Raw genomic sequence first — 49121 nt, forward strand, 5'->3', positions numbered from 1 at the left:
CGCGCCCGGGCCCGCCCCCCCCGGGCCGACAACGACGCGCCCCCCCGGCGAACGGCCGGGGACGCCCGAATCTCGATGGAGTGCCGCTCAGCGCCGCGAAAACCAGGCCCGCTCCGGATTCGTCACCTCGGGCAGTACACGGGGTAGTCCTGGTCGCCGGGGCTGAAGTAGAACACCTTGCCGTTCCCACGGCGGAAGGTGACGCCCGAGCGGAAGACCTCGCCGCCCTCGAATGAGCTGACGAAGGCCAGCTCATCCGGCGGAAGCGCCCGCCTCTCGCGCCTGAGCAGGCGCGGCTGGTATCGCGTGAGCTGATCTTCCGGGACGAGAAGAATGTGGCGGAGAATGGGGGATTCGAACCCCCGAGGGCTTGCACCCAACACGCTTTCCAAGCGTGCGCCATAGGCCACTAGGCGAATTCTCCTGGCTGATGTCGTTCCGTTCGGAAGCAACGCCAGAAAGCATCCTACCGGGTCGCGGAGGCCTCCCACGACACGAGCATCCGGTAGACTCGTCCTCGGCTCCCCACGTGGCGCCATCCAGGCCAACTCCCCCAGGGCGGAAACGCAGCAAGGGTAACCGGGCTCTGGCGGGTGCGTGGGGGGTCTTTTCTTTTGCCTGCGCGTTCCCTGCTTGTACCGGGTACCCAGCCTCTTCCCACACCGTCGCCGGTAGGTTTGAGGTGAGACGGTCGACAAGCAAAATAAGGGGTCGAATCGAGCATGATCGCCAAGAGTTCCAGTGCACGTCACCAGCGAATCGTGGAGGCGGTCTGATCGTGGCGCGCTCGATCTACATCACATCGGCCGAGGGGCACACGGGCAAGTCGACCGTCGCGCTGGGCGTTCTCGAAGCGCTGACGCGGGCCGTCGGCCGGGTCGGCGTCTTCCGCCCGATCGCCCGCTCCACGACGGAGCGTGACTACGTGCTCGAACTGCTGCTGCAGCGGGTCACCGTGCCGCTCGACTACGAGCAATCCATCGGCGTGACCTACGACGACGTGCACTCCGATCCCGATGCCGCCCTCTCCGAGATCGTGCACAGGTTCCGGGCCGTCGAGGCTCAGTGCGACACGGTCGTGATCCTGGGCTCCGACTACACGGATGTCGGCAGCCCGACCGAGCTCGGGTTCAACGCGCGCATCGCGGCGAACCTCGGCGCTCCGGTGCTGCTCGTGCTCGGCGGCCGCATCGGCCAGGGCTTCGGCGAACGTCTCGGAATGGCGGAGCCCCGCACGGCCGAAGATCTCCGCCAGCTCACCGAGATCGCGATGGCCGAGCTGCGCACGGAGCACGCGTCACTGCTGGCCGTCGTCGCGAACCGCGCAGATCCCGACGACCTTCCGCGCATCGTCGAGTCCGTCATGTCGGGGATCGAGACGTCCGCGGCTCCCGAGGTCGCGAGAGAAGTACCGGTGTGGGCGATCCCCGAAGATCCGTTCCTGGTCGCGCCGAGCATCCGGTCGATCATGGAGACGACAGGGGCGACACTCGTCGCCGGCGACGAGACGCTGCTGGCGCGCGAGGCGCTGGGAGTCGTCGTTGCGGGCATGTCGATGAACAACGTGCTCCCTCGGCTGATCGAAGGCTCGGTCGTCGTGGTTCCCGGCGACCGCACCGAGGTGCTGCTCGCTGTGCTCATGGCCAACGCGTCCGGCACGTTCCCGTCGATCGCGGGAATCGTGCTCAACGGCGGATTCGAACTGCCCGAGCCGATCGAACGGCTCATCGCGGGCCTGCGTTCGACCCTGCCGATCGTCAAGACCGACCTGGGCACCTACGACACCGTCGTGCGCATCACGCACGCGCGGGGCCGCCTCGCCGCCGACTCGCAGCGCAAGTACGACACGGCGCTCGCCCTGTTCGAGCGGCACGTGGATGCGGACGCGCTGCTCGCCCGGCTCGACGTGAGCCCGCGAGACGTTGTCACGCCGCTCATGTTCGAATACGACCTGCTCGAACGGGCGCGCGCGGCGAACAAGCACATCGTGCTTCCCGAGGGCGAAGACGACCGCATCCTGCGCGCCGCCGCCACCCTGCTCGCCCGCGGTGTCGCCCGCCTCACGATTCTGGGGGAGCCGTTCGAGGTGCGGTCGCGGGCTGTCGAGCTCGGCCTCGACCTCGCGAAAGCGGAGGTGCTCAGCCCGTTCGACGACGTGCTGCGGATGCGTTTCGCCACCGAGTACGCCCAGTTGAGGGCGCACAAGGGCATCACGCTCGATCAGGCCTCCGACACGGTCACCGACTCCTCGTACTTCGGCACGATGATGGTGCATCTGGGACTGGCCGACGGGATGGTGTCTGGCGCCGCCCACACGACGGCGCACACCATCCGGCCGGCGTTCGAGATCATCAAGACCAGGCCGGAGGTGTCGGTGGTGTCGAGCGTCTTCCTGATGGCGCTCGCCGACCGCGTGCTCGTCTACGGGGACTGCGCGGTCATCCCCGACCCGACATCAGACCAGCTCGCCGACATCGCGATCTCGTCGGCCGAGACGGCGGCGCAGTTCGGCATCGAGCCGCGCGTGGCGATGCTCTCGTACTCGACGGGCGAGTCGGGCACCGGCGCCGACGTCGACAAGGTGCGCACGGCGACGGCCCTGGTGCGGGAGCGGCGACCCGGTCTGCCGGTCGACGGCCCGATTCAGTACGACGCGGCGGCGGATGCGGCCGTCGGCGCCGCCAAGCTGCCCGGCTCCGCTGTGGCAGGCCGGGCGACGGTGTTCATCTTCCCCGACCTGAACACGGGCAACAACACGTACAAGGCCGTGCAGCGAAGCGCCAACGCGGTGGCCATCGGGCCAGTGCTGCAGGGCTTGCGCAAACCGATCAACGACCTCTCGCGCGGAGCGCTCGTCGACGACATCGTCAACACCGTCGCGATCACGGCCATTCAGGCGGAGCTGTCATGAGCGCCGTGCTGGTGGTCAACAGCGGCTCGTCGTCGTTCAAGTACCAGTTGATCGACATGGAGACCGAGGAGCCGCTGGCCAGCGGTCTCGTCGAACGCATCGGCGAGAGCTCCGGTCACACGGTTCACAACGGACCGAACGGCAAAGCCGAGCGCACGCTCGAGATCCGCGATCACACCGCTGGGTTCCAGGCCATGCTGGAGGCGTTCGAGGCCAATGGGCCGAGCCTCGAGGAGTTTCCGCCCGTCGCCGTTGGCCACCGGGTGGTGCACGGCGGAAAGCGGTTCTTCGAGCCGACCGTCATCACCCCGCTCGTCGAGATCAACATCGAAGACCTGGCCGAGCTGGCGCCGCTGCACAACCCGGCGAACCTGCAGGGCATCCGAGCGGCCGAGAAGGCGTTTCCTGATGTGCCCCACGTCGCTGTGTTCGACACCGCCTTCCACCAGACGCTCGCACCCGAGGCGTACACCTACGCGATCGACGCCGAGCTCGCCGAGCGGCACCGCATCCGGCGCTACGGATTCCACGGCACGTCGCACAAATACGTGTCGGAGACGGCGGCGCAGTTCTTGGGCGAACCCCTCGGCGACCTCAAGCAGATCGTGCTGCACCTCGGCAACGGCGCGTCCGCATGCGCCGTCGACGGCGGCCGTTCGATCGACACGTCGATGGGGTTGACGCCCCTGGAAGGCCTCGTGATGGGCACCCGGTCGGGCGACATCGACCCGGCGGTCCTCATCCACCTGTCCCGCCGGGCGCACCTCGACACCGCCGGCCTCGACGAACTGCTCAATCGCAGGAGCGGGCTGCTCGGTCTGTCGGGCCGAGGTGACATGCGCGACGTGGAGGAGTCCGCGAGCGGCGGCGATGCGGGCGCGCGACTGGCACTCGACACCTATCTGCACCGGTTGAAGCACTACATCGGCGCGTACATCGCCATCCTCGGTGGGCTCGACGTTTTGACGTTCACGGCGGGCGTGGGCGAGAACTCGTCGACCGTGCGGGCGGGCGCCGTGGCGGGCCTCGAAGCGCTCGGCATCCGGCTCGACGAGGAGCGCAACGCCGAACGCGTCGCGGGCCCGCACATCATCTCGGCCGACGACTCGGCCGTCACGGTGCTGGTCGTCCCCACCAACGAGGAGCTCGAGATCGCGCGGCAGACACTGTCGGCGATCGGTGCCGGGTGACGACCGGCCGAAGAGGATGACGGTGAGGTCATGCGAGTGCGGCGAACGTTCCGGCGGGCTGCGATCGCGGCCGTCTGCTGGGCGGGCGCACTCGCACTGACGATCACCGGATGCACGGCCCCGCCGACCGCAAGCGGGTCGGGGCCGCGCTTCGTGACGCCGCCGCTCATCCACTACACCTCCGTGCTCTGGCCGGTGCCGTTGGAGCTGGTGGGCGCCGAACCCGGCAGCCGGCTGCGTCTGGCGGCGACGATGTCGGCGCGGCAGGGCCACTGGTCGTCCGAGGCCACATACACGGTTCCGCTGTCGGGCTCGCTCGACCTTGCGCGGGCGAAGCCGCAACTGGCGGCGTTCGACCAGCCGGATTCGGCCGGGCTCTTCTGGTCGCTGAAGGGCCCCGACCTCACCACGTTCGACCAGATCGGGCTCTGGATGCGGTCGACGGTCGATGTGCGCGTCGACGCGTTCGACGGTGCACGGGTGGTGGCCACCAAGACGTTCCGGCTGGATGGGCTGGGTCTCGGCTCGCGTCCGAGTCGCGTCACCGGCCGGGACCTGCAGCGGGCAGCGGCCGCCGCGGCTGCCGGCTCGACGCTCGAACGTCCAGCGCCGCTGCCGCCCGGGTCGCCGGAGAGCGGCCCGGTCGGCGACTTCTACAGCGCCCGCTCGATCGAGCGCCCGCGCACACCGGCCGTACTCGTGTTCGATGACACGTCGCCCGGTGCGTCCTCCGACTACATCGCTCCTTTGCTGACGCAGTTCGGAACGGCGGTGCTGGTGCTGCCGTCCGGTGGTGCGGCCACGGGAGCCGAGACGGTCAGAGCCATCAATGCCGCGACCGTGGCGGCCTCGCTCGACTGGCTGGACGCTCGCGACGACATCAACGCGCGCAGCATCTTCGTCTACGGAACGGGTTCGGCCGAGCAGTTCGCACTGTGGGCGGCGACGCGGTTCAGCAACCGCATCGCCGGCGCGTTCGCCGCGGGAGGGTCGACGGCGTTGCTCTGCCTGCCGGGCAGCGACGTGTCCGCCGTGTTCGAAGACGGGATCGGGGTGCCGTGTCAGGGCGACGCCGGCCGGGTGAACCCGGCGGCGGTCTTCCCGCTCGACACCGTGAGCGGACAGATCGTGCTCGCTTGCGCCGAGCGGGACGAGCAGCTGCTGAACGCCTGCCGCTGGCTTGACGCCGCCGAGCAGGCGAGAGGACCGCACGCGGGAGACCGGATGCTGAGGGTGGCGGGAGCGGCGCATCCGATCACGGTGCCGCCTGGCCTTCCCATCGACCTGGGCGACCCCGCCACCGCCGAGGCGACTGAGCACGGTCGCGTCGCGTTCTGGAACGCCGTTGGAGCCATCCTGTTGAGAGCCACGCGCACATGAGCCTCCGGCGGAGTGCGTGGGGTCACCGGCTCGCCGTCTCGGCCGTCGCCGTGCTCTGCCTCGCTGTGGTGTCGACGGGATGCACGGCCGCCGGAGGTTCGGGCGGTGCGCGCATCGTGGTCGAGCAGCGCCGAACCGGCATCAGCGACCCGATCTCGATCTCGATGGTCGGGTTTCAGCCAGGGCAGTCGGTCGTCCTCACCGCCACGGCACGCACCGACGCGGGAACCTACGTGTCCCGTGCCGTGTTCGCCGTTCCACCCGACGGCGCGGTCTCCCTCGGAACCGCGCGTCCCCTGCTCGGCGACTACGCGGGCCCGGATGCGGCAGGCCCGCTCTGGAGCCTCAGCGGCCCCTCGCAGAGCCAGGGGCAGCTCGAGTCGGTGTGGGCGAACGGTGACGTCGACGTGCGTCTCGCCGCGCTGCAGAACGGCCGCGAAGTCGCGACGGCCTCCGTGCACAGAGACGGGTTCGCCGAGCGGGTCACGGCGCGTCCGGTGTTCGCGGGTGACCTCATCCGCACCACCGACGGCGGCTCGCCGGGCGGCACGACCTACGACGTGCGCATCGGAACGTTCTACGACCCCGACCCGGTGCGTGCCGTGCGCCGTCCGGCGGTGGTGGTGGTCGACGGCGACGACGGGGGAGGGTCAGCGGCTTTCGCGGCCGCCCAGCTCGCCGCGGCAGGGTATGCCGCGTTCGCGCTTCCCGCCTTCGGTCCCGCGGGACAGATCCCCGGCTCCTCAGCGCTCGCCGTGGAATCGTTCGACGCGGCCGTCCGCTGGCTGAGGCTGCAGCCGAACGTCGACGGCGGGCGTATCTTCGTCTACGGAACCTGGCGAGCGTCCCAGCTCGCCCTCTGGCTGGCCGTGAACAGTCCGGGTGAGGTCTACGGCGCGGTCGCCGCGAGCGGCACGACGGCCCTGCTCTGCACGTCGGCGGCGGGCACGCCGGTCATCACGGCGGAGGGAGTCGCGGTGCCTTGCGAAGACCCGTCGCGCACGATCGGGTCGACGGCGCTGCTCCGGTTGGACAGCATCCCCGGCCCGGTGCTGCTCGCCTGCGGCGAAGACGACGAGACCCTCGCCAACGCGTGCGAGTGGCTGCGTGCGGGGAGGAGCGTGCGGGGAGAGCGCCCGGGTGACGTCTTTCTCGAGGCGCGCAAGGCCGGGCACTCGGTCAGCACGCCGCCCCTGATTCCGGTGGGGCTGCAAGAGCTCGGGCCGGCCAAAGCGCAGGCGACAGAAGCGGCGCGGCGCGCCTTCTGGAACTCCGTCGGCGACCTCCTGCACAGGACGACGAGATCGTGAGACGCCGGTCAGCCCGTGGCAGGGCGGGTCTCGGGGCGGGTCTCGGGGCGCGTCTCGCCGCCGCGGTGTGTGGCCTCGCGTTGGCGGCGGCCGCCCTGACGGGGTGTTCGACGGGAGCGCCGCATCCGGTCGGCCCGCGGTTCGAGGTGAGTCGCGACCCCAGCCTGTCCTGGCGTCCCATCGCCATCAAGGTGCTCGCCCTGCCGCCCGGGCAACCGGTGACGATCACGGCGACGGTCGCGGCCGGTTCCGGATGGTCGTCTCGCGCCGTGTACGCCGTGCCGGGCGACGGGGTGGTCGATCTGACCACGCAGGCGCCGTTGCAGGCGGCGTTCCACGGCGCAGACGGCATGGGTCTGTTCTGGACGCTGGCACCACGGTCCGGGAACTCGGCGGACGCGGCTGCCGCCGACGCGCCGGCCTGGGGAACATCCACGGTCAGCGTGCGACTCGACGCCGAGACGGCCGGGCGCACGGTGGCGCGCACCTCGGTCGACCGCGTCGGGCTGCGTGACTATGTGGCCCCGCGGGCCGTGTTCCATGACGGCATCGGCGGAGACTACTACGACCCTCCGGCGACGTCGGAGGGTCTGCGGCCCGCGGTCATCGTGTTCGACGGCACGGACACCGGTGCCACTCCAGCCCTGCCACTCGCCGCCCAGGTCGCGGCGCTCGGCTATCCGACGCTCGCCCTGTCGACGTTCGGGCCCGCAGGCGAGCCCGATCCGAGTCACACGCTCGACGCGTCGAGGTTCACCGCGGCGCTCGCCTGGCTGAGATCTCAGCCAGGCGTCGACCGGGACCGGATCTTCACCTTCGGCACCTCGCGCGGTGCGCAGCTGGCGCTCTGGGCGGCTGTGGCCTACGACGACCAGGTGTACGGCGCGATCGCCCCGGCGGGCACGACCGGCCTCATCTGCACGTCTCCGGTGCCGAGCCCGGCGGTGACGGTCGACGGCAGCTGGGTGCCGTGCACGACGGGCACCCACGTCGTGTCGCCCGGGAGCGTGCTCTCGCTCGACCGCATCCAGGGCCCGCTGCTGCTCGCCTGCGCCGGACACGACGAACAGCTCGACAATGGATGTGCCTGGATGGCCGCCGGCGTGACGGCCCGCGGCCGGCATCCGGGCGACATCTACCTGCGTCTGTCGGATGCGACGCACCTCTTCTACGCACCGCCGTACACCCCGCTCGGCCTCGACGGCTCGTCGCGAAAGCAGGCGACGGAAGAGGCGCGGGTCGTGTTCTGGCGCGCAGTCGCGGCGGCACTGTCGGCACCGTCGTCGGTTCCCGGCCACTGATGTGGACGATCCCTGGGGTCGGTGTCAGCGGCGGCAAGTAGCATGTGGGAGTGGTTACCGCACTGTATCGCCGCTATCGGCCAGACACCTTCGCCGAGATGATCGGACAGTCCCAGGTGACCGAGCCGCTCATGACGGCGCTCCGCACCAATCGGGTCAACCACGCCTATCTGTTCAGCGGCCCTCGCGGCTGCGGCAAGACCACGTCGGCCCGCATCCTCGCCCGCTGCCTGAACTGTGCGGAGGGGCCAACCGACACCCCCTGCGGCAAGTGCTCGAGCTGCATCGAGCTGAGCCGAGACGGCAGCGGTTCGCTCGACGTCGTCGAGATCGACGCGGCGAGCCACAACGGTGTCGACGACGCCCGTGACATCCGCGAGCGTGCGATCTTCGCGCCCGCCCGCGACCGTTACAAGATCTTCATCCTCGACGAGGCGCACATGGTCACGCCGCAGGGCTTCAACGCGCTGCTCAAGATCGTCGAAGAGCCGCCGGAGCACGTGAAGTTCATCTTCGCCACCACCGAGCCCGAGAAGGTCATCGGCACCATCCGCTCGCGCACCCACCACTACCCGTTCCGGCTGGTGCCCCCGGCGCAGATGCTCGAATACGTGCAGACGCTGTGCGACACCGAGGGCGTGACTGTCGCACCGGGCGTGCTGCCCTTGGTGGTGCGTGCCGGTGGCGGGTCACCGCGTGACACCCTCTCGCTGCTCGACCAGCTGATGGCGGGGTCCGACAACGCGTCCGTCGACTACGAGCGGGCCGTCGCCCTGCTCGGCTACACGCACGCCGCCCTGCTCGACGAGGTCATCGACGCGATCGCGGCGCGGGATGCCGCCGGCGCTTTCAACGCGGTCGACCGCGTCGTGCAGACCGGTCAAGACCCTCGGCGCTTCGTCGAAGACCTGCTGGAGAGGCTGCGCGACCTCATCGTGGTGGCGGCCACCAGCGCGGAGGGCGCCGCGGCCGTGCTGCGGGGCACCCCCCAAGACGAGCTCGACAGGATGAGCGTGCAGGCCACGAAGTTCGGCGCCGCCGAGCTCTCCCGGTCGGCCGACATCGTCAACGCCGCCCTCACCGAGATGACGGGCGCCACGTCGCCCCGGCTCCACCTCGAACTCATGATCGCGCGCGTGCTCGTTCCGTCGAGCGACGAGACCGAGCGCGGCGCGCTCGCCCGCGTCGAGCGGCTGGAGCGCCGGGTGGGCGTGAGCGACGGCGGGGGAGCGGCGTCGATCGCGCCCGCGGCGCCCTCGGCTCCGGTTGCGTCCCCTGTGCCCTCCGTGCCGTCTGTGCCCTCTGCTCCGGATGCGTCGAGCGCGACGGCAGTGCCGGCCCCCGCTCCTGCTCGCGCCGCGAGACCTGCCGCCGCGCCTGCGCCTGCCGCAGCCCCGACCGCGGTCGCCTCGCCGACCCCGGCTGCGGCGTCAGAGGCCGCCGACGAGTCCGCATCCTCCACGCCCGCCGCTCCCGAGGGCGGTCAGACGCCCGCGCAGGCGCCTGCTCCCGTCGGTGAGGTCACCACGCAGCAGGTCAAAGACGCCTGGCCGCAGATCCTCGACGCGGTACAGAAGGCGAAGCGCAGCGCCTGGATGGTCGTGTTCACCGCGCAGGTCCGTTCGCTGAACGGTGATGTGCTCACCCTGTCGTTCCCGAGCGACAACGACGTTGCGAGCTTCCGCCAGGCGTCCACCGGTGGCGCGCTCGGCGTAAGCGAATATCTCCGCCAGGCCATCGTCGACGTGCTCGGCATCCGCGTGAAATACATCGCCCGAACGGATGGGGCTCCCGCGGCTCCCGCAGGCCCGTCCGGGGGAGCGGGCGGTGCGTCCACGCCGCCGTCGGCTCCCGCAGTGTCGGCGGCCTCGGCTCCTGCTGCGTCGGTCGCCCCGTCGGCGCCTGCAGCGTCGGCGCCTGCAGCTTCCGCGCCCACAGCGTCCGCGCCCACTGGCGTGACCACCGATTGGGCGGTCGCGTCCATCCCGGGCGCCGGGTCGGCCGCCACCAGCCCTGCGACAGCTACGCCGTCGGCACCTGCAGCATCCGTCGCCGGCCCCATCGTCACTGCGGCCGCCCCCGTCGCCGGCCCCATCGTCACTGCGGCCGCCCCCGCCGACGACCCGTACGACGACGTGCCGCCGCCGGAGATCGAACCGCCCGACGAGCCCCCGGTGCCCGACCACGACGAGGAAGGCTGGGCGATCGACAACGGCCCTGGTCTGCCCGCGCGCTCCACCGAGCCCGCTGCCTCGGCGCCGGCTCGGACGCGCCCGGCCACCTCGGCGCTCGCCGCATCCGCATCCGCTGGTCCCGCATCCGCCGCTCCCGCCGCCGCAGCGTCGGCGCGGCCGGCGGCCTCCGCGGCATCGTCCGGCGGCAGAACGCCGACGTTCCAGGAGCCGCAGCGCTACGGGGAATCCGTGGTGCGTGAGATCCTCGGCGCCACCTTCATCGAAGAGCAGGCCGCACCGCCTGCCGGATCGAGGTAGCGCGTGTACGAGGGAATCGTCCAGGAGCTCATCGACGAACTGGGCAGGCTCCCGGGCATCGGCCCGAAGTCCGCGCAGCGCATCGCGTTCCACATCCTGCAGACCCAGACGTTCGACGTCACCCGGCTCGCCGAGGTGTTGCTCGAGGTGCGAGACAAAGTGCGCTTCTGCGCGATCTGCGGCAACGTCTCCGAACAGGAGACCTGCTCGATCTGCCGTGACCCCCGCCGCGATCCCGCCCTCATCTGCGTCGTCGAGGAGGCGAAAGACGTCGTCGCCATCGAACGCACCCGGGAGTTCCGCGGGCTCTATCATGTGCTCGGCGGCGCGATCAGCCCGATCGACGGTGTCGGCCCCGACGACCTGAGCATCCGGCAGCTGATGCAGCGTCTCGCCGACGGCACGGTGCAAGAGGTCATCATCGCCACCGACCCGAACCTCGAGGGCGAGGCGACGGCCACCTACCTGAGCCGGCTGCTCACCACTCTGGAGATCCGTGTGACCCGCCTCGCTTCCGGTCTGCCTGTCGGCGGCGACCTCGAATACGCCGACGAGGTCACCCTCGGCCGTGCCTTCGAAGGCCGCCGCGTCGTCTCCTGACCGCGTTCGTCTCGTCCCTGGCAAGGCACTGGGAGTGACGTCATGTCACCCACCCGCGCGGGTCTCTCCAACGAATACGTCTGCGAACCCCGACGCAGCTACCCGATGGAGAACTCCGATGACCCCCGAAACTCTCACGCTCAGTGTGGGCGCGATCGTGCTCGCCCTGGCACTTGCCCTGCTCGCCCTCGCAACCCTCGTGATCACGCGGCGGCAGCGCCGGCGGCGCTGAGCCGGGCGCACGCCGATCCGGGGCGTCGTCATATTCCGGAGAGGGAACGTCGCCCCCGATAGAATGGGTTCTCCGGCTTGACAGCCACCAATCCCAGGAGTGTCCGTGGCCCTTATCGTGCAGAAGTTCGGCGGCTCGTCCGTCGCCAACGCAGAGAGCATCAAGCGCGTCGCGAAGCGGATCGTGGAGACGCGCAAGGGCGGCAACGAGGTCGTCGTGGCGGTCTCCGCCATGGGAGACACCACGGATGAGCTGCTCGATCTCGCGCACGACGTCACGCCCATCCCCGCGCCGCGCGAGCTCGACATGCTGCTCACGGCCGGAGAGCGCATCTCCATGGCGCTGCTCGCGATGGCCATCCGCAGCATGGGCTACGACGCCCGCTCCTTCACCGGCAGCCAGGCGGGCATGATCACAGACGCCCAGCATGGTTCCGCCCGAATCGTCGATGTGACCCCCGGGCGCATCCGCGACGCGCTGGACGAGGGCGCCATCGCCATCGTGGCGGGCTTCCAGGGCTTCAACCGCGACACGAAAGACATCACGACGCTCGGCCGCGGCGGCTCGGACACCACCGCCGTCGCACTCGCGGCAGCGCTTCACGCCGAGGTCTGCGAGATCTACACCGACGTCGACGGCGTCTTCACCTCCGACCCGCGCGTGGTGCCCAGCGCCCGCAAGATCGACAGGATCACGAGCGAGGAGATGCTCGAACTCGCCGCCGCCGGCGCCAAGGTGCTGTATATCCGCGCCGTGGAATATGCGCGCCGCCACAACGTCACGCTGCACGTGCGGTCGTCGTTCAACAACAACGAGGGCACGCTCGTTCTCAACGAAGCAGCGGTCGAGGCCGCGAAACACAAGGGAGATCACGTGGAAGAGCCGATCATCGCCGGAATCGCCACCGACCTGAGCGAAGCCAAGATCACCGTCGTCGGCGTTCCGGATGTTCCGGGCAAGGCCGCCCAGATCTTCAAGATCGTCGCCAAGACCGAGGCCAACGTCGACATGATCGTTCAGAACGTGTCGGCCGCATCCACTGGGCTCACCGACATCTCCTTCACGCTGCCGAAATCGGAGGGCCAGCGTGTGCTCACCGCCCTGAACGCGGAGCAGCAGGACACCGGCTTCCAGACCCTGCAGTACGACGACCAGATCGGCAAGCTCGCTCTCGTCGGCGCAGGGATGCGCACCAACACGGGCGTCTCGGCCAAGCTGTTCGCGGCGCTCTACGAGGCGGGCATCAACATCGAGATGATCTCGACCAGCGAGATCCGCATCTCGGTCGTCACGCGCGCCGACAGCGTGAACGAGGCCGCCCGCGTCGTGCACAGCGCGTTCGGGCTCGACGGCGACAAGCAGGCCATCGTCTACGCCGGCACCGGCCGCTGACTCCGGCCGCTGACTCCGGCCGCGCCTTCCGCCGCACCTCCCGGGAATTGCGCCGCCCTCTCCACCGTTCGACTCAGCAAGCTGCAGCACCGATCCGAAGGACCCCATCGTGACTGAGACCCAAGAACTGACAGTCGCCGTCGTCGGCGCCACCGGCCAGGTCGGCAGCGTCATGCGCCGCCTGCTGGAGGAGCGCGATTTCCCGGTCGGGAAGATCCGCTTCTTCGCCTCGGCCCGTTCCGCCGGCACCACGCTGCCGTTCAAGGGCCAAGACATCGTGGTCGAAGACGCGGCGACGGCCGACGTCTCCGGCATCGACATCGCCCTGTTCTCGGCCGGCGCCACCGGTTCGAAGGCCCAGGCGCCGCGCTTCGCCGAGGCCGGAGCCGTCGTCATCGACAACTCGAGCGGCTGGCGGATGGACCCGGAGGTTCCGCTCGTCGTCAGCGAGGTGAACCCCGAAGCGATCGACGACGCCGTGAAGGGCATCATCGCCAATCCAAACTGCACCACGATGGCGGCCATGCCCGTGCTCAAGGTGCTGCACGACGAGGCAGGCCTCGAGCGCCTCATCGTGAGCACGTACCAAGCCGTGTCCGGTTCGGGGCTGGCCGGCGCGGAGGAGCTCGCGGGCCAGATCCGCACTGCCGTCGCCGACGAGAACCTGCTCCAGCTGGTGCACGACGGCTCGGCCGTGACGCTGCCGGAGCCCGTGAAGTACGTGCGTCCGATCGCCTTCGACGTGATCCCGCTCGCGGGCTCGATCGTCGATGACGGAGCGAACGAGACCGACGAGGAGAAGAAGCTCCGCAACGAGAGCCGCAAGATCCTCGGCCTGCCCGACCTCCTCGTGAGCGGAACCTGCGTGCGGGTGCCGGTCTTCACGGGTCACTCACTGTCGATCAACGCCGAGTTCTCGAAGCCCCTCTCGGCGGCGCGCGCCGAGGAGCTGCTCGCGAGCGCTCCCGGTGTGGTGCTCACGGATGTGCCGACCCCGCTCGAAGCCGCGGGCAAAGACCCGAGCTTCGTCGGCCGGGTGCGTCAAGACGAGGGTGTTCCTAACGGGCGCGGCATCGCGCTGTTCATCAGCAACGACAACCTCCGCAAGGGCGCCGCGCTGAACGCCGTGCAGATTGCGGAGCTCGTCGCCGCGCGTCTCTAGCCTTCGACGCCCGCGAGGGGCGAGTAGTTGCGACCAGACGCGCCGTTCGGGTCACAACTACTCGCCCCTCACGGCCGTTTCGGATGCCGCTAGGCGGCGCGCGGCGATGTCCTGGTGGGCGAGGCGGCGCAGCGCGGCGATGACGGGCTCGTAGAGCGCGGTGCCGAGCACGGCGTATCCGAGGGCTTCGGCGGGGTCTGCCGACGGCATCCGACCGATGTCGAACTCGGCCATGGCGCGCACGTGCTCCCCATAGACCGCCAGGCGCTCGGGCGTCATCGGGATGCCCGCATCCGCCACCGCCTCGAGGGCGCGTTCCAGCTGGGCCACCGCCGCGTACCGCGGGTCGTAGAGCTGGCCGAGTTCGTCGATCGCCGCCTGCGCCAGCGGGTAGGGCGGCTCGGCGTCGTCGAGGTGCGGCGGCAGCGCGGCGACAGCCCGGCCGAGCGCATCGAACAGCGAGCCCCCGGGGTTGTCGATCAGGTCGAGCACCACCTTCACCTTCTGCAACGGCAGGCCGGCCACCTCGGACAGCGACCTGATCAGCCGCACACGCCGCACGTGGTCGTCGCCATAGTTCGCCTGCGTCGCGCTCGTCGCCTCGCCCGGCATCAGCATCCCCTCGCGCAGGTAGTACTTGATCGTCGCGAGCGGAACGCCGGTCTCGGCAACCAGTTCAGACACCTTCACGTCGGCTCCCATCATCCCTTGACATTGGATAGTAACAGTATCTAGAGTTTGGATACTCTTACTATCCAATTGGAAGGTGTCCCATGCTGCAACCGTCGAGCGCCATCACAGCCGGGGCCGTCGTCCTCGCCGTCATCACCATCGCCTACGGCGGAACGTTCGTGCTGCGGGTCGTCACCGGCAAGCAGAAGGCGAACGCGCTGCAGAAGTCCTTCTTCCGAGCCGGGCACGCGCACGCGGGAGTTCTCGTCATCCTGGGGCTGGTGGTGCTTCTGCTCCTCGACGCGTCGGGCGTCACCGGATGGGCGCACCTCGGCGCGGACGGCGTGCTGGTATCGGCCATCCTGATCCCCGCCGGATTCTTCCTGTCGGTGCTCGGGCGCGACCCGCAGAAGCCCAACCAGGTGATCGCGCTCATCTGGACGGGATTCGGAGTGCTCACCCTCGGTCTCGTGGTGTCGGGCATCGCCCTGATCGTCGCCGGGGCCAACGCACTCTGACCGTTCGGCGCCCGCAACCCGACACCCGTCAGAAGCACAGCGCGCGCATCGTAGGATTGTCGGGTGAGTGATTCTCCCATCGACGTCGTCCTGATCGGCGGCGGCATCATGAGTGCCACGCTCGGGGCTTTGATCCAGCGCGTGCAGCCCGACTGGTCCATCCGCCTCTACGAGAACCTGGGCGAAGTGGCCCAGGAGAGCTCGAATCCGTGGAACAACGCCGGCACCGGTCACGCCGCCCTCTGCGAGCTGAACTACATGCCGGAGGCGCCCGACGGAACCGTCGACCCTGCCAAGGCGATCAGCATCAACGAGCAGTTCCAGCTGAGCCGACAGTTCTGGTCGAGCCTCGTCGCGGCGGGCGATCTGCCCGAGCCGTCGACGTTCATCAACACGGCTCCGCACATGACGTTCGTTCACGGCCGCGACAACGTGCGCTACCTGCGCAAGCGCTACGAAGCGCTCAAAGACCAGCCGTTGTTCGAGGGCATGGAGTACACCGAAGACCCGGCCGTGCTCGCCGAGTGGACTCCGCTGCTCACCAAGAAGCGCAACCCCAAGCAGCGCGTCGCCGCGACGCGCGTGCCGGCCGGAACCGACGTGGACTTCGGGTCGCTGACCCGTTCGCTCGTCGACAACCTCGAGTCGCGCGGCGCTGTCATCGCGCTGAACCACAAGGTGCGCGGCATCAAGCGCACCAAAGACGGCCTGTGGCGCATCAAGGTGCGTTATCAGGTGGGCCACACCCCCCACGAGGTGACGGCACGGTTCGTGTTCGTCGGCGCCGGCGGTGGCGCGCTCCACCTGCTGCAGAAGTCGGGCATCCCGGAGATCGACGGATTCGGCGGCTTCCCGATCTCGGGACAGTTCCTTCGCACCAGCAACCCGAAGATCGTGGCGCAGCATCAGGCGAAGGTCTACGGCAAGGCCGCCGTGGGTGCACCGCCGATGTCGGTTCCGCACCTCGACACGCGCGTGGTCGACGGACAGTCCTCGCTGCTGTTCGGCCCGTACGCCGGATTCAGCCCGAAGTTCTTGAAGACCGGAACCTGGTGGGATCTTCCCGGCTCCGTGCGGCCGAAGAACCTCATCCCGATGCTCGCCGTGGCCAAAGACAACTTCGACCTGATCAAGTACCTGGTCGGCGAGGTGCTCGCCAACCGCGCCAAGAAGGTGAAGGCGCTGCAGGAGTTCATGCCCACCGCGAAGAGCGAGGACTGGGAGCTCATCACCGCCGGTCAGCGGGTGCAGGTGATGAAGAAGGATGCGAAGAAGGGCGGAGTGCTGCAGTTCGGCACCGAGGTCATCGCGTCGGAAGACGGCACCATCGCCGGTCTGCTCGGCGCATCCCCGGGCGCCTCGACGGCGGTTCCGATCATGCTCGACGTGCTGAAGCGGTGCTTCCCCGACCGCTACGACGGGTGGCTGCCGACGCTCGAGAAGCTCGTCCCCACGATCGGCACGACGCTGAACGATCGGCCGAAAGAGGCCAGACGCGTCATCGAGTCGACCGCTGAGACCCTGAAGATCTCCGTCTGAGGTCTGGACTTCGGCGGGTGACGGCTGCTATCGTCGTCTCCGCTATGAAGTAGGAATCTCCTTTCGTCCCGCGTCCGAGGCTCAGTGCACTCGTTGACGCCGTCGACATAGCAGTTCGGGTGCTCCGGTGCTTATCTGTCGACGGACATGCCCGCGCGGGAACCGGCTCTTCGGAGCACTCGAAAGGCGGTTCTCTTGACCAACGCACCCTCTCAGCCATTCACCGCATCCGTCTCCGCCCACCTCAAGGCAGACGGCATCTCGCACAGCTACGGCGATCGCCGCGTGCTCACCGACGTCTCGCTCACCATCGCTCCCGGCACCCGCCTCGGGCTGATCGGTGAGAACGGCGTGGGCAAGTCGACGCTCCTGCGCATCCTCGCGGGGGAGGAGACGCCCGACTCCGGCGTGCTCAGCCGACCCGTGCGCACGGGCATCCTCTGGCAGGAGGTGCGCGCCGACCCGTCGGCGACACTCGCTTCGCTGATCGAGGATGCCATCGCCGAGGTGCGCGCGATCGAGCGCGCCCTCGAACACACCGCGTCGAGCTTGGGCACAGGAGATCCCGCGGCCGAAACAGCATACGCCGCCGCGCTCGACGCAGCCGAGCGGGCAGACATCTGGAGCGTCGAAGCGCGCCGGGACGAACTGCTCGACGGTCTCGGAGTCGGTCACATCCCGCTTGATCGCCGGCTGTCGGAGGTCTCCGGTGGCCAGCGCAGCAGGTTCGCCCTCGCGGCGCTTCTGCTGCAGCGGCCGGATGCGCTGCTGCTCGACGAGCCGACGAATCACCTCGACGACTCGGCCGCCGCCTTTCTCGAGAGGCAGCTGGTCGGCTGGCGCGGCCCGGTGGCGTTCGCCAGCCACGATCGTGCGTTCCTCGACGCGGTCGCGACGAGTCTGCTCGACCTCGACCCTGCGCGATCGGGAACGACCGTTTTCGGGGGCGGCTACAGTGCCTATCTCGCGGCGAAGGCCGACGAGAGGGCGCGCTGGGAGAAGCAGTTCGCCGACGAGCAGGACGAGCTCAAGGCCCTCAAGTTCTCTGTGGACGTGACCGCGCGGGGAATCGCGTGGTCGGGCAAGGTGCGCGACAACGACAAGTTCGCCAAGTCGTTCAAGGGAGGAGCCCTCGACCGTCAGATCAGCCGGCGCGTCAAGAACGCGTCGGGCCGGCTCGAGGATCTCGAGGAGAGTCAGGTGCGCAAGCCCCCGGCCATCCTCAGCTTCGCGGGCATCCCCACCGGCTCCCACGCGCTCGGCGAGGAGACGGGGCTGCTGCTGCAGGTGACGGATGCCCGGGTCGGCGACCGCCTGGATGTCGCGGCCTTCCGGGTGGAGCCGCAGTCGCGCATCCTCATCACGGGTCACAACGGCGCGGGCAAGTCGACGTTGCTCACCGCTCTCGCGGGCGGTCTCGGACTCGACGGCGGCACGATCACCCGGCGCAAGGGGCTGCGCGTGGGGCTGCTGGAGCAGGATGTGCGGTTCGGCGACCCTTCCGCCAGCCCCCGGAGCATCTACGAGAAGCAGCTCGGCGAGCGGCGCGCTGAATCCGTGCCTCTCACCGGGCTCGGGCTGATCGCACCGCGAGACGTCGACCGGCCGGTCGGCCGACTGTCGATCGGGCAGCAGCGTCGCCTCGCTCTGGCGCTCATCCTGGCCAAGCCTCCGCACGTGTTCCTGCTCGACGAGCCGACGAACCATCTCTCGCTGTCGCTCGCGACCGAGCTGGAGGAGGCGCTCGGTGGGTATCCCGGCGCGGTCGTGGTCGCCAGCCATGACCGGTGGCTCCGCTCGAACTGGACGGGAGAGCGCGTGGAGATGCGCGACGGCCGGCTCGTCGCTTGACCTTCATTCGAACATATGTTCGAATGAAGACATGAGATGGAGCGGGCAGGAACTCACGACGGAGGAGCCCTCCACCCTGCCCGGCCTCGCTCGTCTCAACAATCTGGTGCGATCGGTGCGCACCCCCGAATTCGCGGGCATCACGTTTCACGAGGTGCTGGCGAAGTCCGCCCTGAACAAGATTCCGGGCGGCGGGGGTGCGATGCCGTTCGGCTGGACGATCAATCCGTATCGCGGCTGCTCCCACGCGTGCGTCTACTGTTTCGCGCGGCCCACCCACTCCTACCTCGACCTCGACGGAGGCAAAGACTTCGACAACGAGATCATCGTCAAGGTGAACGTCGCCGAGGTGCTGCGCAAAGAGGTGTCGAAGCCGAGCTGGGCGCACCATCCCGTCGCGCTCGGCACGAATACCGATCCCTACCAGCGGGCCGAGGGGCGATACGCGCTGATGCCCGGCATCATCGACGTGCTCGCCGATTCGGGCACGCCCTTCAGCATCCTCACCAAAGGGTCGTTGCTGCGGCGCGATCTCGACCGGCTGGCGGATGCGTCCCGACGCGTTCCGGTCGACATCGCGATGTCGATCGCGGTGTACGACGACGAGCTTCAGCAGTCCGTCGAGCCGGGAACACCGACGACCAAGGCGCGCCTGGCGACTGTGTCGGCCGTCAGGGAGCACGGGCTCGACTGCGGCGTCTTCCTCATGCCGATCCTCCCGTATCTCACAGACAGCCGGGCCCACCTCGACGAGGCCCTCCGCCAGGCAGCCGAGGCGGGCGCGACCTCGGTGCTGTACACCGCGCTGCATCTGAAGCCCGGAGTGAAGGAGTGGTACTACCTGTGGCTCGAGCGGGAGCATCCGCAGCTCGTGCCGATCTACCGCAAGATGTACGGTGGCGGCGCCCACGCGCCCAAGGGCTACCGTCAGTGGCTCGCCGCCAAGATCAAGCCGCTCATCCGAGCACACAACCTCGAACGCGGAACGGAAGACCCGGTCACGGGTGGCGTGCGGTCGTCGGCGATCGGCACGATGCGCAACGCCGAGGGCGAGCGGCGCTTCGCCGGGGCAGCCGATCGCAAAGCGACCGGCGGGGTCATCGCCGAGGAGGTTCACTCAGAGGCGATCGGGGTTACGACCCTGGGGGTGCAGCCGACGCTGTTCTGAGGGCGGGGTACATCCCCTGAAGTCGGGGTACACGCGCAAAGCCATCGGTGACATAATCCTGAGAATGTCACTCGGCCTGCCCAGCCACCTCTCTCGTGCCGCCAATTCGCGCGCCATCGCGACGGCGGCACGCTGGGCAGCGCTCGCGTGCCTGGGCGCCGCGCTCGTCAACGTCGCGGTGTCGGAGGTCGGAAAGCCCAACCCTGTTTCGTGGTTGACCGTGCTCATCCTCGTTCCGATGATCGGTCTCATGGTGCTGTTGTCGAGACGCCGCACGGTGGTTCTCACGGTGGCCTACCTCCTGGTCGGCGCGGTCTGCACCTACTTCTACGCCGTGACCTTGCTGCAGGAGAACCCCGGCTACCGCGACACCAACCTGTTCGTGCTTGCGCTGCCGGTCGTCGCCATGACGCTCGTGGGCGGCACCGGCACGGGAGCTCTCATCGGCATCCTGTGGGCCACCGCCGGTTTCGCGCTGGCCGAAGCGGCGGTCATCCTCGCCGCGGTCGCCACCGGGCGGGAGTTCCGCACCGACGCCATCTCGCTCGGCGCCTACCTGCTCCTCGTCGGTGTGCTCAGTTTCGACGGCCTCACCCGCGGCGCTCGGAGTCGCCCGCAATCCGCGCTGCATCGGTCGGTGCGTGAGTCGCGGCTGATCGAACTGCGCCGACTCCTGATCGCCGATTCGACCGCCGAACTGCACGACACGGTGCTCAGCGACCTGCTGGCCGTCGCCAACGCGGAGCCGGGCCCGATCCGGCCCAGACTGAGCGCCATGCTCGAAGCCGATCTGCGCACGATCGGCCGCGATCCGGATGTGGAGGCCGACGTCTCCGGTTCGTCGAGCATGCGCGGCACATCCGAGAACCCGTCCGTTGCGAGCGTCACCGGTGGCGAACCCGGTGACCGCGCGGGCGACGGCGCACCCGTTGCGGGCGCCGGGAACGCCTGGTTCGACAGCGAACTCCACCAGGCGATCGAGCTCGCCCGCGACGAAGGGCTCGCCGTCGACCTCTCAGGCGACCGCAACGCACTGTGCCTGCTGAACCCGGAGCGGCGCCGGGCCGTGGGGCTCGCGGCGCGCCAATGCCTGGTGAACGTGCTCAGGCATTCCGGCAGTGCGACCGCTGAGGTGACGATCTCGGCTTCGGAGGGCGCCGTCTCCGTCATGGTCGTCGACGGAGGGCGAGGATTCGCGCCGACCTCGACGGCGGCCGACCGGCTGGGACTGCGCCAGTCGGTGCACGACCGCATCGAGAGGGTCGGCGGAACCGTGACCGTCTATTCGAGCCAAGACATCGGAACGACGGTGATGATGGTCGTGCCTCTCGGCACGGACGGCCGCGACGGACACGGCGATGAGGAGGCGATCGCCTCATGACGGCACTCGACGATGCGACGATCGTGCGGCTGCGGTCCGTTCCCGTCGAGCGCACCCCGCAGCGGCTCGACCCGCTGGGCGTGCAATCGGCTTGGGCGCTCGTGCCGGTGCTCAGCGTGGTCGCCGTCGGCTACGCGCTGTACTCGACGCTGACGCACCTCGACCAGTCGCGCGATCCGGTGCTGTCCTGGGTCGCGTTCGGGCTGGTCGTGGTCGCGGCCGTCGTGTTCCCGCTGCGCGCGCATCCGGGTCGCCCGCCCGTCGGGCTGTGGAGCCATCTCTCGATCGTCGGCACCTGCGTGGTGGCAGCGAGCCTCTTCTCCGCTTCGGTGTGGGGCGCGAACCAACGGGTGCAAGACGACTGGGGGCAGATCGTCGTCGCCGTGTTCCTCACCGCGATGGCACTGTACCGCCCTATCGGGGAGGTGCTCGCCGTCGCCTCGGTCGCCGCCGTCATCCTCGGTACCACGGCGGCGTTCGAAGCCTCGTTCCTGACCATCGCCACCAACCCGGTCGTCTACTTCACCGTCGCAGCCACGCCGATCATGGCTCTCGCCTGCGGTGGCTGCGGATATGCCTGGACGATGACGGGGGAGACGCTCGCCTGGCGGGAGGTCGCCCGAGCCGGCCAGGAGAGGCTCGAACCGGAGCTGAGGGACACAGCGAAACGCATCGTGAACCAGGAACGGATCACCACGCTCAACGAGCAGATCGTGCCGTTTCTCGCCGACCTCGTTCAGCGCGGGGAGGTGACGCCCGAAGACACGGCGACGGCGCGTGAGCTGGCGGCAACGCTCAGGAGCGTCTCGGTCGCGGCGGTGAACCGCACCTGGCTCGGTGAGACGCTCGCGCAGGCGTTGTCCGCTCGGGGGGAGGAGACGGGTGCGTTGCGCGGGGTCGATCGGGTCGACGACCCTGACCGTTTGGAGCGTGGCTTCACCGCCGAGCAGCGGGCTGTGGTCGGCGCGATCATCGCGACGGTGGCGAAGCTTCCCGGGCTCGACCCAGCATCCGTCAGCATCGCGGCGACCACCCCTTCGGCGCCGGCGTTCGAGCTCCGGTGCCGCTCGACCGATGGCCGCCGAGCCGTGCGCGGCGAGCTCATCCCGTTCGTCAGCGCTCTGCGTTCCGTCGGCATGAATGCCGGAATGCGCCAGGTCGGTGACCAGCTGACCGTTCGTTTCTCGTACCCTGAGGGGGAGAACCGATGAGCACCGACACCGCATCCGCCGCCCCCAAGCCCGCCCCCATCCGCCTGGCGCTGCTCGACGACCACGAGCTGCTGCTCGACAGCCTCGCCAGCTGGATCGAGAAGCACGCCCCGGAGTTCGACCTGGTCGTCCGCGCCAGCACCTGGCTGGAGCTCGTGCACAGCGAGGCCTTCCCCACCGATCTGGTGATCATGGACCTCCAATTGCGCGAGTCGATCTCGATCGGCGCGCGCGTGCGCACCTGCCGGGCCGCCGGCGCGAAGGTGCTCGTGCTGAGCGCCGTCGACACCCAGGAAGACAGGGAGGCGGCGCTCGCCGCCGGCGCGGTCGCCTACCTGACGAAGACGCAGCCCATGATCGAGGTGCTGGATGCGGCGCTCGCTGCGATGGGGCGAGGCGCCGGCGAGACGGCGGCCGCCACCCAGCCGGTCGTCGAGACGTGGCGACCCCGGCCGGGCATCCCCGAGATGTCGAAGCCTCATCTGAGCGACGGCGAGCGGCACGCGCTGACGCTCTACGCCGACGGCCGCACGACGTCGGAGGTCGCGCGCGAGATGAACGTGCAATACGAGACGGCGAAGACCTACCTGCGCCGCGTGCGGGAGAAATACGGCAAGGTCGGGCGGCCGACGAGCTCGCGGTCCGACCTCATTCGCCGGGCCGCAGAAGACGGCTACCTCACCTGACCCGGCGCTGATCCGACATCCAGTCCCCACCCCGTAGGATCGGTGCGTGGCAAAACTGTATTTCCGCTATGGCGCGATGAACAGCGGCAAGAGCACCGCGATGCTTCAGGCGGCCTACAACTACGAGGAGCGCGGGCACCGCGTTCTGCTCGCGAAACCGTCGATCGACACCAAGGGCGACATGGGCATCCTGTCGCGGCTCGGCGTGACCCGCGAGGTCGACTTTCTGATCGCGCCGGAGACCGACGCGTACGGCAAGTTCCAGCAGCACCGTGAGCGCACGATCAAGCGGTTCGACGTCGACGTGAGCTGCCTGCTCGTCGATGAGGCGCAGTTCCTCACCGAGGCACAGGTCGACGACCTGCTGCGCATCGCCATTCTGGAGAACGTGCCGGTGCTCGCCTACGGCATCCGCACCGACTTTCAGACGGTGGCCTTTCCCGGCAGCCGTCGCCTGCTCGAGGTCGCTCACAGCCTCGAAGAGCTGAAGACCATCTGCCGGTGCGGCCGCAAAGCGATCTTCAACGCGCGCAAGATCGACGGAGTCTTCGTGTTCGACGGAGACCAGGTCGCGATCGACGGTGCTTCGGTGAGCTACGAGTCGCTCTGCGGCGCGTGCTATTTGCAGGAGAGCCAGGGCGTCCTGAACAACGGCCGCCGGCACTGGCCTCTCGATCCCGCCGCATACGTCACCGAGCCTGACGCAGACTTCACCTGATCTTTCGTGCCGCTCGGCGGCAGCTGGGAGTAAGTCCATGAGAATTTCCGTGATCGGATGCGGCTATCTCGGCGTCGTGCACGCTGCGGCGATGGCGGAGCTCGGCCATCAGGTGGTCGGCATCGACGTCGACGCGGTCAAGATCGCGCGGCTGGATGCGGGGCTTCCCACCTTCTTCGAGCCCGGCCTCCCCGAGATCCTCGCCTCGTCGATCGCCTCAGGGCGTCTCCGTTTCACGACGGATGTGTCCGCGGTGTCGGAGGCTGAGGTGCATTTCGTGGCCGTCGGCACGCCGCAGACCGCCGGGAGCGACGCCGCTGACATGACCTTCGTCGACGCCGCGTTCTCCTCCCTCATCGCGCACGTGAAGCCCGGCGATCTGATCGTCGGCAAGAGCACGGTTCCGGTGGGCACGGCCGCTCGTCTCGCCGAGCAGATCGCGGCCTCTGCGCCCGACGTGACGTTGGCCTGGAACCCGGAGTTCCTGCGGGAGGGTTTCGCGGTGCAAGACACCATCCGGCCCGATCGCCTGGTGTACGGGGTGCCCGACGGGGCGGCGGGGGAGAGGGCGGCGCGCATCCTCGACGAGGTGTACGCCGCCACGGTCGCCGCCGGCACTCCGGTGATCGTCGCGGACTACGCGACGGCCGAGCTCGTCAAAGTGTCGGCGAACGCGTTTCTGGCCACCAAGATCTCGTTCATCAACGCGATGGCCGAGATCGCCGAGGCCACGGGAGCCGACGTCACGAAACTGGCGGATGCCATCGGCCACGACAACCGCATCGGCCGGCGGTTCCTGAACGCGGGCGTCGGATTCGGCGGGGGATGCCTGCCGAAAGACATCAGGGCGTTCAGCGCCCGGGCTCGGGAACTCGGCAAGGGCGAGGCGATCGCCTTTCTCGACGAGATGGACAAGATCAACCTGCGCCGTCGCGCGCGCGTCGTCGAGCTCGTCTCCGACGCGCTCGGTGGAGACGTGACAGGCAAACGTGTCGCGATGCTCGGCCTCGCCTTCAAGCCGCATTCCGACGACGTGCGCGACTCGCCGGCGATCGATGTCGCCCTGCGCCTGACCGAGGAGGGCGCGCACGTGGTCGCGACCGATCCGCAGGCGATCGAGAGCGCTCGCCTTCGCGCTCCGCACCTGACGTACGTGTCGTCTGCTGAGGAGGCGCTCCGTGACGCCGACGCGGTCGTGCTCGTCACGGAGTGGCCGGAGTTCGTCGCCCTCGACCCGGTCGACACCGCCGCGATCGTCGCCGGGCGCCGCATTGTCGACGGCCGCAACAGCCTCGATCCCGCGGCTTGGCGGGCTGCCGGCTGGCAGTATGCCGGGCTCGGTCGCTGACGCGCCGGCCGGTTCGCGAGGCACCCCCGGTTTCGGGGGTGAGGATTCCTCCCCTAAAAAGTGAGGAATTGTTACATTAGGGGTATGGCGCCCCCCGAACCCCCTTTTGCCGCTGTCCCGTCAGCGGCAGCTCAGAGTCGCGAGCGGTCGCGCCGCAGGCGCAGAATCGTCGGCTGGAGCGTCGCCGGGATTCTCGTCATCGTGATTTTCGCGCTGGCCTGGGTGGGCATCCGGGGCCTTCTCGCGAAGAGCGCGCTGGAGGGTGCGCTGCCGTACGCGAAGACGGTGCAGTCGTCGATCACCTCCGGAGACCTCGACGCGGCGGGGGCGGCGGCGAGGCAACTCGGCGATCGCGCGCACACGGCGGCCGACCTGACGGGCGACCCCATCTGGCGCGCGATGGAGTTCGTGCCCGGCGCCGGCGCCAATCTCACGGCAGTGCGCACGGCCGCCTCCGCATCGGAGACGCTCGCGTCGCAGGTGATCAAGCCGCTGGTCGCCGTGGCGGAGCTGGTCGATCCGGCCCGGATGAAACCGGCCGACGGAGCGATCGACATCGCGCCCATCACCGAGGCCAAACCGACCGTGGTGCGGGCGCAGCAGGCGTTCCATCACGCCTCCGCATCCGTCGCCGCCATCGACGACTCGGCCGTGATCGGGCCCGTGCGCACCGCGGTCGGGCGGCTCAAGACGATGCTCGTCTCCGCCACCCCGGGCGTGGATGCCCTCGGCAACAGCGCGCGACTCCTTCCCACGATGCTCGGCTCAGACGGCCCGCGCACCTACCTGTTGCTCGTTCAGAACCCGGCCGAACTGCGGTCGACGGGAGGCCTCGTCGGGGCGCTCGCCCTGATCACGGCCGACCATGGCAGACTCGCGCTCACCGCGCAGGCGTCGGGTACGAGCATCCAGCCCTCGCCCACACCCGTGGCCGCGATCCCGGCCAGCACGCAAGGTCTCTACGGCCCGTTGCTCGCCCGCTTCATCCAGGATGTGAATCTCACGCCCGACTTTCCGCTCGCCGCCTCCACCGCCTCCGCGATGTGGAAGGCGAAGTTCGGGGGCACCATCGACGGAGTGCTGACGATCGACCCGGTCGCGCTGTCGTATCTCCTGGGCGCGACGGGCCCGGTGTCGGTGTCGACCGGTGAGACTCTGACGGGTCAGAACACGGTGAAGACTCTGCTCAGCGACGTGTACTTCCGCTGGGCCGAACCCGAGCAGCAGGACGCCTTCTTCGCCTCCGCCGCCGAAGCCGTGTTCACGAAGGTGGCCTCGGGCGCCGCCGACGGCTCCGCGCTCGTCAAGGCGCTCGCCCACGCCGGCGACGAGCGGCGACTGCTCATCTGGAGTGCTCATACCGACGAGCAGAAGGTGCTCGCCTCGACATCGCTCTCGGGCGTACTGCCCGAATCGACCTCCGAGACCGCGGCTCTCGGCGTCTACTTCAACGACGCCACCGGGTCGAAGATGGACTACTACCTCAAGACCCAGGTGGAGGCGGGCACGGCGATCTGCCGGTCGGACGGCAAGCCGAGCAGCCGTGTGACTGTCACGCTCACCAACACGGCGCCCTCGGATGCAGCGACGTCGCTTCCCGCCTACGTCACGGGAGCGGGCAGCTACGGGGTGCCGCCGGGCAGCATCCGCACCCGCGTCGCGGTCTACGGCGCCGAAGGCGGCCTGCTGGCCCGCACGGCGAGCGACGGAGCCGACTACACGACGGTCTCGGGCACGGATCGCGGCCGTCCCGTGAGCCTCTTCACGGTCGAGCTCGCACCCGGGCAGAGCAAGACGGTCTCCGTCGACCTTCTCGACATGAACCAGGATGCGCCCGGGATGTCTGTCGCCGTCACCCCGACCCTGGCCGGAGCGACCCCCGATCTGGGGGCGTCGTTCGGCGCGTCGATCATTGCCCTGGATTGCACCACGACAGTAAAGTGAGCATTAATCACATTAGACCTCCCGGTGCACGCGCCCGGGCTGTTGGAAGGCAACCCGAATGGCCAAGAAAGCCCTCGCAGCACTGATCGTCGGTGTCGCCATCGCCCTGGCGATACCAGCCGCCGCCACCGCCGAGCCCTACACCAAGGGCAGTTCGTGCAGCATCGCTCCGACCACCGTCAGCGCGGGTGCCACGGCGACCCTGACCTGTGACGCCGGAACGTTCCAGCCCTCAGAGCTGGTCGCATACACGGTCTCCGGCGAGAACGGCGCAGACGCGAACCTCGCCTCCTACCGCACCAGTTCGGCGCACACCACCAAGGCCGCGGCCAGCGATGGCAGCGCGGTGCTCCGGGTGACCGTTCCGAAGGATGCGAGCGGGGCATACAAGATCACCGGCATCGGCGAGACCAGCAAGGCCGCCTCCGGTGCCACGGTCACGGTGCTCCCCGCAGACGGCGCGGCGACGAAGAGCAACGACACGCCTGCTTCCGGCGGAAGCACGATCGCCTCGACCGGCTCGACCATCGCGGCCTACATCGCTTGGATCGGCGGAGCGCTCGTCGTGCTCGGGCTGATCGTTCTCGCGCTGCTGGCGGCCCGCCGCCGCCGAGTCGCACCCTGAGCGCGGAACACCGCGTCCACAGCACCACTCGTCACAACGGCCCCCTTTCGAACCCCTGGGGGTCGTTGTGACGTGCGGGGTCTGATGGCGTGCGGCGGAATCTTCCGGCGGCTGCAGCGGTTGGCCTTCATGTGTCTACCGAGTCCCGCATCCCCCTGAACGTCCTCGACCTGGCGAATCGTCCGCACGGCGGCACGAACGCCGACGCCGTCGCCGGATCCATCCGACTGGCGCAAGCCGCGGAGGAGTTGGGCTACGAGCGGTTCTGGGTGGCGGAGCACCACGGGATGCCCGCCATCGCGTCCAGTGCGCCGGCCGTTCTGATCGCGGGCATCGCGGCGGCGACCAAGCGCATCCGCGTGGGCAGTGGCGGTGTGATGCTTCCGAACCACGCACCGCTCGTCGTCGCCGAGCAGTTCGGCACGCTCCGCGCGCTCTACGGGGACCGCATCGACCTCGGCATCGGGCGGGCGCCCGGAACCGACGGGGCCACCGCCATGGCGCTGCGTCGCAGCGCCGAGGGGCTCGGGGTCGAAGACTTTCCGCAACAGCTCCTCGACCTGTTCGGCTTCTTCTACGGCGGTCTGAGCGACGCCAACCCCTACCACAGCATCACCGCCGTCCCAGGCCTCGGCGACGCTCCGCAGATCTGGCTGCTCGGGTCGAGCGGCTACAGCGCACAGGTGGCCGCGGCTCTCGGCATCCCCTTCGCCTTCGCACACCACTTCGCGGGCGACAACACGGAGGCCGCCCTCGACCTGTATCGCAGCCGTTTCGAGCCGAGCGACACGCTGAGCGAGCCGCACTCGATGATCGCTGTCAACGTCGTCGCCGATGAAGACCCCGAGCGAGTGCGCGCCCTGTCGTTGCCGGGCCAGCTCTCGTTCCTGCGGATGCGCCAGGGCGCCAAGCCGCAGCCGGTGAGCGTCGAGGAGGCGCTGGCCTACGAGTTCTCGCCGATGGAGGAAGAGTTCATCGCCGCGCGCAACGCCCGTCAAGCGGTCGGAACGCCCGACGAGGTGAAGGCCAGGCTCGAAGCCCTGCTCGCCTCCACGAAGGTCGACGAGCTGATGATCGCCTCGGGTGCGGCGACCGTCGAGGGGCGAATCCATTCGCTCGAGATCGTGCACGAGGTGCTGGGTGCTTCTTTTGAGTGATTCACAATATGGCTTAGTATCGTGATATGCCAAATCAGCACGAGAGCGAGATCCGCGCCGCCGGTCTTCGCGTGACGGCCGGACGGGTCGCTGTGCTGAATGTGCTGGAATCCGCGCCCCACAGCGACGCGGAGGCCGTCTTCGCGGCGATCGCGCCGGAGCTGCCGGGAACATCCATCCAGTCCGTCTACAACATGCTGAGTGACCTCACGAGAGCCGGGCTGCTGCGCCGCATCGAGCCCGAGGGCTCGAACACGCGCTACGAACGGCGCCTCGGCGACAACCACCACCACGTGGTGTGCTCGAACTGCGGAGCCATCGGCGACGTGGACTGCGTCGTCGGCGAGGCGCCGTGCCTCGAACCGTCCAGCACCGGGGGCTTCACCGTCGACACCGCCGAGGTCACGTTCTGGGGCCTCTGCCCCGAGTGCCAGAAGGCGGCCTGATCGCCGCCCGAGCTCGGCTGGTTGCGAACCGCCCTCTCGGCATGCCATCATTTCGAAGATCGTGATCCGACGGCAGGAGGTGAGACCCGTGAACGCAGTATCCGAGATGGGTGCTCCCTCGCAGTCGACGATCGACGACTGACCCAGTCGTCACCGGGGAGCGCCCGCCAGGCAATTCGCGAAAGGCGACTCCCATGAACACAACGACTTCTGCACGTCCCTCTGCCGACTCGACGGCAGCCTCCGGCCGAGCCTTGGTGCTCGGCGGCGGTGGGTCACTCGGCAACGCTTGGCTGATCGGCGTCGTCGCCGGTCTGTTCGAGTCGGGGCTGGATGTGACCGACGCCGATCTGACGGTCGGCACCTCGGCCGGATCGACGGCCGCGGCCCAGCTCACCGGCGCGAGCCCGGCGCTGCTGCTCGCCGACATCCTCGACGCGGCGCTTGCCGTGCTTCCCCGGCGACCGGGCGGCGGCGGAACCGGCGGCGGGCGCCCCCGCACCGAACCGGTGCCGAACCACCTGGAACGAACGAACCGCATCATCGCCGCCGCCGACGGGGTGGTGGACATGCGCCGCAGGATGGGCGCTGCGGCGCTCGAACTCGACGGGACGACGGATGCCTCAGTGCAGTCCCGCTGGCGCGAGACGGTCGCCTCACGGCTGCCGGCGCAGCAGTGGCCGCGGCAAACGGTCGCCATCACGGCGGTCGACGCGCACAGCGGCGAGCCCGTCGTGTTCGACAACCGCAGCGGGGTCGACCTCGTCGACGCCGTGGCTGCCAGTTGCGCCGGCACCTTCGCCTACGGCATCCGCGACGGCCGGTACATCGACGGCGGCTATCGCACGAACGCCGACAACGCGGATCTGGCCGCCGGATACGCGAAGGTGTTGGTGCTGTCGCCGTTCGGCGGCCGATCGCGAACGCCGGCGGAGTGGGGCACACACCTCGCGACACAGGTCGACGCTCTCCGAGCGGGCGGCAGCGAAGTGGTGACGATCTTCCCCGATGCCGCTGCGCTCACCGTGTTCGGCGACAACATGATGAATCTGTCGGCGCGGCCGGCCGCTGCAAGGGCAGGGCGCGCCCAGGGCAACGCGTTGGCAGGGCAGCTCGGCGACTTCTGGAGCTGACACCCCAGGCGGGCCGGGCATCCGCACCCGCGTCCACAAACGGCGAGACCCCCTCTCGATGAGAGGGGGTCTCGCCTTGCACTGCTGTTTCTCTGGTGGTCGGGGTGACAGGATTTGAACCTGCGACCTCTTCGTCCCGAACGAAGCGCGCTACCAAGCTGCGCCACACCCCGATGGCCCAAGGCCTCAATAAGAATACACGTTCCGCGAGGGGGTGGGTGACCACTACTCTCGCGGCGGAGGTCAGGCCGAGGGGGTCAGCGTGACCAGGGTGGCCTCCGGGCGGCAGGCGAAGCGCACCGGGGCGTAGATCGATGTTCCGAGCCCCGCCGACACGTTGAGAAAAGCCGAGCGGAACGCGTGACGCCAGATGCTGAGGCCCTTGACCTGCTTGCGCGGGATGTCGCAGTTGGTCACCAGCGCCCCGAACCCCGGAACGCAGACCTGGCCGCCGTGGGTGTGCCCCGCGAAGATCATCGCGGCCCCATAGGTCACGAAGGCGTCGAGCACCCGACGGTACGGCGAGTGGGTGACGCCGATCGTGACGGTGCGGCGCTCGTCGCGGGGCGCATCCTCAGGCCAGGTCGCATCTTCGGAGTACGGGTCGTTCTCGCGCAACTCGTCGAGCGCACCGGGAATCGCCTCGACGCGGTCGAACCCGATGTGCGGATCGTTCACCCCGAAGAACTCGAGATGCGTGCCTTTGACGTCGATGGATCCCGCGGCGTTGTTGAGGTTCACCCAACCGAGGCTGTCGAAGTACGCGGTCAGGGCTGCGTTATCGAGACGGGGAGCGGTCGACGCGTTCTTCTTCGACGGCCCCGCGAAGTACTTGAGCGGGTTCTTCGCCTGCGGGCCGTAGTAGTCGTTCGAGCCGTGCACGAACACGCCGGGGATGCCGCGCAACGGCTCGAACGCGCGCTCGATGCCCTCCTGGCCTGCCGCGTGGCCGAGGTTGTCTCCGGTGTCGACGATGAGGTCGGGTTTCAGCGCGGCCAACGAGCGCACCCAGTCCTGCTTGTCCCGCTGCCACGGCGCCATGTGCAGGTCGGAGAGGTGCAGCACCCGCAGGGGCTGCGAGCCCGGAGGGAGCACGGGAGCCGACACACGGCGAAGCGTGTAGAGCTTGCGCTCGACGAGGGAACCCCACGCCAATGCGGTGACGCCGGCGGCGGCGGTCACAGCCAAGGCCGTGACCGCCGCGCCGAAACCGGACCGTCGCGCCACGGCTAGCCGCCCGACGGTGCGTCGGCCTTGAGCGTCAGCTTGACCTCGGAGCCCTGTTTCACCGCTGTGCCGGCGCCGGGATCCATGGCCTCGACGATGCTGTCGGGCTTGCCGCCCTTGACCGTGACCTTGAACCCGGCCAGCGCCTTCTGCGCGTCCGCGAGCTTCTGCCCGACGACGTTCGGCAGCGCGACCAGGGAAGCGTTGCTGGTGTACACCGTGACGACCGTGCCCTTGCCGACGTTCGCACCGGCGCCCGGGTCGCTCGCCGAGACCGTGCCCGCAGGCTGCGTGCTGTCCTGCTGGCCGCCGTCGGCGTACTCGAGACCGAGGCCCTTCAGGATGTTCTGGGCGTCGGCGGGAGACTTGCCCGTCAGGTCGGGGACGGCCACCTGCACACCCTGCAGCAGCTTCTGCGTCGGGCTCGCGAAGTCGTCGCCGCCGTACTTGCCGACCGCGGTGTTCATCACCTCACGCATGACCGCGGTTCTGGCCAGTGCCGGCGTGGTCCCGTGGGTCGGGTAGATGCGGCGCATGTTGGCGTGGCCGTCGATGTTGCCGACCCAGTACGCCCCGGCGACCTTCGTCGTCGCGGCGACGAGCCAGAGCTGCTCGTTGTTGTCGGTCGTACCGGTCTTCGCCAGCATGTCCTTGCCGGTCTGGTTCACGCCGGAGGCCGTTCCGCCGCCCATCGTCACCCGCTTGAGCGCGTACGACATGGTGGCGGCGATCTGCGGGTCGACGGCCTGGGTGCACGTCGACGTCGGCGCGGGAACGGATTCGCCCTTCGCGTTGACGATCTTGTCGATGGCGATCGGGGTGCACACCTGGCCGTTGTTCGCGATGCCGGCGAAGGCCGTCGCCATTGTCAGCGGGGCGATGGTGTTGGTGCCGAGAACGCTGGCCGGGTTGGTGTCGAGCGGGGCGCCGGTCGCCGTGTGAACGCCGAAAGCCTCGGCGTTCTTGCGGATATCGCACAGGTCGAGCTGCGAGGCCATCGACACGAACGCCGTGTTAATCGACTGAGCGGTTGCCTGCAACGCGCTCCGCTGGCCTTCCTCGCCGCCGGAGTCGTTCGTTGGCCAGCGCGGCGGCGTCGGGCCGTAGACCCCGCCGTCGATGCAGCTCGCCTTGAAGGTTCCCGAGGGATAGGTGCGCACGTTGGCGTTCACGGTCTCGTTGAGCGAGTGCCCGTTCTCCAGCCAGTCGGCCAGGGTGAACACCTTGTACGTCGATCCGACCTGGAAACCGGACGAGCCGCCGTAGGCCTGGTCGGTGTTGAAGTTCACCGACGAGTAGTTGGCGCCCGACGCGATCACATCCGGGTCTTGCGAGTAGTCCTTGTTCTGCGCCATGTAGAGCACGCGACCGGTGCCCGGCTGCACGCCGACGAGCGCGCCGCCGAGGTTGGCCTGGTCGTAGGTCTTTGGCACGTAGCTGTTGAGCGTCGCCTCTGCGGTGGTCTGCAGATCGAGGTCGAGAGTCGTGTAGATCTTGTAGCCGCCGCGGAGGAAGTTCGACGCGCGAGTGTCGGCATCCTTACCGAACGACGGGTCGTTCAGGATGATCTTCTGCACGTAGTCGCAGTAGTACGCCGAGCCGCCCGCCGTCTGGCAGCCGCGCACCGATGGCGTGATCGACGGCGTGATCGGGCTCTTCACGGCCTCGTCGTACTGCGCCTTCGTCAGCTTCTTGTACTGGTACATCTTGGTGAGGATGTAGTCGCGGCGGTCTTTGTTCGCCGCGTAGCCGTTCGCCGCGCCGTTGGTGGTGCTGTCCGGGTTGTCGAGTTTCAGCGTCGTCGGCTCGTTCACGATAGCGACGAGGCTGGCCGCCTGCGCCGGCGTCAGCTGCGCCGAGGTGACGTTGAAGTAGTAGCGCGCGGCCGCTTCGATGCCGTAGACCGAACCGCCGAAGCCGGCGATGTTCAGGTAGCCCTCGAGGATGACATCTTTCGAGTACTTCTTCTCCAGGCCGATCGCGTACTTCATCTCTTTGACCTTGCGGTCGGGGGAGACGCCGGTGGAGTCGTCGACGCACTTCTGGTACGCGGCCTTCTCCTCCTTGGTCTTGACGGGCTTGGCCTCGCACTTCTGCAGCAGCACGTTCTTCACGTACTGCTGAGTGATCGAGGAGCCGCCCTGCACGTCATGGCCGACGACCGTCGAGAGCACACCACGGATGGTTCCCTGGATGTCGACTCCGCCATGGCTGTAGAACCGTGGATCTTCACCGGCGATGGCGGCATCCTTCGCCGCCTGCGAGATCTGGTCGAAACCGACCGGAAGGCGGTTCTGCGAGTAGAACGTGGCGAGGGCGCGATCTTGGTCGCCCTGCTTGGCGTAGATGGTCGTGGGCTGAGCGAGCTGATCGATCGAAAGGTATTCGGGAAGACCTTCGAAGACGCCGATGCTGTCGTTGGCGGCCATGCCTGTCACCGCGATGGCGGGGGTGACGGCGGCCGTGACCAGGAGGCCGGCGACGGCGCTCATTCCGATGAACGCGCCGAGCGCGCCGAGCACGACTCTAGCCTGGGGTTTTTGGGCAGACATAAGATCAGGGTAGGTGATAAACCTGACAAACCCCCCGAATGCAAGGAGCATCATGCCGCGCTGGGAGTACCTCACGACCCCGCTGATCGTCCACAACACTGCCGCGATCCTCAACAACTGGGGCTCGGAAGGGTGGGAGCTCGTCCAGGTCGTGACCGGCCCCGAGGGCGGCCTCGTCGCCTACCTGAAGCGTCCGGTCGCCGACGAGGCGGGTGCCTGATGGGCGACTTCGATGCTCGCCTGGCCGAGCTCGGCATCCAGCTCCCCGAGATCGTGCCGCCGCTCGCGGCCTACGTTCCCGCCGTGATCGACGGTGGTCGCGTGTTCACGTCCGGTCAGCTGCCGATGGTGGCAGGAGCACTTCCCGCGACCGGCAAGGTCGGAGACGGGCCGGGGCTCGTTCCGGCGGAGGACGCCAAGGCCTACGCCCGCACCAGCGCGCTCAACGCGCTCGCTGCGGCGAAGGGCGTGCTCGGATCGCTCGACCGGGTGACCCGCATCGTCAAGGTCGTCGGCTTCGTCGCCTCCGACCCGTCGTTCACGGGCCAGCCCGGCGTCATCAACGGCGCCTCCGAGGTGCTGGGCGAGATCTTCGGCGACGCTGGCGTTCACGCCCGGTCGGCCGTCGGCGTCAGCGTGCTGCCGCTCGACTCGCCCGTCGAGGTGGAGCTGATCCTCGCCTTCGACTGACACCGTCTCGCGCAAGCGAAAGGGCGGCGGATTCCGTGAGGAACCCGCCGCCCTTCGCTGTCGGTCGCGCGCTCCCGGCTAGGAGAGCTTGCTCTGGATCGAGCTCATCACAGCGGTGTCGGCCAGTGTCGTCGTGTCGCCGACCTCGCGACCCTCCGCCACATCCTTGAGCAGACGCCGCATGATCTTGCCCGAGCGGGTCTTCGGCAGCTCGGTCACCACGAAGATCTCGCGCGGTCGAGCGATGGCGCCGATCTGCTCGGTGACGTGCCTGCGCAGCTCGGCTGCGACATCCGTCGTCTCGGCCAGTGCCAGCTGATTCTGTTTGATGATGACGAAAGCCACGACGGCTTGGCCGGTGGTCTCGTCGGCAGCGCCCACCACGGCCGCCTCGGCGGTCAAGGGATGCGCGACCAGGGCCGACTCGATCTCGGCGGTCGACAGGCGGTGTCCCGAGACGTTCATGACGTCGTCGACTCGGCCCATCAGCCAGATGTCGCCCTCTTTGTCGTAGCGCGCGCCGTCGCCGGCGAAGTACTTGTCGCCGAACTTCTCCCAGTACGTCTGCTTGAACCGCTCGGGGTCGCCCCAGATGCCGCGCAGCATCGACGGCCACGGCTCCGTGGCGACGAGGAGGCCGCCCTGGTCGCGACCGACGGGCTCACCCGTCTCGTCGAGGATGTCGATCGAGACGCCGGGGAGGGCGACCTGCGCCGATCCCGGCTTGAGGGTGGTCGTGCCCGGCAGGGCGGAGATCATGATGGCGCCCGTCTCGGTCTGCCACCAGGTGTCGACGATGGGCGTCTTGTTGCCGCCGATGACCTCGCGGTACCAGATCCACGCCTCGGGGTTGATGGGCTCGCCCACCGACCCGAGCACGCGGAGGCTCGAGAGGTCGAAGTCGTTCGGGATCTGACGCCCGAGCTTCATGAACGACCGGATGGCCGTTGGCGCCGTGTAGAAGATCGACACCTTGTACTTCTCGATGAGCTCCCACCAGCGGCCGGCGTGCGGCGTCTCCGGAGTGCCCTCGTAGAGAACCTGCGTCGCGCCGTTGGCGAGCGGACCGTAGACCACATAGCTGTGGCCGGTGATCCAGCCGACGTCGGCGGTGCACCAGTACACGTCGGTCTCGGGATGCAGGTCGAACACGTTCTTGTGCGTGAACGCCGTCTGGGTGAGGTAGCCGCCCGAGGTGTGCAGGATGCCCTTCGGCTTGCCGGTCGTGCCGCTCGTGTAGAGGATGAACAGCGGCTGCTCCGCGTCGAAGGCCTTGGCCACGTGCTCGGCGTCGACCTGGGCGATCTCGTCGTGCCACCAGAGGTCGCGGCCCTCCGTCCACTCCACGTCGTTCTCGCCGCGCTTCACGACGAGCACGTGCTCGACGGTCGTCTGCCCGTTCGCGAGTGCGGCGTCCACCGCGTTCTTGAGCGGGAAGACCTTGCCCTTGCGCCAGCCGCCGTCGGCGGTGATGACGAGCTTCGCCTCGGCGTCGTCGATGCGCGACCGCAGGCTCTCGGCGCTGAAACCGCCGAACACGACGGAGTGCACCGCACCGAGCCGCGCGACGGCGAGCATCGCGATGACGGCCTCCGGAATCATCGGCAGGTAGATGGCCACGCGGTCGCCGGCCCGGATGCCGAGGCTGGTCAGCAGGTTGGCCGCCTTCTTGACCTCCGCGGTGAGCTCCGCGTACGTGATGGTGCGGGAGTCGCCGGGCTCACCCTCCCAGTGGATGGCGACGCGGTCGCCGTTGCCGGCGATGACGTGCCTGTCGAGGCAGTTGTACGCAACGTTCAGCTCGCCGTCGTCGAACCATTTCGCGAACGGCGGGTTCGTCCAGTCGAGGGTGCGGGTGAATGGCTTGTGCCAGTGCAGCTCGCGCGCCTGGTCGGCCCAGAAGCCGAGACGGTCGGCCGCGGCCTTCTCATAGAGGTCGGCGGTGGCCACGGCGTTCGCCGCGAACTCCGGGCTCGGCGCGAAGCGGCGGGTTTCGTGCAGCAGATTGTCGATGGTGTTGCTCATGGGGAGTCTGTTCGCTCCTTTGCGATGCTGGTTTCTAGTCGTGGCGCGACAATGCCTGACTCTACAACCTGACGGGAGCAGGTTCGAAGAGACTTGCGTTTGCATCGATTCCGCGTAAACTAAACCCCGGCCGAATATTAATTCTGGCGTGCGGCGCAACCGATTCCCCCCAATCATGCGCCGCAGTGGCCGCACCTGTTCCCCCCAATAGGTGCGGCCCCCCTCTTTTTAACGGCCCGGTCTGCTCGGGTCGCGTTTCTCCACAGGGCTCGGCCGAGGTCGCGTTCTCCACCGATCGTCCGCTCGCCCGCTCTCAGTGCCGTTCGGCTTCTAGCGTCGAGGGATGACGACGGTCCTACCTTCGATACAGCCTCCTCTTCCTCCGCCGACGCCGTGGCAGACGTTCGGGCCGCTTGCGCCCTACCTGCTGCGCGGAGGAGTTACAGACCTGTTCGTGAACGGTGCGGGCGAACTCTGGGCGGACGGCGACTCGCGCGGGCTCCGCCGACTCGAAGGCTGGCGAGCCGACGAGCAGGCGACCCGCGAACTGGCCGTCCGCCTGATCGCCCGCGGCGGCCGGCACATCGACGAATCGACACCGTTCATGGATGTGCGCCTCGAAGGGGGAGTGCGCGTACACGCCGTTCTACCGCCGGTGTCGACGGTCGGAACGCTTCTCTCCATCCGCATCCCGAGCCCTACGCAGCCGCTTCTCTCCGATCTGGTGGCGGCAGGATCGGTCTCGCCATCGCAGCAGGGTGTGCTCGAACGCGCGATCGCGAGTCGCACCAATCTGCTCATCACGGGGGCGGGGGGATCGGGAAAGACCACGCTGCTCGCCGCGCTGCTCTCGTACGCGCCGCCGAGCGAGAGGCTCGTCGTCATCGAAGACGTCGCGGAGTTGCGCATCCGGCACCCGCACGTGGTCGGCCTCGAGAGCCGGCAACCGAACCTGGAAGGCGCGGGAGGAGTCGACCTGCGCCGCCTAGTGCGCGAGGCGCTGCGGATGCGTCCCGACAGGCTCATCCTCGGCGAGTGTCGCGGCGCCGAAGTGCAAGACCTGCTCGCAGCGCTGAACACCGGCCACGACGGCGGCGCCGGCACGCTGCACGCGAATTCGCTCGCCGATGTCGCCGCCCGGCTGGAAGCGCTGGGGGCACTGGCCGGGCTCGGTGATCACGCGCTCGCGAGACAGGCGGTCAGCGCGATCGGGTTGGTCGTGCATCTGGAGAGGGTCGACGGGATGCGGCGCATCGCCGGGTTCGGCCGTCTCGCCCTTCGCGACGACGGCCGGCTGGAGGTGAGTGCCCGTGGCGACGAAGGTCAGGATCGGCAGATCGCGCCCGGCTGGTGAAGCGGGAGACGAGGCCGCGGGGGCGGTGGAGCGGCTTGCGACGCTGCTCGAAGCAGGCGTCGCCCCGGAGTCGGCGTGGGCGTACCTCGGAGAGTTCAGCTCGCATCCGGTGATCGCGGCGATCGCGGCGGGCGGCGCGAGAGGCGAGAGGCCCGCGGAAGCTCTGGACCGATCCGTCGCGGGTCGCGGTGCAGTCAACGACGCCTGGCGTTCGCTCGCCGCTGCCTGGATCGTCGCCGACGCGTGCGGCACGCCTCTCGCGCCCACACTCAGAGAGTTGGCGACGGCCTTGCGCGCGGGAGCCGAGACCGAACGGGACGTCGATGTGGCGCTCACCGGGCCCGTGGCGACCTCCCGTCTCGTGACCTGGTTGCCCGCCGTCGGGCTCGCGCTCGGGATGCTGATGGGGGTGGATGTGGTCGCCGCTCTGTTCGGCAGTCTTCTCGGTGCGGGAGCGCTCGCGGCAGGCGTGGTGCTGATGCTCTGCGGCCGGGCGTGGACGCGGTCGATGGTGGCGCGCGCGACGCCGCGGCGCGCCTCGCCCGGGCTCCGGCTCGACCTCACGGCGGTGGCGCTCTCCGGTGGGGTCTCCGTCTCCCGCGCGACGGCGATCGTCGACGAGTCGCTCGCTCGCTTCGGTCTGCGCGGGGGAGCGAGTGCGGAGCTCGGCCGCATCCTCGCCCTGGCGGACAGGGCGGGTGCCCCTGCGGTCGACCTCTTGCGAAGCGCCGCGCGGCAGGAGAGAAGAGAGGCGCGCACGAGCGGCCAGCGTGCCGCGGCTGCGCTCGCAGTGCGGCTGATGCTGCCGCTGGGCATTTGCGTGCTGCCGGCGTTCATGCTGCTCGGCGTCGCGCCGGTCGTCCTGTCGATCGTCTCCTCCACAGTCGGCAGTCTCTGATGCCTCTCCACAGATCGACCGGCTCCCCGCCGCCGCCGCGGTGGCCGGCTCAGGATGGGAGCAGGCGCAGGAACCGTCGGCGCCGGGAACGGGGAGAAATGATGTTCGAAGAGAAGCGAGCCGGGCGCTCGCGCGGGAGGGTGCTGGTCGATGCGGTTGCTGCGGTCGATGCGGCTGCTGCGATCGATGCGACTGCTGCGGTGGATGTGGCCGCTTCGGGGGAGCCATCGGCCCGAGGAGTGTGGGCGCGGCTGCGGGATGACCGAGGGTCGGCGACCGCGGAGTACGCCGTCGCCACGATGGCCGCGGTCGGGTTCGCCGGTCTGCTCGTCGCCCTGCTGCGCGGCGACCAGGTGCGCGCAATCCTCACCGACCTGGTGACCCGTGCGCTCACCATCGCCGGCTGATGCGCGAGGGGAGCGGGGAAGCGTGACGGCGGAATTCGCGGTCGTGATGCCGGCGGTGCTGCTCTGCCTCGGCCTGTGCATCGGCGCGATCCAGGTGGTGACCCAGCAGGTGCGGCTCACCGACGCGGCCGCGGTGGCCGCGCGCCTCACTGCGCGCGGTGATGACGCGGCGACGGTCATCGCGCGCTCGGGGGCGGCTGCGTCCGAGACGAGCACGGCCGACGGCCTGGTGTGCGTTCGCCTGACCGCGATGACGGCGGTCGCCGGACTCGGCGCGCTGGGCATCACCACGTCGGCGGCGGCCTGCGCAGGTGCCGACGCTGCCGCGGGTGCCGACGCTGTCGCGGGTGCCGACGCCGCCGCGGGTGCCGCTGGTGTCGCTGGTGCCGACGCCGCCGCGGGTGCCGCTGGTGTCGCTGGTGCCGCGGGTGCCGCGCAGTGAGGACCAGGCAGGCGGCGCCGGGGGTGGTGTGGGTCAGCGATCGGCGCGGCGCGCTGGGCGAACGGGGGTCTGCGTCGACGCTGTGCGTCGCAATCGTCGCGGCGCTCGCCGTGCTCTCGAGCGGCGTGGTCGGTGCAGCCGGTGCCGGCGTGGCGAGACAGCGGGCAGCGGGCGCGGCAGACCTGGCGGCGCTCGCCGCGGCCGACGTCGCCTCCGGGGCGCAGCCGGGCGTGCCGTGCGCGGAAGCGAAGCGAGTGTCGGCAGCCAATGGGGCCGACCTGTCCCGATGCGCGCTCGACGGGGTCGTCGTCACGGTCACCGCGTCGGTCGGCTACCTCGGGTTCGACGTCAGCGTCGAAGCCCGGGCGGGGCCGCCCGCACATCCCTGAGCCTCCACTCGTTCGCCCGCTGCGCGTTGGGGTGCCAGTCGTTACAGCTTGTCGGCGTGAATTGTTGCAACTACTGGCGCCTCGGCCCGCCGAAGGGGCTAGGAGGAGAGGGGAGAGGGGAGAGGGGAGAGGAGCTAGACGAAGATCGTCTCGAGATAGCGGTACTCGACGGCGCTGGGGCGCTCGTCGAGGGCGTCGTCCGAAGCGAACTCGCTGCCGGAGGAGCGCACGTACAGGTAGCGCTTCGCGGTGGCCCCGACCGGGATCTCCAGCCGGGGGCGGGGCACGCCGGCGTCGAGGAACTCCGTCGCGATGGTGGTGCCCTCGAGGGGGCCGTCGGTCAGTTTGGCGGTATACGTCGTCGTTGAAGTGGTAGCCATGCAGTTCATTTTCCTCCCGTGGTGGGCGACCGCAAGGGCTGCGCCCACGGCGAACGCCGCGCGAAGGATTAGGCAGACAGGCGGCTCAGGTGTGTATGGTGTGCCTGACGGGCTGAGTCGCCCGGCTCGCCGCAAGGGGCGCGGCGCTCGGGGGAGCGCGCTATCGGACGTTCAACTGTTGAAACACAGTGCGTACATATAAGAGGAGTCAGGTGTCTGACACGAAGAAACTCGTCATCGTCGAGTCTCCGAACAAGGTGAAGTCCATCGCCCAGTACCTGGGTGAGGGTTACGAGGTCATGGCCTCGGTCGGACACATCCGTGACCTCATCGAGCCCAAAAACCTTCCGCCCGAGCTCAAGAAGGGCTCGCTCGGCAAATTCTCTGTCGACGTCGACAACGGCTTCGAGCCGTACTACGTGGTCTCCGATCAGAAGAAGAAGACGGTCGCGGACCTCAAACGGGCACTGAAGACCGCCGACGAACTCGTACTCGCAACAGATGAAGACCGTGAGGGCGAGGCCATCGCGTGGCACCTCATCCAGGAGCTCAAGCCCAAAGTCCCGGTGAAGCGGATGGTGTTCCACGAGATCACCCGCGAAGCCATCGAGAAGGCGCGCGACAACACGCGTGACATCGACATGGCGCTCGTCGACGCGCAGGAGACGCGACGCATCCTCGACCGGCTGTACGGCTACGAAGTGTCACCGGTGCTGTGGCGCAAGGTCGGTCCTGGGCTCTCCGCGGGGCGAGTCCAGTCGGCGGCGACCAGGCTCGTGGTCGATCGCGAGCGGGAACGCCTCGCGTTCGTGCCCGCCTCCTACTGGGGACTCACCGCGCACTTCATGCCCGACGCCGACGCTGGAACCGAGAAGCCGACCGGATTCGAAGCCCGCCTCGCGCGTCTCTCCGGCGACCGGGTCGCCACCGGGCGCGACTTCGACGACCACGGACAGCTCACCTCGAACGCCCGCACCCTCGACGAGACCGCCGCCACGGCGTTGGCCGCGGCGATCAGCAGCCCGAGCACGCAGGTCGCCGTGAGCAAAGTCGAGTCGAAGCCGTATTCACGTCGCCCGGCGGCGCCGTTCACCACCTCGACCATGCAGCAGGAGGCGGCGCGCAAGCTGCGCTTCTCCGCGCGCCAGACGATGAGCGTGGCACAGTCGCTCTACGAGAACGGCTACATCACCTATATGCGAACCGACTCCGCGTCGCTCTCGCAGCAGGCCACCAACGCGGCACGCTCACAGGCCGCCAAGCTCTACGGCCCCGAGACGGTTCCGGAGAAGCCCCGTACATATGCGTCGAAGAACAAGAACGCGCAAGAGGCCCACGAAGCGATCCGCCCCTCCGGCGAGACCTTCCGCACGCCGTCCGAGGTCTCCTCGGTGCTGCGCGGCAACGACTTCAAGCTCTACGACCTCATCTGGAAGCGCACCGTCGCATCGCAGATGGCGGACGCCAAAGGCCAGACCGCATCCGTGACCGTCGAGGCGAAGATCACCGAAGGCGACAGCAGCGGCACCGTGGCGGAGTTCACGGCGAGCGGCACGGTCATCACGTTCCGCGGGTTCCTCAACGCGTATGAAGAAGGTCGCGACGAGGAGCGCAACGCCAACGCCGAGCCGAGCGAGGCGAAGCTGCCGCCGCTCGAGGTCGGCCAGGCGCTCGACGTGAACGACGTCGAAGCCGACGGCCACGAGACGACGCCGCCCCCGCGTTACACGGAGGCGAGCCTGGTCAAGACGCTGGAAGAGCTCGGTATCGGGCGTCCTTCGACCTTCGCGAGCATCATTTCGACGATCGTCGACCGCGGGTACGTCACGCCGCGCGGGCAGGCGCTCGTGCCGAGCTGGGTCGCGTTCTCGGTGGTGCGCCTGCTGGAGGACTACTTCGGTGACCTCGTGCAGTACGACTTCACGGCGGAGATGGAGAACGACCTCGACCGCATCGCCGACGGCGAAGCGGAGCGGGTCGACTGGCTCAACAGCTTCTATTTCGGCAGCGACAAGCACAAGGGACTGCGCCGGGTCATCGACAACCTCGGCGAGATCGACGCGCGCGGCATCAACTCGATCGCGATCGACGACGACATCACCCTCCGCATCGGCAAGTACGGCCCCTACCTCGAGGTCGCAGAAGAAGGAGCGGCCGAAGACGCCACGCCTCGCCGGGTGAACATCCCGCAAGAGCTGGCGCCGGACGAGCTCACGCCGGCGAAGGCGCGCGAACTGATCGACGCACCCGTGCTCACCGACCGTGTGCTCGGCGTCAACCCGCAGAACGGCAAGAACATCGTCGCGAAAGACGGCCGGTTCGGGCCGTACGTGACCGAGCTCGACCCGGAAGAGCCGGAGAGCGCAGACGGCGCGACGGTCGACCCCGCCACCGGCGAGGTGACCGAGGCGCCGAAGAAGAAGACGACGAAGAAGGCGGCCGCCGCGAAGCCCCGCACGGCATCCCTCTTCAAGTCGATGGATCTGGCGACGCTCGACCTGCCGACCGCGCTGCAGCTTCTCGACCTGCCCCGCACGGTGGGCGCCGACCCCGAGAGCGGCGAAGAGATCCAGGCGCAGAACGGCCGCTACGGGCCCTACTTGAAGAAGGGCGCCGACACGCGCTCGCTGCCGAGCGAAGACGACATCTTCGGCATCGACCTGGCCGGCGCGCTCGAACTGTTCGCGCAGCCGAAGTACGGTAACCGTCGCGCGTCGAGTGCTCTGAAAGAGTTCGAGGCAGACCCCGTGAGCGGCAAGCCGATCAAGGTCAAAGACGGTCGCTTCGGCCCGTATGTGACCGACGGCGAGACCAACGCCACCATCCCGCGCGGCGAGATGGTGGAAGAGGTCGACTTCGACCGGGCCGTTCAGCTGCTGGCCGACAAGCGCGCGAAGGCCCCCGCGAAGAAGGCCCCCGCCAAGAGGGCCCCCGCCAAGAAGGCACCCGCGAAGAAGGCGACCGCCAAGCCTGCGGCCAAGAAGACCACGACCGCGGCGAAGCCGGCAGCTGCGAAGAAGCCGGCCACCAGAAAGACCGCCGCGAAGAAGCCGACGGCCGAGTGACCGGCGGAAACGCCGGGGGAGAGAACCCGAGCGGTCTCTTCATCACGCTCGAAGGCGGAGACGGTTCCGGCAAGTCCACGCAGGCGGCACTGCTTGAACAGTGGCTGACCGAGCAGGGCCGCGCGGTCGTGCGCACGCGCGAGCCGGGAGGAACCCCCGCGGGTGTGGAGATCCGCGAGATCGTGCTGCACCACCGGGGCGACATCTCGCCCCGGGCAGAAGCGCTGCTCTACGCGGCCGACCGCGCCGACCACGTCGCGACGGTGGTGCGCCCCGCGCTCTCGCGAGGCGAGGTCGTCTTGCAAGACCGCTACCTCGACTCCTCTGTCGCCTACCAGGGCGCCGGCCGGGTGCTCGGCGGCGACGAGATCCGCGATCTCTCGCTGTGGGCGGCGGAAGGGCTGCTGCCCGATCTGACAATCCTGCTCGACCTCGACGAGACGACGGCCAGAGCGAGGCTCGACACCTCCCGCACCCGCTACGACAGGCTCGAAGCGGAGAAGGCGGAGTTCCACGCCCGGGTGCGCGCCGCCTACCTCGACCTCGCTGCGGCGGAGCCGGAGAGATTCCTCGTCATCGACGCCGCACGACCCGCGGAACAGATCGCCGAAGAGATCCGCGCGCGCCTCACGCCGTACCTCTGACGCCGAGCAGTGTCCGCCGTGACCGCTAGCCTGGACAGCATGGCAGTGTGGGACGACCTGACGGGTCAGGATGATGCCATCGCCATCTTCAAAGCGGCCGCGGCCGGCGGGAGCAAGAGCGGTGCGGCGGGAGCGACAGGCGTCGCCGGGCGCTCGATGACCCACTCCTGGCTGATCACCGGTCCACCGGGCTCAGGTCGTTCCAACCTCGCCTTCGCCTTCGCGACGGCGCTGCTCAGCCCGGGCACGCCTGGGGGGGACCTCGCGGCTCAGCGTCAAGTCGAGGCGCGCACGCATCCCGACCTCGCCGTGCTCAGCACCGAACGCGTGATCATCTCCATCGAAGAGGTGCGGTCGCTCGTCTCGAGCTCCCAGTTCTCGCCGTCGGTCGGGCGCTATCGCGTCATGATCATCGAAGACGCCGACAGGATGAGCGAGCGCACGTCGAACGTTCTGCTCAAGGCCCTCGAGGAGCCGCCCGAGCGCACGGTGTGGATCCTCTGCGCTCCGAGCGACGCCGACCTCATCCCGACCATCCGATCGCGCGTGCGCACTGTGCGCCTGCGGGTGCCGAGCGTGGCCGATGTCGCTCAGCTCATCGAACGCCGCGACGGGGTGGCCCCCGACATCGCCGAGCGTGCCGCCCGCCACGCGCAGAGCCACATCGGCATGGCCCACCGCCTCGCCACGAACGAGGAGGCACGGCGGCGGCGCCACGACACCCTGCGCCTCGCCCTCGACATCCGGTCCGTCTCGGATGCGGTGCAGGCCGCGGCGACGATGCTCGAGATCGCGGGCGCCGACGCCAAGGCGATCACCGAGGAGCGCGACGCGGAAGAGCGCGAACACGCGCTGCGTTCGCTGGGTGTCGAGCCCGGAGGAACGATTCCGCCGGCGCTGCGCTCGCAGCTGCGCCAGCTCGAAGAAGATCAGAAGCGGCGCGCGACCCGTAGCCTGCGTGATGGCATCGACCGCATCCTCGTCGACCTGCTCTCGCTCTACCGCGATGTGATGATGGTTCAGCTCGGCAGCACCACGGCTCTGGTCAATGTCGAGCTGCGCGAGAGGCTCGACCTTCTCAGCGCTCACACGACTCCTGCCGCTACGCTCGCGGCCATGGACGCCATCGCGACGGCGCGCCAGAGGATCGAATCGAACGTCGCACCGGCCCTCGCTCTCGAGGCGATGCTCACCAGCATCCTGCGGGGAGTCGGACGAAAGGGGACTAGTCAGTGACCACCCGACCGGGCCGTTCGCGCCTGAGCCGACGCGCCACCCGCACCGCACTCGTCGCGATCGCCGCCATCACGGCGCTGACCCTCAGCGGATGCGTCACCTGGTTTCTTCCCGCCAAGTCGGCGAGCACATCCTCACCCGTGAAAGAGAGCGTCGCCGCCGATCTGGCACCCTTCTACGACCAGGTTCTCGAGTGGTCGAGTTGTTCGAGCGGCAAGCAGTGCTCGACGGCGAAGGCTCCGCTCGACTGGAAGAACCCGTCGGCGGGCGAGGTCGAGTTGGCGCTCATCCGTCAGACCGCCAAAGGAACCAAGCAGGGCTCACTCCTGGTCAATCCCGGCGGCCCGGGCGGCTCGGGCTACGACTTCGTGAAGAACTCGGTCGACTACGCGACCGACTCCTCGCTGCAGAACGCGTTCGATGTGGTCGGCTTCGACCCTCGCGGAGTCGGGCACTCGACCGCCGTGAAATGCTACGACGCCAAGCAGATGGACGACTATCTGTACGGGATCACGCCGGGAGAGCGCGGCTCCGACGAATGGATCGCGGCGAACACCGAGGTCGCGAAAGACTTCGGCGCCGCCTGCGAGAAGAACACCGGCAAGCTGCTCTCCGAGGTCGACACCGTGAGTGCGGCGCGGGATCTCGACCTGCTGCGCTCGGTTCTCGGCGACAAGAAGCTCAACTACCTGGGCTACTCGTACGGCACCTACCTCGGCGCGGTCTACGCCGACCTCTACCCGGGCAAGACCGGGCGACTCGTGCTCGACGGCGCACTCGACCCCGCGGCGAGCAACTTCGACGTCACCAAGGTTCAGGCGCAAGGGTTCGAGAGCGCTCTGCGGGCCTATCTCGCCGACTGCCTGAAACAGAAGGACTGCCCGTTCAGCGGAACGGTCGACGAGGGCATGAACACGATCTCGCGACTGCTCGCGGCGGTCGAGCAGAGCCCGCTCCGCAACACCGACGGCCGCGAACTCGGCGCGAACACGCTCGTGACAGCGATCATCTATCCGCTCTACGACGCGACAGCGTGGTCGTATCTGAGCGACATGTTCGCCTCGGTCAAGAAGGGCGACCCGTCCTACGCGTTCACCCTCGCCGATGCGTACAACAATCGCGAGCAGGACGGCACATACGGCGACAACTCGACCGAGGCGTTCATGGCCATCAACTGCCTCGACTACACCTACGACGACGACCCCGCCATGATGCGCGCTCAGGCGGCCGAACTGGCGAAGGACGCACCCGTCATCGGGCCGTACATGGCCTACGGAGACATCAGCTGCGCGAACTGGCCGTACAAGACCACGTACGAGCGCGGCCCCATCGCCGCGAAAGGCTCGGCGCCCATCCTCGTGGTCGGCACGACCAACGACCCGGCGACCCCGTACGTCTGGGCCAAGAACCTGGCCGGCGAACTGGAGAACGGCCACCTGCTCACCTACAAGGGCGAGGGCCACACCGCGTACAACAAGTCGAACCGGTGCGTGAACGACACGGTCGACGCCTACCTGCTGAAGGGCACGCTGCCCGCAGACGGCAAGACCTGCTGAGCGGTGTGACGCCCGAGTGGTGCAACTTTGCAGAGAATGCAATCATTAGGCATGACCGTGGCTGAAGAAGCACTGGGGCTGCGCGAGCGCAAGCGCCTCGCGACTCGCCGAGCGATCCAGTTGGCCGCCGTGCAGCTGGCCAGCGCGCGCGGCTTCGACAGGGTGACGATCGACGAGATCAGCCATCAGGCGAACGTGTCTCCGCGCACGTTCTTCAACTACTTCCCGTCGAAGGAGTCGGCCATCATCGGCGAGCTCCCCGAGCTGCCCGACGAGGAACGCATCGAGCGTTTCGTGAACGCCGGGCCGACCGAGCCCATCCTCGACGGCATCAGCGAGCTTCTCATCGCAGCCATCGACACGGGGGAGCTGGGCGGGGATGCGGAAGCCACCTCCGAGACCGCGCGCAGCATGCAGGAACTGCACAAGAGTCGGCGGGCGCTGCTCAAAGACAACCCGGAACTGTTCGCCCAGCGCATGGCGAGCATGCACCAGTTCGAGGATGCGCTGAGCACGATCGTGCAACGGCGTCTCGGCCACGACGATCCCGCCCTGCTCGATGACCCGGAGATGTTGCACCAGCGTGCGCGCCTGGTGACCTACGTGTCGTTTGCGGGGATGCGACACGCCTGGTCGTGCTGGGCCGACCACGGAGGCGTCGAACCGCTCGCTGACCGCCTCCGGAGCTCGTTCGCCCAGCTGCAAGCCCTCGGCTCGCACGTGCGCTGAGCCCGGTTCGAACGAGCCTCCCGGATCGGGTAAGCTATCCAACTGTGCGTCTCGCTCCTTGAGCGGACCCACGCCGCCCTAGCTCAGTCGGCAGAGCATCTCACTCGTAATGAGAAGGTCAAGGGTTCGATTCCCTTGGGCGGCTCCACCAGGCGGACAGTTGCCGCGCGATATCTCCGATGTCTTCGATCTCACCCTCGGCGACCGCAACGATGAAGTCGAACATCGCGTCTTCGTCGTAGTGCTCCTCGTAGCCGTTGAGCTGGAAGAACAGGGCGCAGAGAATCCAGCCGGTGCGCTTGTTGCCATCGAGGAGCGCGTGATTTCTCAGGCTGGAGTGCAGCAACGCGGCGCCCTTGGCGTAGATGTCCGGGTAGGCGTCTCTGCCGAACAGTGTCGCGGCCGGCCGCTCGAGGGCTGACTGCAGGAGCACGGTGTCACGGACGTAGCGGAGCGGGTCGTGGCCGTGCACGGCCTTGATGACGAGAAGTGCCTCCTCGAGCGTCACGTATCGAAAGCTCAAGCGTCTCGCAGCCGCTCAAGCAAGCCCGCGTTCTCCGTCACGATCCGGTCGATCATCTGCTGTGTCGTGCGGTCGTGCGCGGCGATGTAGGCGTCGACAGCGTCGAGCACTGTGGCGGTGAAGTTCGTGTGGGTGTCCGCCGCAATCGACGCGAGGGCAAGCACCTGATCGGGGCGGAAGGCGATCAGCTTCTTGTCGCGGGCGGAGGGTGTTGTCGTCTGTGTCATTCCCTCTCACTCTCCTGAATGATCGACCATATATATGGTTCTCGGTTGAGTATATACGTCGATGTGGGCAGCCATAACTTCCCGTGCGCCCGGCGCGAAAGGGGAGTACTCTCGACGGTAAACGTGAGGATCGTTCACGTTTAGAGTGACCTACTCCTTCCGAGGTTGTCATGAGCACCACAGCGCAGGCCCGTTTTCGCAGGTTCGGCATCCTGACCGCCATCACCACGGCGGTCGGTCTGGTCTTCGGCGGTGTCGCCTTGGCCGGTTCAGCTGTTGCGGACACCGCGCCGCCCGATCCGGCGAACCCGGCGTCACCGCCGACGGTCAGTGCGGATGCGCTGCCCACCACCCAGATCGACGGCGTCGCCTGGGCGCAGGTCGTCGTCGGCAACACCGTCTACGTCGCC

The 49121-nt window shown here is 68.7% G+C and carries 43 protein-coding genes, 3 tRNA genes, 1 other RNA gene and 1 pseudogene; 38 read left to right on the plus strand and 10 right to left on the minus strand.

What is annotated here, in order from left to right; translation table 11 throughout:
• Window positions 1-134: 134 nt before the first annotated feature.
• Window positions 135-260, minus strand: a pseudogene (locus ACFVWR_RS14560) (trehalose utilization protein ThuA); the annotation flags it as partial.
• Window positions 261-336: 76 nt separating this feature from the next.
• A tRNA-Ser gene (locus tag ACFVWR_RS14565) sits at window positions 337-424 on the minus strand.
• A 92-nt stretch (window positions 425-516) separates the two neighbouring features.
• On the opposite strand from ACFVWR_RS14565, the gene ffs reads away from it, so the two are divergent.
• From ffs to ACFVWR_RS14615, 10 genes are all read left to right on the plus strand, one after another.
• Window positions 517-613, plus strand: an RNA gene (gene ffs, locus ACFVWR_RS14570) — signal recognition particle sRNA small type.
• Between the two features lie 165 nt (window positions 614-778).
• On the plus strand, window positions 779-2911 hold the full coding sequence (gene pta / locus ACFVWR_RS14575) for a phosphate acetyltransferase (RefSeq protein WP_387213388.1): 2133 nt from the start codon (window positions 779-781) through the stop codon (window positions 2909-2911).
• A complete protein-coding gene (locus ACFVWR_RS14580) occupies window positions 2908-4101 on the plus strand; it encodes an acetate/propionate family kinase (protein WP_387213391.1) in 1194 nt (397 codons plus the stop codon). The genes pta and ACFVWR_RS14580 overlap by 4 nt, the downstream gene beginning before the upstream one ends.
• A 30-nt stretch (window positions 4102-4131) precedes the next feature.
• Window positions 4132-5481 carry an acyl-CoA thioesterase/BAAT N-terminal domain-containing protein gene (locus ACFVWR_RS14585; RefSeq protein WP_387213393.1) on the plus strand — a complete coding sequence of 450 codons (1350 nt, stop codon included), beginning with the start codon at window positions 4132-4134 and terminating at the stop codon, window positions 5479-5481.
• Entirely contained in the window at window positions 5478-6791 is a 1314-nt protein-coding gene (locus ACFVWR_RS14590; RefSeq protein WP_387213396.1) for an acyl-CoA thioesterase/BAAT N-terminal domain-containing protein, read from the plus strand. Before ACFVWR_RS14585 ends, ACFVWR_RS14590 begins: the two co-directional genes overlap by 4 nt.
• A complete protein-coding gene (locus tag ACFVWR_RS14595) occupies window positions 6788-8092 on the plus strand; it encodes an acyl-CoA thioesterase/BAAT N-terminal domain-containing protein (RefSeq protein ID WP_387213399.1) in 1305 nt (434 codons plus the stop codon). Before ACFVWR_RS14590 ends, ACFVWR_RS14595 begins: the two co-directional genes overlap by 4 nt.
• A 50-nt stretch (window positions 8093-8142) precedes the next feature.
• Window positions 8143-10584 carry a DNA polymerase III subunit gamma and tau gene (locus ACFVWR_RS14600; protein ID WP_387213402.1) on the plus strand — a complete coding sequence of 814 codons (2442 nt, stop codon included), beginning with the start codon at window positions 8143-8145 and terminating at the stop codon, window positions 10582-10584.
• A 3-nt stretch (window positions 10585-10587) separates the two neighbouring features.
• On the plus strand, window positions 10588-11184 hold the full coding sequence (gene recR, locus ACFVWR_RS14605) for a recombination mediator RecR (protein ID WP_387213405.1): 597 nt from the start codon (window positions 10588-10590) through the stop codon (window positions 11182-11184).
• Between the two features lie 337 nt (window positions 11185-11521).
• Entirely contained in the window at window positions 11522-12808 is a 1287-nt protein-coding gene (locus ACFVWR_RS14610) for an aspartate kinase (RefSeq protein WP_387213409.1), read from the plus strand.
• 109 nt (window positions 12809-12917) lie between these two features.
• On the plus strand, window positions 12918-13970 hold the full coding sequence (locus tag ACFVWR_RS14615; RefSeq protein ID WP_387213413.1) for an aspartate-semialdehyde dehydrogenase: 1053 nt from the start codon (window positions 12918-12920) through the stop codon (window positions 13968-13970).
• A 57-nt stretch (window positions 13971-14027) separates the two neighbouring features.
• On the opposite strand, the gene ACFVWR_RS14620 is transcribed toward ACFVWR_RS14615, so the two are convergent.
• The gene (locus ACFVWR_RS14620) at window positions 14028-14675 is read right to left on the minus strand and encodes a MerR family transcriptional regulator (protein WP_387213416.1); all 648 of its coding nucleotides are present in this window, start codon (window positions 14673-14675) and stop codon (window positions 14028-14030) included.
• A gap of 68 nt (window positions 14676-14743) precedes the next feature.
• On the opposite strand from ACFVWR_RS14620, the gene ACFVWR_RS14625 reads away from it, so the two are divergent.
• From ACFVWR_RS14625 to ACFVWR_RS14690, 14 genes are all read left to right on the plus strand, one after another.
• Window positions 14744-15160 (plus strand): hypothetical protein, encoded by a 417-nt coding sequence (locus tag ACFVWR_RS14625; RefSeq protein ID WP_387213419.1) that lies wholly within the window; start codon window positions 14744-14746, stop codon window positions 15158-15160.
• A 63-nt stretch (window positions 15161-15223) separates the two neighbouring features.
• Window positions 15224-16699 carry a malate:quinone oxidoreductase gene (locus tag ACFVWR_RS14630; protein WP_387213422.1) on the plus strand — a complete coding sequence of 492 codons (1476 nt, stop codon included), beginning with the start codon at window positions 15224-15226 and terminating at the stop codon, window positions 16697-16699.
• A gap of 195 nt (window positions 16700-16894) precedes the next feature.
• Window positions 16895-18550: an ABC-F family ATP-binding cassette domain-containing protein gene (locus ACFVWR_RS14635; RefSeq protein WP_387213424.1), complete on the plus strand. Its 1656-nt coding sequence runs from the start codon at window positions 16895-16897 to the stop codon at window positions 18548-18550.
• Window positions 18551-18581: 31 nt separating this feature from the next.
• Window positions 18582-19718 carry an Rv2578c family radical SAM protein gene (locus ACFVWR_RS14640; RefSeq protein ID WP_387213427.1) on the plus strand — a complete coding sequence of 379 codons (1137 nt, stop codon included), beginning with the start codon at window positions 18582-18584 and terminating at the stop codon, window positions 19716-19718.
• 64 nt (window positions 19719-19782) lie between these two features.
• Window positions 19783-21099, plus strand: coding sequence for a sensor histidine kinase (locus ACFVWR_RS14645; RefSeq protein ID WP_387213430.1), 1317 nt, complete (start codon window positions 19783-19785; stop codon window positions 21097-21099).
• Window positions 21096-22310 (plus strand): hypothetical protein, encoded by a 1215-nt coding sequence (locus tag ACFVWR_RS14650; protein ID WP_387213433.1) that lies wholly within the window; start codon window positions 21096-21098, stop codon window positions 22308-22310. The genes ACFVWR_RS14645 and ACFVWR_RS14650 overlap by 4 nt, the downstream gene beginning before the upstream one ends.
• Window positions 22307-22996, plus strand: coding sequence for a DNA-binding response regulator (locus ACFVWR_RS14655; RefSeq protein WP_387213436.1), 690 nt, complete (start codon window positions 22307-22309; stop codon window positions 22994-22996). Before ACFVWR_RS14650 ends, ACFVWR_RS14655 begins: the two co-directional genes overlap by 4 nt.
• Window positions 22997-23042: 46 nt before the next feature.
• The gene (locus ACFVWR_RS14660) at window positions 23043-23714 is read left to right on the plus strand and encodes a thymidine kinase (RefSeq protein ID WP_387213439.1); all 672 of its coding nucleotides are present in this window, start codon (window positions 23043-23045) and stop codon (window positions 23712-23714) included.
• Between the two features lie 37 nt (window positions 23715-23751).
• Window positions 23752-25062: a UDP-glucose dehydrogenase family protein gene (locus ACFVWR_RS14665; RefSeq protein ID WP_387213442.1), complete on the plus strand. Its 1311-nt coding sequence runs from the start codon at window positions 23752-23754 to the stop codon at window positions 25060-25062.
• 201 nt (window positions 25063-25263) lie between these two features.
• Window positions 25264-27006, plus strand: a complete 1743-nt coding sequence (locus tag ACFVWR_RS14670; RefSeq protein WP_387213445.1) for a DUF4012 domain-containing protein — start codon at window positions 25264-25266, stop codon at window positions 27004-27006.
• A 58-nt stretch (window positions 27007-27064) separates the two neighbouring features.
• The gene (locus ACFVWR_RS14675; RefSeq protein WP_387213448.1) at window positions 27065-27631 is read left to right on the plus strand and encodes a hypothetical protein; all 567 of its coding nucleotides are present in this window, start codon (window positions 27065-27067) and stop codon (window positions 27629-27631) included.
• Between the two features lie 131 nt (window positions 27632-27762).
• The gene (locus ACFVWR_RS14680; protein WP_387213450.1) at window positions 27763-28788 is read left to right on the plus strand and encodes an LLM class flavin-dependent oxidoreductase; all 1026 of its coding nucleotides are present in this window, start codon (window positions 27763-27765) and stop codon (window positions 28786-28788) included.
• Between the two features lie 26 nt (window positions 28789-28814).
• Entirely contained in the window at window positions 28815-29234 is a 420-nt protein-coding gene (locus tag ACFVWR_RS14685; RefSeq protein ID WP_387213453.1) for a Fur family transcriptional regulator, read from the plus strand.
• A gap of 194 nt (window positions 29235-29428) precedes the next feature.
• On the plus strand, window positions 29429-30367 hold the full coding sequence (locus ACFVWR_RS14690; RefSeq protein WP_387213456.1) for a patatin-like phospholipase family protein: 939 nt from the start codon (window positions 29429-29431) through the stop codon (window positions 30365-30367).
• Window positions 30368-30463: 96 nt separating this feature from the next.
• Here ACFVWR_RS14690 and ACFVWR_RS14695 read toward each other — a convergent pair.
• From ACFVWR_RS14695 to ACFVWR_RS14705, 3 genes are all read right to left on the minus strand, one after another.
• A tRNA-Pro gene (locus ACFVWR_RS14695) sits at window positions 30464-30540 on the minus strand.
• A gap of 70 nt (window positions 30541-30610) precedes the next feature.
• Window positions 30611-31594 (minus strand): metallophosphoesterase, encoded by a 984-nt coding sequence (locus ACFVWR_RS14700; protein WP_387213459.1) that lies wholly within the window; start codon window positions 31592-31594, stop codon window positions 30611-30613.
• 2 nt (window positions 31595-31596) lie between these two features.
• Window positions 31597-34146: a transglycosylase domain-containing protein gene (locus ACFVWR_RS14705; protein WP_387213461.1), complete on the minus strand. Its 2550-nt coding sequence runs from the start codon at window positions 34144-34146 to the stop codon at window positions 31597-31599.
• Between the two features lie 52 nt (window positions 34147-34198).
• Between ACFVWR_RS14705 and ACFVWR_RS14710 the strand changes: the two genes are divergently transcribed.
• A complete protein-coding gene (locus tag ACFVWR_RS14710) occupies window positions 34199-34366 on the plus strand; it encodes a hypothetical protein (RefSeq protein WP_387213464.1) in 168 nt (55 codons plus the stop codon).
• Window positions 34366-34836 (plus strand): RidA family protein, encoded by a 471-nt coding sequence (locus ACFVWR_RS14715; RefSeq protein WP_387213467.1) that lies wholly within the window; start codon window positions 34366-34368, stop codon window positions 34834-34836. Before ACFVWR_RS14710 ends, ACFVWR_RS14715 begins: the two co-directional genes overlap by 1 nt.
• A 78-nt stretch (window positions 34837-34914) precedes the next feature.
• Here the strand turns inward: ACFVWR_RS14715 and acs are convergent, their stop codons facing one another.
• The gene (gene acs / locus ACFVWR_RS14720; protein WP_387213470.1) at window positions 34915-36861 is read right to left on the minus strand and encodes an acetate--CoA ligase; all 1947 of its coding nucleotides are present in this window, start codon (window positions 36859-36861) and stop codon (window positions 34915-34917) included.
• A 343-nt stretch (window positions 36862-37204) separates the two neighbouring features.
• On the opposite strand from acs, the gene ACFVWR_RS14725 reads away from it, so the two are divergent.
• From ACFVWR_RS14725 to ACFVWR_RS14745, 5 genes are all read left to right on the plus strand, one after another.
• Entirely contained in the window at window positions 37205-38215 is a 1011-nt protein-coding gene (locus tag ACFVWR_RS14725; protein WP_387213473.1) for a TadA family conjugal transfer-associated ATPase, read from the plus strand.
• Complete coding sequence (locus ACFVWR_RS14730; protein WP_387213476.1) at window positions 38172-39113, plus strand: type II secretion system F family protein; 942 nt, start codon at window positions 38172-38174, stop codon at window positions 39111-39113. The genes ACFVWR_RS14725 and ACFVWR_RS14730 overlap by 44 nt, the downstream gene beginning before the upstream one ends.
• Before the next feature lie 206 nt (window positions 39114-39319).
• On the plus strand, window positions 39320-39520 hold the full coding sequence (locus ACFVWR_RS14735; protein WP_387213512.1) for a DUF4244 domain-containing protein: 201 nt from the start codon (window positions 39320-39322) through the stop codon (window positions 39518-39520).
• A gap of 22 nt (window positions 39521-39542) precedes the next feature.
• Entirely contained in the window at window positions 39543-39962 is a 420-nt protein-coding gene (locus ACFVWR_RS14740; RefSeq protein ID WP_387213479.1) for a TadE family type IV pilus minor pilin, read from the plus strand.
• Entirely contained in the window at window positions 39959-40351 is a 393-nt protein-coding gene (locus ACFVWR_RS14745; protein WP_387213482.1) for an Rv3654c family TadE-like protein, read from the plus strand. Before ACFVWR_RS14740 ends, ACFVWR_RS14745 begins: the two co-directional genes overlap by 4 nt.
• 134 nt (window positions 40352-40485) lie before the next feature.
• Here ACFVWR_RS14745 and ACFVWR_RS14750 read toward each other — a convergent pair whose 3' ends face one another.
• Window positions 40486-40731: a hypothetical protein gene (locus tag ACFVWR_RS14750; protein ID WP_387213485.1), complete on the minus strand. Its 246-nt coding sequence runs from the start codon at window positions 40729-40731 to the stop codon at window positions 40486-40488.
• A 212-nt stretch (window positions 40732-40943) separates the two neighbouring features.
• Between ACFVWR_RS14750 and topA the strand changes: the two genes are divergently transcribed.
• The 6 genes from topA (at window position 40944) to ACFVWR_RS14780 (ending at window position 48109) form a co-directional block, all read left to right on the plus strand.
• Complete coding sequence (gene topA / locus ACFVWR_RS14755) at window positions 40944-43796, plus strand: type I DNA topoisomerase (protein ID WP_387213488.1); 2853 nt, start codon at window positions 40944-40946, stop codon at window positions 43794-43796.
• On the plus strand, window positions 43793-44440 hold the full coding sequence (tmk, locus tag ACFVWR_RS14760) for a dTMP kinase (RefSeq protein WP_387213491.1): 648 nt from the start codon (window positions 43793-43795) through the stop codon (window positions 44438-44440). Before topA ends, tmk begins: the two co-directional genes overlap by 4 nt.
• A gap of 39 nt (window positions 44441-44479) precedes the next feature.
• The gene (locus ACFVWR_RS14765) at window positions 44480-45676 is read left to right on the plus strand and encodes a DNA polymerase III subunit delta' (protein ID WP_387213493.1); all 1197 of its coding nucleotides are present in this window, start codon (window positions 44480-44482) and stop codon (window positions 45674-45676) included.
• Entirely contained in the window at window positions 45673-47232 is a 1560-nt protein-coding gene (locus ACFVWR_RS14770; RefSeq protein WP_387213496.1) for an alpha/beta hydrolase, read from the plus strand. Before ACFVWR_RS14765 ends, ACFVWR_RS14770 begins: the two co-directional genes overlap by 4 nt.
• Window positions 47233-47289: 57 nt before the next feature.
• Window positions 47290-47961, plus strand: a complete 672-nt coding sequence (locus tag ACFVWR_RS14775) for a TetR family transcriptional regulator (RefSeq protein WP_387213499.1) — start codon at window positions 47290-47292, stop codon at window positions 47959-47961.
• Window positions 47962-48033: 72 nt separating this feature from the next.
• Window positions 48034-48109: transfer RNA gene (locus ACFVWR_RS14780), tRNA-Thr, on the plus strand.
• Here the strand turns inward: ACFVWR_RS14780 and ACFVWR_RS14785 are convergent.
• Together ACFVWR_RS14785 and ACFVWR_RS14790 are read right to left on the minus strand one after the other, a co-directional pair.
• Window positions 48080-48469, minus strand: a complete 390-nt coding sequence (locus ACFVWR_RS14785) for a type II toxin-antitoxin system death-on-curing family toxin (protein ID WP_387213502.1) — start codon at window positions 48467-48469, stop codon at window positions 48080-48082. The two genes, ACFVWR_RS14780 and ACFVWR_RS14785, sit on opposite strands and share 30 nt — an antisense overlap.
• Window positions 48470-48480: 11 nt before the next feature.
• Window positions 48481-48711, minus strand: a complete 231-nt coding sequence (locus ACFVWR_RS14790) for a hypothetical protein (RefSeq protein ID WP_387213505.1) — start codon at window positions 48709-48711, stop codon at window positions 48481-48483.
• A gap of 170 nt (window positions 48712-48881) precedes the next feature.
• Here ACFVWR_RS14790 and ACFVWR_RS14795 point away from each other — a divergent pair.
• A partial coding sequence (locus tag ACFVWR_RS14795) for a hypothetical protein (protein WP_387213508.1) occupies window positions 48882-49121 on the plus strand: 240 nt, incomplete at its 3' end.

The sequence above is a fragment of the Leifsonia sp. NPDC058292 genome, assembly GCF_042880955.1.
In the GTDB taxonomy this organism is placed as follows: Bacteria; Actinomycetota; Actinomycetes; order Actinomycetales; family Microbacteriaceae; genus Leifsonia.

Excerpts from the sequence above, each read along its gene's own strand:
- ACFVWR_RS14580 (WP_387213391.1), top strand. The coding sequence starts at position 2,908 with ATGAGCGCCGTGCTGGTGGTCAACAGCGGCTCGTCGTCGTTCAAGTAC.
- ACFVWR_RS14585 (WP_387213393.1), top strand. The coding sequence starts at position 4,132 with ATGCGAGTGCGGCGAACGTTCCGGCGGGCTGCGATCGCGGCCGTCTGC.
- ACFVWR_RS14590 (WP_387213396.1), top strand. The coding sequence starts at position 5,478 with ATGAGCCTCCGGCGGAGTGCGTGGGGTCACCGGCTCGCCGTCTCGGCC.
- ACFVWR_RS14620 (WP_387213416.1), bottom strand. The coding sequence starts at position 14,675 with ATGATGGGAGCCGACGTGAAGGTGTCTGAACTGGTTGCCGAGACCGGC.
- ACFVWR_RS14625 (WP_387213419.1), top strand. The coding sequence starts at position 14,744 with ATGCTGCAACCGTCGAGCGCCATCACAGCCGGGGCCGTCGTCCTCGCC.
- ACFVWR_RS14640 (WP_387213427.1), top strand. The coding sequence starts at position 18,582 with ATGAGATGGAGCGGGCAGGAACTCACGACGGAGGAGCCCTCCACCCTG.
- ACFVWR_RS14645 (WP_387213430.1), top strand. The coding sequence starts at position 19,783 with ATGTCACTCGGCCTGCCCAGCCACCTCTCTCGTGCCGCCAATTCGCGC.
- ACFVWR_RS14650 (WP_387213433.1), top strand. The coding sequence starts at position 21,096 with ATGACGGCACTCGACGATGCGACGATCGTGCGGCTGCGGTCCGTTCCC.
- ACFVWR_RS14655 (WP_387213436.1), top strand. The coding sequence starts at position 22,307 with ATGAGCACCGACACCGCATCCGCCGCCCCCAAGCCCGCCCCCATCCGC.
- ACFVWR_RS14665 (WP_387213442.1), top strand. The coding sequence starts at position 23,752 with ATGAGAATTTCCGTGATCGGATGCGGCTATCTCGGCGTCGTGCACGCT.
- ACFVWR_RS14675 (WP_387213448.1), top strand. The coding sequence starts at position 27,065 with ATGGCCAAGAAAGCCCTCGCAGCACTGATCGTCGGTGTCGCCATCGCC.
- ACFVWR_RS14685 (WP_387213453.1), top strand. The coding sequence starts at position 28,815 with ATGCCAAATCAGCACGAGAGCGAGATCCGCGCCGCCGGTCTTCGCGTG.
- ACFVWR_RS14690 (WP_387213456.1), top strand. The coding sequence starts at position 29,429 with ATGAACACAACGACTTCTGCACGTCCCTCTGCCGACTCGACGGCAGCC.
- ACFVWR_RS14705 (WP_387213461.1), bottom strand. The coding sequence starts at position 34,146 with ATGTCTGCCCAAAAACCCCAGGCTAGAGTCGTGCTCGGCGCGCTCGGC.
- ACFVWR_RS14710 (WP_387213464.1), top strand. The coding sequence starts at position 34,199 with ATGCCGCGCTGGGAGTACCTCACGACCCCGCTGATCGTCCACAACACT.
- ACFVWR_RS14715 (WP_387213467.1), top strand. The coding sequence starts at position 34,366 with ATGGGCGACTTCGATGCTCGCCTGGCCGAGCTCGGCATCCAGCTCCCC.
- acs (WP_387213470.1), bottom strand. The coding sequence starts at position 36,861 with ATGAGCAACACCATCGACAATCTGCTGCACGAAACCCGCCGCTTCGCG.
- ACFVWR_RS14725 (WP_387213473.1), top strand. The coding sequence starts at position 37,205 with ATGACGACGGTCCTACCTTCGATACAGCCTCCTCTTCCTCCGCCGACG.
- ACFVWR_RS14750 (WP_387213485.1), bottom strand. The coding sequence starts at position 40,731 with ATGGCTACCACTTCAACGACGACGTATACCGCCAAACTGACCGACGGC.
- ACFVWR_RS14765 (WP_387213493.1), top strand. The coding sequence starts at position 44,480 with ATGGCAGTGTGGGACGACCTGACGGGTCAGGATGATGCCATCGCCATC.
- ACFVWR_RS14790 (WP_387213505.1), bottom strand. The coding sequence starts at position 48,711 with ATGACACAGACGACAACACCCTCCGCCCGCGACAAGAAGCTGATCGCC.